The 57,671-nt window shown below is 46.1% G+C and carries 59 protein-coding genes and 1 other RNA gene (2 of these 60 cut by a window edge); 19 read left to right on the top strand and 41 right to left on the bottom strand.

Annotated elements, in window-relative coordinates:
* From murD to rsmI, 10 genes are all read right to left on the bottom strand, one after another.
* Positions 1–208 carry the 5' portion of a UDP-N-acetylmuramoyl-L-alanine--D-glutamate ligase gene (gene murD / locus ACK8OT_RS07835; RefSeq protein ID WP_410195944.1) on the bottom strand. Its footprint begins 1,115 nt before the window's first position, so the window shows 208 of its 1,323 coding nt (coding positions 1–208); the start codon lies at positions 206–208; its stop codon lies off the left edge, out of view.
* Positions 209–228: 20 nt separating this feature from the next.
* Positions 229–1,311: a phospho-N-acetylmuramoyl-pentapeptide-transferase gene (gene mraY / locus ACK8OT_RS07830; protein ID WP_410195943.1), complete on the bottom strand. Its 1,083-nt coding sequence runs from the start codon at positions 1,309–1,311 to the stop codon at positions 229–231.
* On the bottom strand, positions 1,305–2,693 hold the full coding sequence (locus ACK8OT_RS07825; protein ID WP_410195942.1) for a UDP-N-acetylmuramoyl-tripeptide--D-alanyl-D-alanine ligase: 1,389 nt from the start codon (positions 2,691–2,693) through the stop codon (positions 1,305–1,307). The genes mraY and ACK8OT_RS07825 overlap by 7 nt, the downstream gene beginning before the upstream one ends.
* A gap of 93 nt (positions 2,694–2,786) precedes the next feature.
* Entirely contained in the window at positions 2,787–4,259 is a 1,473-nt protein-coding gene (murE, locus tag ACK8OT_RS07820; protein WP_410195941.1) for a UDP-N-acetylmuramoyl-L-alanyl-D-glutamate--2,6-diaminopimelate ligase, read from the bottom strand.
* Positions 4,259–6,001 carry a penicillin-binding transpeptidase domain-containing protein gene (locus ACK8OT_RS07815; RefSeq protein WP_410195940.1) on the bottom strand — a complete coding sequence of 581 codons (1,743 nt, stop codon included), beginning with the start codon at positions 5,999–6,001 and terminating at the stop codon, positions 4,259–4,261. The genes murE and ACK8OT_RS07815 overlap by 1 nt, the downstream gene beginning before the upstream one ends.
* Positions 5,998–6,309, bottom strand: coding sequence for a cell division protein FtsL (gene ftsL, locus ACK8OT_RS07810; protein ID WP_410195939.1), 312 nt, complete (start codon positions 6,307–6,309; stop codon positions 5,998–6,000). Before ftsL ends, ACK8OT_RS07815 begins: the two co-directional genes overlap by 4 nt.
* Entirely contained in the window at positions 6,306–7,250 is a 945-nt protein-coding gene (gene rsmH / locus ACK8OT_RS07805) for a 16S rRNA (cytosine(1402)-N(4))-methyltransferase RsmH (RefSeq protein ID WP_410195938.1), read from the bottom strand. Before rsmH ends, ftsL begins: the two co-directional genes overlap by 4 nt.
* Positions 7,250–7,708, bottom strand: a complete 459-nt coding sequence (gene mraZ / locus ACK8OT_RS07800) for a division/cell wall cluster transcriptional repressor MraZ (protein ID WP_410195937.1) — start codon at positions 7,706–7,708, stop codon at positions 7,250–7,252. Before mraZ ends, rsmH begins: the two co-directional genes overlap by 1 nt.
* Positions 7,709–8,027: 319 nt before the next feature.
* Positions 8,028–8,384: RNase P RNA component class A (rnpB, locus tag ACK8OT_RS07795), an RNA gene on the bottom strand.
* Positions 8,385–8,433: 49 nt separating this feature from the next.
* Positions 8,434–9,273: a 16S rRNA (cytidine(1402)-2'-O)-methyltransferase gene (gene rsmI / locus ACK8OT_RS07790; protein ID WP_410195936.1), complete on the bottom strand. Its 840-nt coding sequence runs from the start codon at positions 9,271–9,273 to the stop codon at positions 8,434–8,436.
* Positions 9,274–9,517: 244 nt separating this feature from the next.
* Between rsmI and ACK8OT_RS07785 the strand changes: the two genes are divergently transcribed.
* The 4 genes from ACK8OT_RS07785 to dolP are packed head-to-tail and all read left to right on the top strand — an operon-like array spanning position 9,518 to position 13,006.
* Positions 9,518–11,488, top strand: coding sequence for a penicillin-binding protein activator (locus ACK8OT_RS07785; protein WP_410195935.1), 1,971 nt, complete (start codon positions 9,518–9,520; stop codon positions 11,486–11,488).
* The gene (locus ACK8OT_RS07780) at positions 11,472–11,825 is read left to right on the top strand and encodes a YraN family protein (RefSeq protein WP_410195934.1); all 354 of its coding nucleotides are present in this window, start codon (positions 11,472–11,474) and stop codon (positions 11,823–11,825) included. The genes ACK8OT_RS07785 and ACK8OT_RS07780 overlap by 17 nt, the downstream gene beginning before the upstream one ends.
* A gap of 6 nt (positions 11,826–11,831) precedes the next feature.
* Entirely contained in the window at positions 11,832–12,419 is a 588-nt protein-coding gene (locus ACK8OT_RS07775) for an SIS domain-containing protein (protein ID WP_410195933.1), read from the top strand.
* An 8-nt stretch (positions 12,420–12,427) separates the two neighbouring features.
* On the top strand, positions 12,428–13,006 hold the full coding sequence (gene dolP, locus ACK8OT_RS07770) for a division/outer membrane stress-associated lipid-binding lipoprotein (protein ID WP_410195932.1): 579 nt from the start codon (positions 12,428–12,430) through the stop codon (positions 13,004–13,006).
* A gap of 56 nt (positions 13,007–13,062) precedes the next feature.
* Here dolP and ACK8OT_RS07765 read toward each other — a convergent pair whose 3' ends face one another.
* The 8 genes from ACK8OT_RS07765 to zapE form a co-directional block, all read right to left on the bottom strand.
* Complete coding sequence (locus ACK8OT_RS07765) at positions 13,063–13,467, bottom strand: ClpXP protease specificity-enhancing factor (protein ID WP_410195931.1); 405 nt, start codon at positions 13,465–13,467, stop codon at positions 13,063–13,065.
* A gap of 11 nt (positions 13,468–13,478) precedes the next feature.
* Positions 13,479–14,114 carry a stringent starvation protein SspA gene (sspA, locus tag ACK8OT_RS07760; protein WP_410195930.1) on the bottom strand — a complete coding sequence of 212 codons (636 nt, stop codon included), beginning with the start codon at positions 14,112–14,114 and terminating at the stop codon, positions 13,479–13,481.
* 82 nt (positions 14,115–14,196) lie between these two features.
* A complete protein-coding gene (locus ACK8OT_RS07755; protein ID WP_410195929.1) occupies positions 14,197–14,934 on the bottom strand; it encodes a cytochrome c1 in 738 nt (245 codons plus the stop codon).
* Positions 14,934–16,211 (bottom strand): cytochrome b, encoded by a 1,278-nt coding sequence (locus tag ACK8OT_RS07750; protein WP_410195928.1) that lies wholly within the window; start codon positions 16,209–16,211, stop codon positions 14,934–14,936. Before ACK8OT_RS07750 ends, ACK8OT_RS07755 begins: the two co-directional genes overlap by 1 nt.
* Positions 16,211–16,801, bottom strand: coding sequence for a ubiquinol-cytochrome c reductase iron-sulfur subunit (petA, locus tag ACK8OT_RS07745; protein ID WP_410195927.1), 591 nt, complete (start codon positions 16,799–16,801; stop codon positions 16,211–16,213). The genes ACK8OT_RS07750 and petA overlap by 1 nt, the downstream gene beginning before the upstream one ends.
* 329 nt (positions 16,802–17,130) lie before the next feature.
* Positions 17,131–17,520 carry a 30S ribosomal protein S9 gene (rpsI, locus tag ACK8OT_RS07740; protein WP_410195926.1) on the bottom strand — a complete coding sequence of 130 codons (390 nt, stop codon included), beginning with the start codon at positions 17,518–17,520 and terminating at the stop codon, positions 17,131–17,133.
* A gap of 16 nt (positions 17,521–17,536) precedes the next feature.
* A complete protein-coding gene (gene rplM, locus ACK8OT_RS07735) occupies positions 17,537–17,965 on the bottom strand; it encodes a 50S ribosomal protein L13 (RefSeq protein WP_233071997.1) in 429 nt (142 codons plus the stop codon).
* A 228-nt stretch (positions 17,966–18,193) separates the two neighbouring features.
* Positions 18,194–19,300, bottom strand: coding sequence for a cell division protein ZapE (gene zapE, locus ACK8OT_RS07730; RefSeq protein ID WP_410195925.1), 1,107 nt, complete (start codon positions 19,298–19,300; stop codon positions 18,194–18,196).
* A gap of 499 nt (positions 19,301–19,799) precedes the next feature.
* Here zapE and ACK8OT_RS07725 point away from each other — a divergent pair, with 499 nt between their 5' ends.
* The 3 genes from ACK8OT_RS07725 (at position 19,800) to degS (ending at position 23,132) form a co-directional block, all read left to right on the top strand.
* Positions 19,800–20,426: a Z-ring associated ZapG family protein gene (locus ACK8OT_RS07725; RefSeq protein WP_410195924.1), complete on the top strand. Its 627-nt coding sequence runs from the start codon at positions 19,800–19,802 to the stop codon at positions 20,424–20,426.
* Positions 20,427–20,576: 150 nt separating this feature from the next.
* Positions 20,577–21,929: a Do family serine endopeptidase gene (locus tag ACK8OT_RS07720; RefSeq protein WP_410195923.1), complete on the top strand. Its 1,353-nt coding sequence runs from the start codon at positions 20,577–20,579 to the stop codon at positions 21,927–21,929.
* A 93-nt stretch (positions 21,930–22,022) separates the two neighbouring features.
* A complete protein-coding gene (gene degS, locus ACK8OT_RS07715; protein WP_410195922.1) occupies positions 22,023–23,132 on the top strand; it encodes an outer membrane-stress sensor serine endopeptidase DegS in 1,110 nt (369 codons plus the stop codon).
* Positions 23,133–23,242: 110 nt separating this feature from the next.
* Here the strand turns inward: degS and murA are convergent, their stop codons facing one another.
* The 7 genes from murA to ACK8OT_RS07680 form a co-directional block, all read right to left on the bottom strand.
* A complete protein-coding gene (murA, locus tag ACK8OT_RS07710; protein ID WP_410195921.1) occupies positions 23,243–24,496 on the bottom strand; it encodes a UDP-N-acetylglucosamine 1-carboxyvinyltransferase in 1,254 nt (417 codons plus the stop codon).
* 12 nt (positions 24,497–24,508) lie between these two features.
* Positions 24,509–24,766, bottom strand: coding sequence for a BolA family protein (locus ACK8OT_RS07705; protein ID WP_410195920.1), 258 nt, complete (start codon positions 24,764–24,766; stop codon positions 24,509–24,511).
* Between the two features lie 147 nt (positions 24,767–24,913).
* Positions 24,914–25,243 (bottom strand): STAS domain-containing protein, encoded by a 330-nt coding sequence (locus ACK8OT_RS07700; protein ID WP_410195919.1) that lies wholly within the window; start codon positions 25,241–25,243, stop codon positions 24,914–24,916.
* Entirely contained in the window at positions 25,243–25,890 is a 648-nt protein-coding gene (locus ACK8OT_RS07695; RefSeq protein WP_410195918.1) for an MlaC/ttg2D family ABC transporter substrate-binding protein, read from the bottom strand. The genes ACK8OT_RS07700 and ACK8OT_RS07695 overlap by 1 nt, the downstream gene beginning before the upstream one ends.
* Positions 25,890–26,366 (bottom strand): outer membrane lipid asymmetry maintenance protein MlaD, encoded by a 477-nt coding sequence (gene mlaD / locus ACK8OT_RS07690; RefSeq protein WP_410195917.1) that lies wholly within the window; start codon positions 26,364–26,366, stop codon positions 25,890–25,892. The genes ACK8OT_RS07695 and mlaD overlap by 1 nt, the downstream gene beginning before the upstream one ends.
* A 9-nt stretch (positions 26,367–26,375) precedes the next feature.
* Positions 26,376–27,149, bottom strand: a complete 774-nt coding sequence (mlaE, locus tag ACK8OT_RS07685) for a lipid asymmetry maintenance ABC transporter permease subunit MlaE (protein ID WP_410195916.1) — start codon at positions 27,147–27,149, stop codon at positions 26,376–26,378.
* The gene (locus ACK8OT_RS07680; RefSeq protein WP_410195915.1) at positions 27,146–27,940 is read right to left on the bottom strand and encodes an ATP-binding cassette domain-containing protein; all 795 of its coding nucleotides are present in this window, start codon (positions 27,938–27,940) and stop codon (positions 27,146–27,148) included. The genes mlaE and ACK8OT_RS07680 overlap by 4 nt, the downstream gene beginning before the upstream one ends.
* Positions 27,941–28,081: 141 nt before the next feature.
* Between ACK8OT_RS07680 and ACK8OT_RS07675 the strand changes: the two genes are divergently transcribed.
* From ACK8OT_RS07675 to mgtE, 11 genes are all read left to right on the top strand, one after another.
* On the top strand, positions 28,082–29,065 hold the full coding sequence (locus ACK8OT_RS07675; RefSeq protein ID WP_410195914.1) for a calcium/sodium antiporter: 984 nt from the start codon (positions 28,082–28,084) through the stop codon (positions 29,063–29,065).
* Positions 29,066–29,083: 18 nt separating this feature from the next.
* Complete coding sequence (gene kdsC / locus ACK8OT_RS07670; protein ID WP_410195913.1) at positions 29,084–29,632, top strand: 3-deoxy-manno-octulosonate-8-phosphatase KdsC; 549 nt, start codon at positions 29,084–29,086, stop codon at positions 29,630–29,632.
* A complete protein-coding gene (gene lptC, locus ACK8OT_RS07665) occupies positions 29,629–30,183 on the top strand; it encodes an LPS export ABC transporter periplasmic protein LptC (protein WP_410195912.1) in 555 nt (184 codons plus the stop codon). Before kdsC ends, lptC begins: the two co-directional genes overlap by 4 nt.
* Positions 30,170–30,691: a lipopolysaccharide transport periplasmic protein LptA gene (gene lptA, locus ACK8OT_RS07660; RefSeq protein WP_410195911.1), complete on the top strand. Its 522-nt coding sequence runs from the start codon at positions 30,170–30,172 to the stop codon at positions 30,689–30,691. Before lptC ends, lptA begins: the two co-directional genes overlap by 14 nt.
* Positions 30,691–31,416, top strand: a complete 726-nt coding sequence (lptB, locus tag ACK8OT_RS07655; protein ID WP_410195910.1) for an LPS export ABC transporter ATP-binding protein — start codon at positions 30,691–30,693, stop codon at positions 31,414–31,416. The genes lptA and lptB overlap by 1 nt, the downstream gene beginning before the upstream one ends.
* An 85-nt stretch (positions 31,417–31,501) precedes the next feature.
* Positions 31,502–32,953 carry an RNA polymerase factor sigma-54 gene (locus ACK8OT_RS07650; RefSeq protein ID WP_410195909.1) on the top strand — a complete coding sequence of 484 codons (1,452 nt, stop codon included), beginning with the start codon at positions 31,502–31,504 and terminating at the stop codon, positions 32,951–32,953.
* 20 nt (positions 32,954–32,973) lie between these two features.
* A complete protein-coding gene (hpf, locus tag ACK8OT_RS07645; protein WP_410195908.1) occupies positions 32,974–33,261 on the top strand; it encodes a ribosome hibernation promoting factor in 288 nt (95 codons plus the stop codon).
* A 7-nt stretch (positions 33,262–33,268) separates the two neighbouring features.
* Positions 33,269–33,715 carry a PTS IIA-like nitrogen regulatory protein PtsN gene (gene ptsN, locus ACK8OT_RS07640; RefSeq protein ID WP_410195907.1) on the top strand — a complete coding sequence of 149 codons (447 nt, stop codon included), beginning with the start codon at positions 33,269–33,271 and terminating at the stop codon, positions 33,713–33,715.
* An 11-nt stretch (positions 33,716–33,726) separates the two neighbouring features.
* Positions 33,727–34,578, top strand: a complete 852-nt coding sequence (gene rapZ / locus ACK8OT_RS07635) for an RNase adapter RapZ (protein ID WP_410195906.1) — start codon at positions 33,727–33,729, stop codon at positions 34,576–34,578.
* Positions 34,579–34,588: 10 nt separating this feature from the next.
* Positions 34,589–34,864 (top strand): HPr family phosphocarrier protein, encoded by a 276-nt coding sequence (locus ACK8OT_RS07630; protein ID WP_410195905.1) that lies wholly within the window; start codon positions 34,589–34,591, stop codon positions 34,862–34,864.
* A gap of 109 nt (positions 34,865–34,973) precedes the next feature.
* Complete coding sequence (gene mgtE, locus ACK8OT_RS07625) at positions 34,974–36,335, top strand: magnesium transporter (protein ID WP_410195904.1); 1,362 nt, start codon at positions 34,974–34,976, stop codon at positions 36,333–36,335.
* A gap of 53 nt (positions 36,336–36,388) precedes the next feature.
* On the opposite strand, the gene pmbA is transcribed toward mgtE, so the two are convergent.
* Positions 36,389–37,732: a metalloprotease PmbA gene (gene pmbA / locus ACK8OT_RS07620; protein ID WP_410195903.1), complete on the bottom strand. Its 1,344-nt coding sequence runs from the start codon at positions 37,730–37,732 to the stop codon at positions 36,389–36,391.
* 109 nt (positions 37,733–37,841) lie between these two features.
* Between pmbA and yjgA the strand changes: the two genes are divergently transcribed.
* Positions 37,842–38,345 (top strand): ribosome biogenesis factor YjgA, encoded by a 504-nt coding sequence (gene yjgA, locus ACK8OT_RS07615; protein ID WP_410195902.1) that lies wholly within the window; start codon positions 37,842–37,844, stop codon positions 38,343–38,345.
* A 64-nt stretch (positions 38,346–38,409) separates the two neighbouring features.
* Here the strand turns inward: yjgA and tldD are convergent, their stop codons facing one another.
* From tldD to ACK8OT_RS07540, 15 genes are all read right to left on the bottom strand, one after another.
* Positions 38,410–39,855 (bottom strand): metalloprotease TldD, encoded by a 1,446-nt coding sequence (gene tldD, locus ACK8OT_RS07610; protein ID WP_410195901.1) that lies wholly within the window; start codon positions 39,853–39,855, stop codon positions 38,410–38,412.
* 2 nt (positions 39,856–39,857) lie between these two features.
* The gene (locus tag ACK8OT_RS07605; RefSeq protein WP_410195900.1) at positions 39,858–40,691 is read right to left on the bottom strand and encodes a carbon-nitrogen hydrolase family protein; all 834 of its coding nucleotides are present in this window, start codon (positions 40,689–40,691) and stop codon (positions 39,858–39,860) included.
* Positions 40,642–44,568: a YhdP family protein gene (locus ACK8OT_RS07600; RefSeq protein WP_410195899.1), complete on the bottom strand. Its 3,927-nt coding sequence runs from the start codon at positions 44,566–44,568 to the stop codon at positions 40,642–40,644. The genes ACK8OT_RS07605 and ACK8OT_RS07600 overlap by 50 nt, the downstream gene beginning before the upstream one ends.
* An 8-nt stretch (positions 44,569–44,576) precedes the next feature.
* The gene (gene rng / locus ACK8OT_RS07595) at positions 44,577–46,046 is read right to left on the bottom strand and encodes a ribonuclease G (protein ID WP_410195898.1); all 1,470 of its coding nucleotides are present in this window, start codon (positions 46,044–46,046) and stop codon (positions 44,577–44,579) included.
* 63 nt (positions 46,047–46,109) lie between these two features.
* Positions 46,110–46,673, bottom strand: coding sequence for a Maf family protein (locus ACK8OT_RS07590; RefSeq protein WP_410195897.1), 564 nt, complete (start codon positions 46,671–46,673; stop codon positions 46,110–46,112).
* Positions 46,674–46,703: 30 nt separating this feature from the next.
* Positions 46,704–47,186, bottom strand: coding sequence for a rod shape-determining protein MreD (gene mreD / locus ACK8OT_RS07585; RefSeq protein WP_410195896.1), 483 nt, complete (start codon positions 47,184–47,186; stop codon positions 46,704–46,706).
* Entirely contained in the window at positions 47,179–48,099 is a 921-nt protein-coding gene (mreC, locus tag ACK8OT_RS07580; protein WP_410195895.1) for a rod shape-determining protein MreC, read from the bottom strand. Before mreC ends, mreD begins: the two co-directional genes overlap by 8 nt.
* Positions 48,100–48,384: 285 nt before the next feature.
* The gene (locus ACK8OT_RS07575; RefSeq protein WP_410195894.1) at positions 48,385–49,431 is read right to left on the bottom strand and encodes a rod shape-determining protein; all 1,047 of its coding nucleotides are present in this window, start codon (positions 49,429–49,431) and stop codon (positions 48,385–48,387) included.
* Positions 49,432–49,703: 272 nt separating this feature from the next.
* A complete protein-coding gene (locus tag ACK8OT_RS07570; protein WP_410195893.1) occupies positions 49,704–54,365 on the bottom strand; it encodes a DUF6701 domain-containing protein in 4,662 nt (1,553 codons plus the stop codon).
* Positions 54,366–54,776, bottom strand: coding sequence for an MSHA biogenesis protein MshP (locus tag ACK8OT_RS07565; protein ID WP_410195892.1), 411 nt, complete (start codon positions 54,774–54,776; stop codon positions 54,366–54,368).
* Positions 54,777–54,782: 6 nt separating this feature from the next.
* The gene (locus ACK8OT_RS07560; RefSeq protein WP_410195891.1) at positions 54,783–55,598 is read right to left on the bottom strand and encodes a PilW family protein; all 816 of its coding nucleotides are present in this window, start codon (positions 55,596–55,598) and stop codon (positions 54,783–54,785) included.
* Positions 55,598–56,251: a type IV pilus modification PilV family protein gene (locus tag ACK8OT_RS07555; protein WP_410195890.1), complete on the bottom strand. Its 654-nt coding sequence runs from the start codon at positions 56,249–56,251 to the stop codon at positions 55,598–55,600. The genes ACK8OT_RS07560 and ACK8OT_RS07555 overlap by 1 nt, the downstream gene beginning before the upstream one ends.
* Positions 56,241–56,786 (bottom strand): prepilin-type N-terminal cleavage/methylation domain-containing protein, encoded by a 546-nt coding sequence (locus ACK8OT_RS07550; protein WP_410195889.1) that lies wholly within the window; start codon positions 56,784–56,786, stop codon positions 56,241–56,243. The genes ACK8OT_RS07555 and ACK8OT_RS07550 overlap by 11 nt, the downstream gene beginning before the upstream one ends.
* An 11-nt stretch (positions 56,787–56,797) precedes the next feature.
* Positions 56,798–57,253, bottom strand: coding sequence for a prepilin-type N-terminal cleavage/methylation domain-containing protein (locus tag ACK8OT_RS07545; protein WP_410195888.1), 456 nt, complete (start codon positions 57,251–57,253; stop codon positions 56,798–56,800).
* A gap of 28 nt (positions 57,254–57,281) precedes the next feature.
* On the bottom strand, positions 57,282–57,671 hold the 3' portion of the coding sequence (locus ACK8OT_RS07540) for a prepilin-type N-terminal cleavage/methylation domain-containing protein (RefSeq protein WP_410195887.1). It continues 228 nt past the right edge of the window; only the last 390 of its 618 coding nucleotides appear in the window; its start codon lies off the right edge, out of view; the stop codon is at positions 57,282–57,284.

Genomic DNA, 57,671 nt, shown 5'->3' with positions numbered 1-57,671 from the left:
TGATCAAATCGGCTTGATTAAGCAAAGTTTGCGGAATTTCGCCGGCATAAAGCGGTACATGCTCAGGTAACTTATCTTTTCCTGGTGGCTCGGCACGCGTATCCACAACCGCCGGAATAACGCCTAATTGCAAGCAATAGTCAACGCAAGACAGGCCGGTCATTCCCAGCCCTAAAATTACAATTTTTTGCTTGTTATGCAATGACATAAATCTTTGCCTACTCCAAATTAACGCAACTTAAGCGTAACCAGTCCGACTAAAACCAACACCAAAGTAATGATCCAAAACCGCACGATAACCCGCGGCTCAGGCCAACCTTTTAACTCATAATGATGGTGGATCGGGGCCATGCGAAAAATACGCTGACGACGTAACTTGTACGAGCCCACTTGTAAAATCACCGACAAGGTTTCCATCACGAAGACCCCGCCCATTATCACCAGAAGAATTTCTTGGCGAACCAATACCGCAATGGTTCCTAATAAAGCACCCAACGAGAGCGAGCCCACATCGCCCATAAACACTTGGGCTGGATAGGTGTTAAACCACAAGAAGCCAAGTCCTGCACCCACGATCGCCATACAAACCACCAACACCTCACTGGCTTGTGGGATGTAAGGAATAAACAAATAAGATGAGAAATTCACGTTACCCGTTAGATAGGCAATGATACCAAACGCCGCGGCGACCATGACCGTTGGCATAATGGCGAGGCCATCAAGGCCATCGGTGAGGTTAACAGCATTACTGCTGCCCACGATAACGAAATAAGTCCAGATAATAAAAAACAGGCCAAGTTGCGGCATCACATCTTTAAAGAAAGGCACCACCAATTGTGTTTGCCCTTCCGTGTTAGCGGTAAAATACAAAAATGCCGCCACTGAAATCGCCGCAGCAGAGAGCCAAAAGTATTTCCAGCGGGCAATCAAGCCATCGGTGTTTTTACGGATCACCTTGCGGTAATCATCCACAAAACCAATAGCCGCAAAGCTAAATAACACAAAGAGTAACACCCAAATGTAGCTGTTATCTAAGCGTGCCCAAAGCAAGGTTGAAATAGCAATGGCAGCAACGATTAATACTCCGCCCATTGTAGGCGTGCCGCGTTTACTAAAGTGAGATTCTGGACCATCGTGGCGCACTACCTGACCAATTTGCAGCAGCTGTAACCGGCGGATCAACTTAGGTCCCATCCATAAGGCAACCACTAATGCGGTTAAAATACTCATGACAGCACGAAACGTCAGGTATGACACCACGTTGAAAAAAGAAAAATGAGCCGTTAATAGCTCAGCCAGCCACACTAACATGCTTGTGCCTTTTGATTTTGATTGATAAATGCAACAACTTCTTCCATATGGGCACTGCGTGAGCCTTTCACTAAAATGCTAATGGGTTGCTCTTGGTTTGATAATTGTTCTGTTAACCAGGCATACAAAGGTGCCTTGTCAGAAAAATAATGGCCGACACTAGCGGCTCCTTCGGCAGTATGCAAGCTCAAAACGCCCACGGCAGCCACGGCATCCACTTGTTTGGCTAGCGCATACTCGCCTAATTCTTGATGATATTCACGTGCTTGGTCACCTAACTCGCCCATATCACCCACCACAAAAATGTGCTTACCCGGATACAGCGTAAGTAAATCAATCGCCGCCTGAGCCGACGCTAAATTGGCATTATAGGTGTCGTCAATCAAGGTTAAACCTGGACGCACTTGATGCACATTTAGACGACCTTTGGCCGCTTGCATGTGGGTAAAACCGTTGGCAATAGTCGCTAAGCTAACACCTATCTCTAAACATAAACTGGCTGCCGCTAAGGCATTTGATACATTATGCAATCCCGGTACGGGCAGGCTAATAGCTTGCTGACCTTGAGGAGCGTGCAAAATAAAGGAAGCTAGACCTTGCTCATTAAGCGCGACGTCGGTTGCAAATACATGAGCATCTTGGTTTTGGCGGGAGAACCACTTTAAGGGCTTCTCTTTTACTCTTTGTTGCCAATAGCTTAAGAAATCGCTGTCGCCGTTAACAATCGCCACACCGTGCTCTTTTAAGCCTGAGAAAATTTCACTTTTGGCTTGCGCGACACCTTGAATAGAACCAAAACCTTCGATGTGTGCCGGCATGACGTTATTTATCAGCGCAACATCTGGACGAGTTAATGAGCTGGTATAGGCAATTTCACCCTTGTGATTAGCACCCAATTCAATCACTGCAAATTGATGTTCATAAGTGAGGCGTAATAAGGTTAAGGGCACGCCAATTTCATTGTTAAAATTACCCGCGGTAGCCAGCACCTTACCTTCAAGACCCAAAATGGCCGCCACCATTTCTTTGGTGGTGGTTTTGCCGTTACTGCCGGTGATGGCCACGGTTTTAGGATTAACCTTGGCCTTAACATACGCGCCCAGCGCTCCTAATGCATGCTGACTATCGGCGACCACAATTTGTGAGACATCCACATCCAGCAAACGCTCGACAATCACAGCTGCTGCACCCAATTGCGCCGCCTGAGCAACAAATTCATGACCATCAAACGAGGCGCCCACTAAGGCAATAAATAAGTCCCCCGCCGCGATTTGTCTCGTGTCAGTAGTGACACTGGTTATTTCTAAATCAGCGTCATTCATTGGACCACTGATTTGGCCCTCAACCGCTGCTGCTATCTCTTTAAGAGTTAAACGGATCATGCGTTACCCACCGACGAAGCCATAGACAAAGTCATAAACCTATTAATGACCATTAAGTTAAAATCAGGATGTAATTGCTCAATCAACATGGCCTTACTCCTGCAACAAAGATTCGACCGTATCACGGTCGCTGTAATATAACGTTTGCTTACCAATAATTTGATATGTTTCATGGCCTTTACCCGCCACTAAAATCACATCGGATGGCGCAGCATTTGCCAGCGCATAAGCAATAGCAGTGGCTCTGTCATGAATGACTTTGACTTGCTCTGGACTGGTAAATCCAGCCATGATGTCGGCCACAATATCAGCAGCAGGCTCAGTACGAGGGTTATCATCCACGACAATGACTTGATCGCCATATTGCTGTGCGGCTTGCGCCATTAATGGGCGCTTACCTTTATCGCGATCGCCACCACAACCAAATAGCACCCACAATTTGGCATCACAATGTAGCGCCAGCCCTTGTAAAGCTTGAGCGAGTGCATCTGGAGTATGAGCGTAATCAATGACCACCGTAGGCTTATTGTCGGCAATAAAGCGAGCCATGCGCCCATCAACTGGCGATAGCTTAGGCGCAGTTTGGATCAAATCTTGAAGTTCAATCCCTTGGCAAAGGAGTGCGGTTAAAACGCAAGCCAAATTAAACACGTTAAACTGAGCATACAAGGGCGCTTGAATTTGTCCCTCACCCCAACTAGACACAAAATCGAACTGCAGGCCATGAGTTAAATATTGCACCGAGGTGACCTGTAAAAATTTACCTTGATGCGAGGCGGGTAGCCCAAACCCAACGCTGATTGCGTCCGGCATCTCACTTAACCACGCTAAGCCAACCTCGTCATCGCAGTTAATAATTTTATGCTGCAAGGAACTAAACTCAAATAAGCGTCGCTTAGCCGCGCCATAAGCAGCCATAGAGCCATGGTAATCTAGGTGATCTCGGGTTAGGTTAGTAAAAATCGCGGTATTAAAAGGCAGCGCCGCAACGCGATGCTGATCTAGACCATGGGATGACACTTCCATTGCCACACATGATGCACCTTGTTGTTGCATCTTGGCCAACTCATGCTGAATTTCGATAGGGCTTCCTGTGGTATTTAGGCCTGCCACTAGCTGGCCATATAAACCATTGCCTATGGTGCCTAGCACACCTGCTCGTTGACCCAATAAGGTCAACCAGTTAGCCATTAAACAACAAATCGTACTTTTACCATTGGTTCCGGTCACCCCAACCAAGGTCATCTTGTCGCCAGGGTGTTGATAAAAATGCCCCGCCAAGGCTGAAACCTGCTGCGACAGCTGATAAATCGAGATAATAGCCTGTCCCTTAGGCCCTAGTTGATATTGGCGATCTTGCTCTGGTTGCTCGGTTTCAACTAAAGCCGCCACTGCGCCATTGGCTAGTGCCTGAGGAACAAACGCCGCGGCATCTTGCTGCGAGCCTTTAATGGCAACAAACACATCACCGAGTTTAACCTTGCGACTATCAAGGCATAAACCGGTCAAACTAATTTGGCCTAGTTCAGGGGCGAGCGAATCTAAAATGTCAGATAATTGCATCATTATTGCTCCTGAATTGAATCGTCATGAGCCGGACGCTGACGACTTAAGCGCACCGCTTTATCGTCGGGAGGCACATTTAGTAACTGCAACGCGCCGCCCATTACATCCGCAAACACGGGAGCTGCCACATCACCGCCGTAATAACGATCCCCTTTGGGCTCGTTGACGATAACCGCTATGGCTAGACGTGGATTAGAAACGGGCGCTACACCCGCAAATACAGCCACATAATCGTCGCCATAACCGCCTGCTACGGCTTTACGAGAGGTACCGGTTTTACCTGCTACGCGATAACCTTCTACTTGAGCTTGCGTACCTGTGCCGCCTTTTTGGGTCACACTTTCCAACATACTCACAACGCGCAGCGCGGTTTCTTTTGGCAAAACTTGTTCACCTTGGGGGGCTTGGTCGCGCTTGATCATCGACAAAGGATAACTCACGCCGCCACTGCCGAGAATCGCATAAGCTTGCGCTAACTGTAAGGTGTTAGCGGTAATGGCGTAACCAAACGACATGGTGGCTAATTCAAAATCTGACCAGCGACGGCGATTTGGTAACAGTCCCGAGGTTTCACCTATTAGCTCGATCCCTGTATCTGAGCCAAGACCCACATCGGCAAAGGTCTGCTGCAAGCGCGGCGCCGTTAGCTCAAGGGCTAATTTACTCACCCCGATATTGCTCGATTTTTGTAAAACAGTGGTTAAATCCATCTTACCGTAATTGCGATGATCGGCTACACGACGACCACCTATTCGCATCCAACCCGGCGAGGTATCTATTATCTCATCAACCTCAACAACATCATTAATCAATGCGCTAGCAACAACAAAAGGCTTCACGGTTGAGCCTGGCTCAAAAGTATCGGTAATGGCTCGATTACGGACTCGAAAACTCTGATATTGACCGCGGTTATTGGGATTAAACGACGGCGAGTTCACCATAGCCAGCACTTCACCATTGGTGACATCGATCACCACGGCAGAGCCAGACGTGGCGCGGTTTAACTTAACGTATTTTTTCAATGCGCGATAAGCAATGGATTGGATCCGTTGATCGATGCTTAAAGTAATGTCTTTGGCTTGCTGCGCTTCTTTAACCACAGCGATGTCCTCAATGACGCGACCATGACGATCTTTACGCACCTTACGCTGGCCAGGAATACCGGTTAGCCAGTCGTCGTATGCTTTTTCAATGCCTTCTTGGCCCTTATCATCGATATTGGTGAAGCCAATAATTTGCGAGCTGATTTCACCTGTTGGATAAAAACGGCGTGATTCTGGTTTGAGGTAAACCCCCGGTAAGGCCAGTTGATTAACGTACTGCGCCATTGCCGGACTCACTTGACGCTTAAGGTAAATAAAGCGTTTCTTCGGGTTCTTCACCTTCTCCATCAGCTTGTCGGTTTCTACCGACAAGACATCCGATAAAGCATGCCAAGCCTTAGTATTACTTAAACTGCCTTTCTCGTGGATCACCTTAGGATCGGCCCATACCGCTTGTACCGGTACACTAATGGCTAATGGCTCGCCATTGCGATCACTGATAATACCGCGCTGAACTTGGGTTGAAGTCGTGCGTAAACTGCGTAAATCACCTTCTTTCTGCAATCTATCTGGTTCAATAATTTGAATATAGGCAGCCCGAGCTAGCAACGAAACAAACACCAACACAATCACCACCGACACTGTCATAAAGCGCCAGTTAATGAAGTTAGGTTTTGCTTTCGGATTACGCTTTATCATGGTAATTCAACCACCTGCTCAGATTCTCCTATCGCCCTATGCATGTTTAATTGCTCATTGGCAATACGCCGAATACGGCTATGTTCAACTAAGGCGTTTTGCTCTAGCAATAAATTGCGCCACTCAATATCTAGGTTGTCTTTTTCCGCTCGAAGCGTTTCACGTTTGGCCGTCATTAACCGCGTTTCGTGGGTCGCTAATATAACGGCAAAAGCGCTAGCCGCAACAGCTAGCGCTAATAACAAGGTAAACTTGTATTTAAGCAAGTCTTTAACAACAATTTGTAACAAACTGGGTTTAAAAATCATGCTAATCTTTTTGCGACTCTTAATACCGAGCTTCTCGCTCTTGGATTTTGCTCAATCTCTTCCTTGCTGGGTTTAATTGCCTTACCCACAGATTTTAAGGTGCGCCCCTGATTTAATTGCTCTTCGGTTAATGGCAGCCCCGCTGGCACTTCCGGCCCTTTTTCTTGATTGCGAATAAAGCGTTTAACCATGCGATCTTCTAATGAATGAAAGCTGATCACCGATAGCTGCCCGTCGGGCTTAAGCACATCAAGGGAGCCCATTAATGCTCGATCGATTTCTTCCAGCTCACTGTTGATATAAATGCGAATCGCCTGAAAGGTGCGAGTGGCAGGATGCTTGTTTTTTTCTTTACTGGGATTAACCCGAGCAATCATCTCTGCTAATGGTTTAGTGCGAGTGTAAGGTTCACGCTCTACTCTATCCATCACGATAGCGCGGGCGATTTTGCGGGCATGGCGCTCCTCACCAAAGGTTTTAAGCACCCAAGCGATATCATCAACATCGGCTTTGGCCAGCCAATCCGCCGCGCTAATTCCTGAAGTAGGATCCATTCGCATATCAAGCGGTCCATCACGCAAAAAACTAAAACCGCGCTCGGCATCGTCAAGCTGAGGCGAGGAAACGCCTAAGTCCATTAAAACGCCATCCACTTTTCCGGTTAACCCTAGCTCTTCTATATATTGCGCCAAGCCAGAAAACGGACCATGAACAATTTGAAAACGGGGATCTTGCTGGGCAAGTGCATTACCTACCGCAATGGCTTGGGGATCGCGATCAATGGCGATGAGGCGTCCGCCTTCACCAAGTTGAGACAAGATATGGCGTGAATGACCGCCGCGACCAAAGGTGCAATCGACATAGATGCCATCGGGTTTGATATTTAACCCAGCAACGGCCTCATTAAGCAATACTGTGGTGTGGACAAATTCTGTTGTCATTAAAGAGAAAATTCCTGTAATCCTTCAGAAAGCGCTTCGCTATTGAGCCGCTGAGCCATCACATCTTGCTCAACTTGCTCTAGCCATTTCGCTTCATCCCAAAGTTCAAATTTATTGAGTTGGCCAACCAACATCATTTTTTTATCTAGCCCTGCGTATTGTCGTAACGGTGCTGTTAGCAAAATCCGACCCGCTTTATCTAGCTCACAGTCGGTGGCGTAACCGAGCAGCAGTCGCTGTAAGCGTCGCTCTTGGGGTTGCATGCTAGACAATTTGCTGAGCTTTTTTTCTATTTCCAACCACTCATGCAGTGGGTAAAGCAACAAACTTGGGCTGCAGATATCGACGGTACACACAAGTTGTCCCTGGCATTCATCAAACAGCCAGTCGCGGTATTTCGTTGGTATGGCAAAACGCCCTTTACTATCAAGGTTAATTCCTTGAGCACCGCGTAACACGTGATGGTGTCCTTACTCTAAGTCAAATTCCCACAAATCTACACTTTTTCCCACAAAAGCTAATTTTAAGGCGCTTTTCAACCAATGCAAGTAAGGATCTTGATTCCATGTCGCATTATTTTGTTTATTTTCTCAGCACAATATGGAAGCCTATGATTTAGATGTATTTAACAGGTAGGGAAGATGATTAATTTTTACAACATTTGATAAATATTAAAAATAATTCATCCTCAACAAAGACTTACATTCTCATAAAATGCTGAGAGACTGATTTTTATGGCAAAAAAAACCAGGTAGACAATTGTCTACCTGGTTAGATTTGGTGAGTTGGCCGATAAGCCGGGTTCTGTCGTGAACCGTCATTCGTCTAGGCCAGCAATCACTCACTGGCTCAAGCAACCTACCCGCTTCCGATATGGGCCATACCGTAAGGAAGCCTATTTGGTCTTGCTCCGGGTGGAGTTTACCCTGCTACACACTGTTACCAGCGGTACGGTGCGCTCTTACCGCACCCTTTCACCCTTACCGGCGCTATGCGCTTAGGCGGTCTTCTCTCTGCTGCACTTGTCGTAGGCTCGCGCCCCCCAGCCGTTAGCTGGCACCCTGCCCTGTGGAGCCCGGACTTTCCTCCCCTTATTCACCGAAATGAACAAGCGACGACGGTCTAGCCAACTCAGGGCGCGGATTATAACGATGCTAATACCAAATAGCAATTAAGGATAAGCCTACGATAAATTATCTAGCCCCCACTTATAGAGCGCATTCTTTTTCACTTGATGAATTTCTGCTGTCAGTGCGGCTGCTTTTTTTAATGGTAACTCTTTCGTTAATAAGGCTAATGTCTGAACAACGGGTTGAGTTAATGCGTTAGGATCGGGTTTAAAGCCGCCAATTAACAAAACAAATTCTCCGCGTAGTCGATTGTCATCAGCCATTAGCCAAGGCAACACCTCACCTGCGGGGCCGCCATGAATCGTTTCAAAGGTCTTAGTGAGCTCTCGTGCTAAGGTGATTTTTCGCTCAGGCCCCATGACAGCAATGATTTTTTCTACCGTATCCAGTACGCGGCGCGGCGATTCATAAAAAATCATGGTGCGTGTTTCTTCCGCCAGTGCGGTTAATGCATCGACCTTTGCTTTGTCTTTGGCTGGCAAAAAGCCTTCAAATGAAAAGCGATCCGATGGTAAGCCTGACGCACTTAACGCCGTGATCGCCGCGCAAGGGCCAGGAAGCGGTACTACATTGATACCGGCAGCACGACAATCATTTACCAAATGATAACCCGGATCACTGATAAGTGGTGTTCCAGCATCTGAGACGAGCGCAATGGATTGCCCTTGTTGCATTTTTGCAATCAAGGCCGCCGACTTTTGTTGCTCATTATGATCATGCAGTGCAAAGCAAGGTTTACTGATTTGATAATGATTCAATAGCTTGGCGGTATGGCGGGTATCTTCAGCAGCAATAAGATCAACCTGGTTTAACACTTCAAGGGCACGCTCTGTGATGTCTTTGATATTGCCAATCGGGGTAGGCACAATAAATAAGGTAGCGGTTTCTAACATTGTGTTATTCATCCTGTCTTGGCAACAAAGCCGAGTGATTGTTTTGTTTAGATTTTTGTCGCTGGCAATCAAATTTGCGAAGCAATATATCGTAATACTGAATAATTTCCCGCTGTTCGCGCCACAGTCATTGTTAAAAAAACATCAGGCGATTAAACTATGCACACATTTACAGTGGAAAAATGAACTAATGGTTTTGAACTCTTTTTTTAAGTCTTTTAGTGTAACACGCAGCAGCCTTTGTTTGGCGACCCTTCTCACATTAAGTGCCTGTACAACTACAGAGCAATCGAAGAGTGCGAGTGAATTAACGCCGCCAGCCGTGATGGCTCCTTTAACGGCCACTTCAGACTATTACTTAGAGCAAGCCACCAAAACTCAAGGTGCAAACAACATTAACTGGCAACTACTTGCGGCTCGTTCTTTTTTGGCTGGCGGTCATACCCAGCAAGCACTTGCGGTATTACAACAACTAGATAAATTGCCATTGTCACCGCAACAGCACACTGAAAAAAGTCTGATTCAAGCGCAAAGTTTTGCTATTGAAGGTAACTCTACTCGCGCGTTAGAGTTTTTACGCTTAGTTGATAGCCAGTATTTAACCGCTCAAGCGTGGCCGGGTTATTTAAAAACCAAAAGCCGTGCCGAGCTTAATCTTGGCCAAAATACCCCAGCCATGTTGAGTTTGATCCAACTTGGAGAATACCTAAGCTCAGCCGAAGAAATTCAAGGTAATAATGATGAAATTTGGCGATTGCTTACTATCCATAACCAAGACGAGCTGCAACAGCTTAGCCAAAATGCAGTTGATGCAAACACCAAGGCTTGGCTTGAGTTAGGCTTGATTTACAAGCAGTTTAGTATTCAACCCGACGTCCTAAAGCAACAAGTTGCGTTTTGGCAAAGTGAGTACGTGGCGCATCCCGCTGCGACATTCGCACCAACGGCTTTATTACAAGGCTTTAATGTACAGCCCATCACAACGGACAACATTGCGGTATTTTTACCTTTAACAGGTAAGTATCAAGTGCAAGGCCAAGCCATCCGAGATGGTATGTTAAAGGCTTACACCGACAGTAATTCAATCTCAGTCGTTAATTTTTACGACACCAATGCCAACGATTTAGAAACCTTATACCAAAATGCGATCAACCAAGGCAGTAACTTTATCGTAGGTCCATTACTGAAAAGCAATGTTGAGCGCCTTGTTGCCATCAACACTCAATTGCCTATGCTCGCTCTGAACCGTTTTGAAGGTATGCCACAAAATCCGCAGCAGTTCTTCTTCTCTTTGTCTCCAGAAGGTGAAGCCGAACAAACCGCGCAAAAAATGTTTAACGACGGCAGAACCTACCCGGTAGTGGTCGCAGCTAAGGGCAGCTTTGGTACCCGCATGGCGACGGCTTTTAGTGATAAATGGCAAGAGTTGACCGGTTATGAGCCAGAGATCCACTACTTTATCGATCGTAACCAACTACAATCTTTCGTGCCGAGTTTAATGCATGGAGAGCTGAGCCGCGACCGCGCTAACCGTATTCGCCAACAAGTGGCGTTTGATGCAGAAACTCAAACTCGTCATCGTCAAGATATCGATGCATTTTATGTTGTTGCACAGCCAATTGAATTACGCATGTTTAAGCCATTTCTTGATGTCACGGTTGACCCAAGATTACCGCCAATTCAAATTTACTCCGGTGCCAGAAGCCACCCAGCCAATATGAACCATTCGGAGAAGCAAGATTTAACAGGTGTGTTGTACAGCGACTTACCTATTATTCTTGAGCCAGACAACCCAGTGTTAACCGAAGCGCAAATGTTGTGGCCAGATCGTAGCCTCGACGATTTACGCTTCTATGCGCTGGGGATTGATGCATGGCAGCTGGTCGCTGAATTGCCAGCACTTCGCGCCGATCCTGACTATCAAGTACAAGGGCTTTCTGGGGCGTTAAAGTTAAATGGCGATGCCAATATTGATAATTACCTCGCGTGGGCCACTTATCAAAACGGCGAACGAGTACTCGTCTCTGAGCAAACGATTAGTCGAGATCAAAACAGTAATCAATACGGCACGGCTAAATCGGTTGATGATAATAGCCTAAACAATCTACTCGATGAGCAAAGTCGGATCAGCTTTGATGAAGAAATATTGGTTGAGCCTGAAACACAAATTGAAGGAAATAGCCAAGACACATTCGACAATGAGGCTGAATATTAAGCGTCAAATTGGCGATCATTATGAAGCACAAGCCAGCCAGTTTTTAACTGCGGCTGGCTTGAAGCCCATCACCCAAAATTATCAATGCCGCTTTGGCGAAATAGATCTGATAATGCAAGATGGCGACACTATTGTTTTTGTTGAGGTTCGCTATCGAAGTACCAGTGATTTTGGTGGTTCACTCGCATCGGTAACAACAAGCAAGCAAAAACGCATCATAAAAACAGCAAAACACTACCTTAGTCAAAAACCCTTTGAAGTCTATTGTCGTTTCGATATTATCGCCTTCGAATCAGCCGCTGAGCCAATTTGGCTGAAAAACGCATTCCAGGAGTAAGCTACAGTGCGCGATAAAATTAAAGAAAACTTTACCGAAAGCATTCAAACTAAAATTGCCGCCGCAGAAGCATTACCTGAATACATCGAAAAAGCCGCCTTGATGATGGTGCATAGCCTGTTAAGCGGTAATAAGATCATTGTCTGTGGTAATGGTGGCAATGCCGCACTTGCCCAGATTTTTGCTTCTCATCTACTGAACAAATTTGAGACCGAGCGACCAAGCCTACCAGCAATATCGATCACCCCTGATTCGACGCTGATCTCCGCTATCGCGACCGATACTCACTTTGATGAGATCTATGCTAAACAAGTGCGAGCCTTAGCCCAAGCCGGCGATATTTTGTTAGCCATCTCACATGGTGGTAACAGTCGAAATGTCATCAAAGCGGTTGAAGCAGCAGTTAGCCGCGATATGAAGATTGTCACCTTAACTGGAGGTGATGGCGGTGAAATGGCGGGGCTATTGAGTGAAACCGATGTTGAAATCCGTACCCCATCGCCAAAAGGTTGTCGCATTGAAGAAATGCACCTGTTTGTACTGAATTGTATTAGTGATTTAATTGACCAAACCTTGTTTTCAACCGGAAGTTGAGTATTACCATGAAAAAGTTATTACTAGCAGGCTTAATTAGCAGCCTAACCCTATTGCAAGGTTGTGCCGGTGTCATTGTCGCTGGCGCAGCGGGAACCGCTTCTGTGGCTGGCGATGGTCGCAGCGTTGCTGTACAGATGAATGACGAAAGTATTGAATCTAAAGCTTATAACGCAATCAAAGCCGATCTTCCTCTGTATCAATCCTCACGTATTGCCGTCATTGCTTATAACGGCAACGTACTCTTAGTGGGTCAAACCCCTAATAGCCAATATAAAAGCCAAGTTGAAAACATGGTGAAAAATATTGATGGGGTTAGACGCGTATTTAGTGAAATAAGATTAAGTAAGCCCATTAGCTTAAGTAAACAAAGCACTGACTCTTGGATCACCACTAAGGTTAAATCCCTGCTGTTAGACACGCCTGAAATCGCTTCACTGCGGATCAAAGTCGTGACTGAAGATGCTGAAGTTTTCTTAATCGGTCTCGTCACGGAGAAAGAATCCAACAAGGCCGTTGAAGTTGCACGCCATGTTAATGGCGTTAAACAAGTCATAAAAGTATTTGAGTATATTCCAGAGAAATAACTCTCTCGAGATATTGTTTAAATATAAAAAAACCGCTGCTAGCGGTTTTTTTTGGTTTATTTTACGACTCGTAAACCCGGTTTGCCTTTAACTGGCACTGTTGGCTCTGGCGGCTCAGGAGGTTGCTGCTGTGCTAGCTGCTCATCATAAGCAGGTTCTGCCGGAAACATGGTACCAGCACCATTTTCACGGGCATAAATCGCTTCTACAGCATATATCGGGATATAGACTTGAAATGGCGAACCAGAAAAGCGGGCATTAAAGCTAACCGCTTCATTATCCATATCAAACGCAGTAACCGCACTCGGCGCAATGTTAAGCACTATCTTACCGTCTTTAACAAATTGCTCGGGCACCACAACATGTGGCAATAACGCATCGACGACCAGATGAGGCGTACATTCGTTATCCAAGATCCAATCGTAAAATGCCCTTAGTAAATAAGGGCGATTTGGGGTCATTTCACTCATAACTAGATAAGAACGCGAATGTCACGTTCTGCTTCTGTTAGCGCAGCTTGGAACGACTCACGATCAAAAATACGGATCATATAGCCTTTCATGCCCTTCATAGCAGGACCATTTAGTTCAATACCTAATTCAGGTAAACGCCATAATAATGGAGCCATGTAACAATCAACTAAGGTGAACTCTTCGCTCATGAAATAATCCATTTCATCAAACACTGGAGCTACCGTAGTGAGTGACTCTTTCAGCTTAGCGCGAGCTGCTTGTGCTTGCTCAGGCGTTCCCGTCATGATGATATCTGCTAGGCTGTACCAATCATTTTTGATGCGGTGCATCATTAAACGACTGGTGCCGCGTGCAACAGGATAAACCGGCATAAGGGGAGGATGCGGGAAGCGCTCATCTAGGTATTCCATAATAATTTGCGATTCATATAACACAAGTTCACGATCGATTAGAGTAGGAACTGTGTGGTATGGATTTAGCTCCATCAATTCAGCAGGCAAATTGTCGGGATCAACCTGAGTGATTTCAACACTGACGCCTTTTTCAGCCAACACGATACGAACCTGATGGCTGTACAAATCAGATGAACCAGAAAATAAGGTCATCACAGAGCGTTTATTAGCAGCAACTGCCATTTAATCCTCCAACTCTCACAAACATAAAAAGGCAATGAGGCTAAACCCCATTGCCATTAGTAACAATTTTTATTCGGCTCGATTAATGATGAACGTCGCGCCAGAACTCTTTCTTCAGCAAGTAAGCGGTGATGAAGAAGATAAAGATGAATCCAAGTACGAATACACCTAGACGTTCACGTTCAACACGCATCGGTTCACCAGCATAGACCAAGAAGTTTACCATATCTAACACAGCTTGGTTATATTCATCTGTACTAAGTTCACCACTGCCATCTGCTTCAATCGAAACTAAGGTCTTATGCTCTACGCCGTCAACCATTTCGGTTTCAAATACAGGGTTTGGGATCCCTTGTAGTTCTTCTAACACATGTGGCATACCTACATCAGGAAAGACACTGTTGTTAACACCAAATGGACGACTTGGATCGGCGTAAAAAGAGCGTAAGTAAGTGTATAACCAATCAGCACCACGTAGACGTGCAACTAAGGTTAGATCCGGTGGCGCAGCACCAAACCATTTAGCTGCTTCTTTTTTGTCCATGGCGTTATGCATTAGATCACCAATCTTTTGATCGGTGAAGACTAAATTATCCATCATGATGTCATTTGGAATATCCAGATCGTTAGCAACACGCTCATAACGCTGATAACCCGTAGCATGACAACCAAAACAGTAGTTCATGAACAACTTAGCACCATTTTGCAGTGATGCCTTATCGGTTAAATCATAATCTGCTTTGTCCAAAGGGATACTTGGACCCGCTGCGAACACTAGGCTCGGCAGCAGCGCAAATAAAGTAATAAGTAACTTTTTCATTATTTGGTGATCCTCTCTGGCACTGGCTTACATTTCTCGTTTTTACTGTAAATAAACAGCAAGACAAAGAAGGCAAAATAACCAAATGAACATATTTGAGAGATTAAGGTGTACAGCGGCGTTGCCGGTAATGCACCAAGAATACCCAATACAATGAAACAGATAGTAAACTGAACTATGTTTAATTTGTGCAGTGTACTACGGTAACGAATAGAGCGTACCTTACCGCGATCAATCCAAGGTAAGAAAATCAAAATCGCAACCGAACTACCAAACACGATAACACCTAATAGCTTATCAGGGATCGCACGCAAGATAGCGTAGAAAGGCGTGTAGTACCAAACTGGCGCAATATGCTCAGGTGTCTTCAGACCATTCGCCGGCTCAAAGTTAGGTGGCTCAAGGAAGTAACCACCACCTTCTGGCCAGTAGAAAATCACTGCAGCAAAGAAGAACAGGAATACTGCCACACCTACTACGTCTTTCACCACAAAGTATGGGAAGAATGGGGCTGCATCAACGATATCTTTCTTACCAGAGAACTGCTTGTGGTATTTAAATGGACTTAGTTCACTTTCTGGAACGCTGCCCTTTTTCTTCTTAATCTCAATACCTTCAGGGTTGTTAGAGCCTACTTCATGTAATGCAACTATGTGTAGGAAAACTAACACAACTAAGACTAAAGGTAGCGCAACAACGTGCAGCGCGAAGAAACGCGTTAAGGTTGCACCTGAGATAACAAAGTCACCACGGATCCATTGAGTTAGGTCATCACCAATAATTGGAATAGCACCAAATAATGAGATAATTACTTGCGCACCCCAGAACGACATTTGTCCCCAAGGTAGTAAGTAACCCATGAAGGCTTCAGCCATCAGTACGAAGAAGATCAACATGCCGAATACCCAAATTAGCTCACGCGGCTTTTGGTAAGAACCATAAATAAGACCACGGAACATGTGTAGGTAAACAACAATGAAGAAGAAAGATGCGCCAGTAGAGTGCATGTAGCGTAGTAGCCAACCATACTCAACATCACGCATGATGTATTCAATAGAAGCAAACGCACCTTCTGCCGAAGGGTTGTAGTTCATCGTTAACCAGATACCCGTCAGGATTTGGTTAACCAGTACTAACATGGCCAATGAACCAAAGAAGTACCAAAAGTTAAAGTTAATTGGCGTTGGATATTGGGCTAAATGTTTATTCCAAGTGTCAGACATAGGGATGCGAGCATCAACCCAATCAATGACACCTGTCACTAGTCCTTTAATCATTATGCATCTCCCTCTGATACACCTACTAGTACAGTATTCTCATCTTTAAAATGATAAGGAGGTATAGCTAAGTTCAACGGTGCTGGTACGTTTTGGAATACACGTCCTGCCATGTCAAATTTAGAACCGTGACAAGGACAGAAGAAACCACTTTTCACGCCTTCAACCAATTCACCAAAACTATCTGGTAAATACGTCGGCGAACAACCTAAGTGGGTACAGATACCAACAGCAACAAATATTTCAGGTCTGATTGAACGCTCTGGGTTGGCAGCGTAATCAGGCTGTTGAGGCTCCTGCGAATTAGGATCTCGTAATTTGTCATCATGAGCTGCAAGGTCTTTTAATGCAGCTTCAGTACGGGATACCACCCATACCGGTTTACCTTGCCATTCAATACGAATCAATTGACCAGGTTCAATTTTACTTACATCCACTTCCACCGGTGCACCAGCGGCTTTCGCCTTGGCACTCGGGTTCCATGATTTGATAAATGGCACGGCGACACCCACAGCCCCTACTGCTCCGACAACAGCTGTTGTCGCAGTAAGAAACATACGTCGGCCAGTATTCACAGGCGCATTGCTCATCCAAAAACTCTCCCTACGGACTCCGCGATTATTATTATTTCCCTTGCGGTAAATCAATTCTAGCTTTTATGCAGATTTCTGCGTTACGGGGTCGGTATATTTGTCACAGAAAAATCGTGTGAATTCTAAAGAAATAGCCGCAATTTGACAAGCTGATAATGTCTTTAACATTTTTTCAGCATCTAATTCTGAGAGTTAACCACAAGACAAGTTCAACTCTGTCGAAATATTGCGCTTTATGTCTGTGCCCAACGCCAAACAAGACGATATGCAACAGGTAAAAAAAAACCCGACAAAAGTCGGGTTTTGTATTCTCGAAAAACGAAATATTAACGTTTTGAGAATTGTGGACGTTTACGTGCTTTGTGTAGACCCACTTTCTTACGCTCAACTTTACGCGCATCACGAGTAACGAAACCAGCTGCACGTAGCTCGCTACGTAGAGTCTCGTCGTACTCCATTAGAGCACGTGTGATACCGTGACGGATAGCACCAGCTTGACCTGTAGTACCACCACCTTTAACAGTTACCTTGATGTCGAACTTTTCAGTTAGTTCAGTCAACTCTAGTGGCTGACGAACAACCATGCGAGAAGTTTCACGACCGAAAAACTCTTCAAGAGAACGGTTGTTGATTGTTAGGTTACCGCTACCCGCTTTTAGGAAAACGCGAGCAGTAGCGCTTTTGCGACGACCAGTGCCGTAGTATTGATTTGCCATTTGCCTGAATTCCGTATTAGATGTCTAAAACTTGTGGTTGTTGAGCTGCATGTTGATGCTCAGAACCCGCGTAAACTTTCAATTTACGGAACATTGCGCGGCCTAGAGGACCTTTTGGCAACATACCTTTAACAGCTGATTGAATCACACGCTCTGGCGCTTTTTCGATTAGCTTTTCGAAAGAGATTGATTTCAAACCACCTGGGTAACCAGTGTGAGAGTGATAAATCTTACCAGCAGCTTTATTGCCAGTTACAGCAATCTTCTCACAGTTAACAACGATGATGTAATCACCAGTGTCAACGTGTGGAGTGTATTCTGCTTTATGCTTACCGCGTAGGCGAGAAGCGATTTCAGTAGCTAAACGACCTAAAGTTTTACCTTCAGCATCTACCACATACCAGTCGCGTTGTACGCTTTCTGGTTTTGCAACAAAAGTTTTCATTAAACTCTTACCCAAAATTAAAAAATGTTACGAAATGACTACTTAACACTTAAAGTAGCGATTAAATACCACCTTCGTACCCCTTCGAATACGAACACTTGGTGCCAACAAATCCACCAAAGTTGGTGATTGTAACTGGGGGTCGCAGGATTATACGGAAAAGCATTTTAGAAATCATCTTTTTTTGTCGCTAATTTGGGCTAGATTGTCGCTAATTTAGCCAAATAGCTAAGCTAAATGCTCTCTCGCCAAGTACTCTTTACTTTGCATCTCTTGCAAACGAGACAGACAACGCTGAAACTCAAAGCTTAGGCGGCCACCACGATAAAGCTGGTCCATTTCCACTTCGGCCGAAATAATCAGAGCCACATGACGCTCGTAGAATTCATCTACCATGGCAATAAAACGACGAGCCGCATCATCATTGTCCCCACCCATCACCTTGACATTGGCTAGCAGCACAGTGTGATAGATTTTCGCCATCTCAATATAATCATTTTGACTGCGCGCACTTTCACATAAGGCCGAAAATGCAATAAACAAGACGCTGTCGGCTTCCGCTATGACCGGGATCTGGCGATTGAGAATATCTATCGAAAGATCATATTGGCGCGGTTCATTGGAAAGTTGTAGAAAATATCGCTGTAGATTTTCATTGGCCTTGTCGTCAAGTGGCGCATGATAAATCTCAGCCTGCTCCAAGGTACGCAGCCGATAATCTATGCCACTGTCCACATTCACGATTTGGCAATGCCGATTAATCAACTTGATCGCAGGAATAAACCGCTCTCGCTGTAAGCCATTTCGATAAAGCTCATCGGGAATGATATTGGACGTAGCGACCAGCACCACGCCGCGCTCAAATAGCGCCTCAAACAAGGTGCCCAATAACATGGCATCAGTGATGTCAGAAACGAAAAACTCATCAAAGCAAATCACCCGCGCTTCGGCTGCAAGTTTGTCAGCAATCACTAACAAAGGATCAGGCTGATGTTTCAACAAGCCTAACTCTTGGTGCACTCGGTGCATAAAGCGATGAAAATGCACCCGCATTTTTTCTGTGAAGGGCAAGCAATCAAAAAAGGTATCAACTAAATAAGTCTTACCTCGTCCCACCCCGCCCCAAAAATACAAACCTTGAACGGGTTCAATCGGCTCAGTTTTTTGAAATTTAAGCTTGATACGATTTAGCCAACTACTCGTATCAGGCTTAGGCATCGGCTTTAATAAGTCATGATAAAGCCTATCTAGCGCCAATACTGCTTGCTCTTGGGCTGCATCGTAAAAAAAATCTTCACGTTTTAAATCATTTTGGTACTTGAGTAATGGCGTCACAGGCTTTATTTATATCCTTAAATGGTTAAGCTGAGTCTGTTGCCGCAAGCTTTACCAATCTTTCACAAAATTGCAACAGCAAGTGATAGCAATGTATACCCAATCAACCTGGAGATGCTTGATTTCAGCAAGAGTTTACAGGCGTTTAGGCAAGGCATTGATTGCAGGTAATGGTTGTTCCCTTATCAAAATCAATAACGCGGCATAAACACCTGTAAAACTTGCCCTTTGGGAGCGCCACCGTACCTCCACTACGTTGTTACGCTAATTTAGAAGGTACCTACATTCCTGCATTAGCGTGCCTAGTATTGAAAGCACGGTGGCGCTCTGAGACATGCATCTTCAAGTAGATTGGGTATATACTCAAGTTTAATTTAGCTCCAGCAATTTCTGGGGTTAATTGCTTGAAAGTGATGGCGCGAGGTAACAATTACCATGACTCAAGGTCACCAACGCGCCCATTATTATCTTTAATACTCTTTATTGAGCCGGAGTTAGCATGACAGAAGTAACCATCATCAGCGTTTTCTTATTCGCCCTCGTTATCGGTTTCATGATTGGGCGCCGTTTTCCTAGCAACAAACAAGCCGCCAAATTTGAGCAACAAGTCACCGAACAACAGCAGCAGCTTAATGATTACCAGACTCAACTTTCAGCTTGCCAAAGTGAACTAAAACAGCAAGCCGCAGAGCAAAGTAAATATCAGCAGCAAGTCTCAACCCATTTTGCCAAAACAGCGGATCTAATGGACAGCATCGCGCAGCAATATCAAACCTTATACCAACATATGTCAACCGATGCAGCGCAGTTGCTGCCGGCCGAAGAAGCGTCGCGCAGCATTTCTATTTTCAAGCGCAACAAACACGAGCCTGAAACGGCTCAATTAACTGACACAACCACATTGGCAGCTGAGCGTTCACCGGAGCAAGAACAACAAGACGAAGAACCCACGGAAGCTTCAACAACAACTAAAGCAGCCTCTATCGAATCTGAGCAGCCGGAAAACAGCGAAGAAACAAAGCAAGAGCCACTAGAGCCGAGAGCAAAAGAGCCTCAGCCATCGGGGCTAGATGCAACTTCTGACGACCAAAAACCGGAGCAAGAGACACAAGATAAGAACAAGTAAAACGCGACATCTAGACTACGCGCCAAAGCGCTGTTTTTGGCGTGTTAGCAAAGCCAATGTCAACTAGGGTAAAGATCTGTAAAGAGCTTAATTGTCTAAGCTTTTATTGAGGTATAACGCTACATATCGTATTTTAGGAGAGCACGCATTATGAAAAAATCGGTTTCCGTTTTAACTGCAATTGCACTATCCACCGCGATGGCCTTTGGTAGCATTTCAGCACAAGCTGCCCACCCACTCCACGTCGACGGCCAAAATTTACCCAGCCTAGCACCATTATTGGAGCAGGTTTCTCCTGCGGTCGTGAATATTTCCGTTGCAGGCACTAAAGTCACCAGACAAAATATTCCCGAGCCATTTCGTCATTTCTTTGGCCCGGATGCCCTTGAGGGCGCCAAACAACCTTTTCGAGGCCTTGGCTCGGGCGTCATTATTGATGCCGACAAGGGCTATGTGATCACTAACTACCATGTTATTCATCAAGCAGATGAAATAAAAGTGACCCTCAATAACGGTAAAGAATATCTGGCTGAAAAGATTGGTGAAGATCAACAGTCCGACATTGCATTACTAAAAATCGATGGTAAAAATCTGACCGAAATTAAACTCGCCAATTCCGATGATCTGCGCGTCGGCGACTTTACCATCGCGATCGGTAACCCCTTTGGTTTAGGGCAAACGGTCACCTCAGGTATTGTTAGCGCACTTGGCCGCAGCGGCTTGAACATCGAAAACTATGAGAACTTTATCCAAACCGATGCCGCTATCAACAGTGGTAACTCGGGCGGCGCGCTACTTAACCTGAACGGTGAGTTGATTGGTATCAACACCGCAATCTTAGGCCCTAATGGTGGCAACATAGGCATCGGTTTTGCTATTCCCGTCAACATGGTTAAAAACCTCACAGCACAAATCCTTGAATACGGTGAAGTGCGCCGTGGCTTATTGGGCATCACAGGCCGAGAACTAACGCCAGAGCTTGCCGAAGCCTTTGGCCATGATACGCAACATGGCGCCTTTGTTAATGAAGTTGTAGCGGGCTCAGCTGCCGAGCAAGCTGGCATCGAGGCGGGTGATATTATCACTAAGCTAAACAATCAGAAGATCCGAACCTTCAGTGAGCTACGCGCCAAAATAGCGACCTTAGGGGCAGGTAAAAAAGTCACCCTAACCGTGGTAAGAGATGGCAAAGAGAAAGTCTTTAACGTCACCCTGCAACAAGCTAAAGAGTCTAACATTGCAGCTAAATCACTCCATCCAGCACTCGATGGCGCATCATTAAGTAACAGCGACGATAAAGTCAAAGGAGTACTGGTTGAAGAGGTTAAGCCTAATTCACCTGCTGCCCGTGCGGGTCTTGAGCAAGGGGATATTATTTTGGGCATCAATCGCTATCGCGTCAAAGACATGGATGATATGCGTAAGGTTATTGAGGATAAACCCGCCGTACTGGCGCTGAATATCAAGCGCGGAAACGCCTCTTTATATCGTGTAATACGCTAAAACTTTTGCCTTGGTCAAACGCTCGCAATGCGGGCGTTTTTTTTGCCCCATTTTTTGTTATCCTGCTTTTTTTATTTAAACAATTAACTGATCATGTCTTCAGCGCTGCGCTATATCCTCAAATCTGTTGCTATCGGCTTATTTATTGCCATTTTTTTACTGATCTTTTTCCCGCCGCTGCGTAATAATCATGAGCTGCCTTTTGCCGAACAAATAGAGACCTATAGCGGTCAAGTCGACGGCTATAGCAACGCGGTGCGCCGAGCGGCTCCTGCGGTGGTTAATATCTATTCGCAAAATTACCAACGCTCCAACATAAATAGCCCACCCGAGCTGCGTCCAACCGGACTTGGCTCAGGTATTATTATGAGCGAAAAAGGGTATATTTTAACCAACATGCACGTGGTTGAAGAGGCCGATCAGGTACTGGTTGCGCTGCAAGATGGCCGCTTACTCACGGCGCAAATGATCGGTGCCGATAAGGTGACCGACCTTGCAGTGTTACAAATCGATGCCGAAAACCTGCCCGTTATACCACAAAACCCCGCTTACTCACCTAAGGTTGGCGATTTAGTATTGGCTATCGGCAATCCTTACAACATAGGCCAAACCGTTACTCAGGGCATTATTAGTGCAACCGGACGCACCGGCATCAGTTCCACGGGACGCCAAGACTTCTTACAAACAGATGCCGCCATTAACCGAGGAAATTCAGGTGGAGCCTTGATCAACAGCCGCGGCGAAATGGTCGGGATTAATACCTCAGCCTTTCATGTCACTCAAAACCTAGATAGCTACGGCATTAGCTTTGCTGTGCCCTATCTGCTGGTTGCGCGTATCATGGATAGCTTAATTAAAGACGGACGAGTGATCCGTGGCTCAATTGGCGTACTTGGCGGGCCAATCAACCCTGTCATGGCCAAACTTTGGGGTATAGAAGCTCAGCAAGGCATCATGATCACAGGGGTTATGCCTGATGGCCCCGCCGATATAGCCGGAATGAAAACATCCGACGTGATGTTAGCCATCAACGAATCACCCGTAACTGGGGTTTCCGATGTACTTGATCGCGTGGCTGAAGTTCGCCCCGGCGAGGAGATTAAGGTCAAACTTTTACGTGACGGCGAAGAGCTTGAGCTAACAATAGAAGTCGCCGACTTTGATGTGCTCAAACAACAGCAAGAATCCTTAAGCGAATATTAATCGAAAACGAAACTCTTGAATTAAATCCTTTATCTAAACTCTCCAGCTAAATCCAAGCTAAAAAAATAGCCGCATCAGCGGCTATTATCATCTCTTATGAGCGCTAATGCTTAAGCAATTCGCTCCATGGTCGCGCCAAGTGGAATGAGTTTATTCTCGATACACTCATAGCCGCGATCAATATGGTAAATACGATCTACTATGGTCTCGCCCTTAGCCACTAAGCCTGCGATAACCAAGCTGGCAGAAGCACGTAGGTCAGTCGCCATCACTTGTGCGCCCGATAGTTGCTTGGTATGCGCACAAATTGCGGTGTTACCTTCTAGCTCAACATCGGCCCCCATGCGCTGTAATTCTGGCACGTGCATAAAACGGTTTTCAAAAATGGTTTCCGTCACGCGCCCAGCCCCTTCGGCAACCACGTTTAACACAGTAAACTGAGCTTGCATATCCGTTGGAAAGCCAGGATAAGGTACGGTCTTCACGTTAACCGATTTAAGGGGACGATCACGCATATCACACGAGATCCAATCATCGCCAGATTCAATTAACGCACCCGCATCTTCTAGTTTAGCGAGTACCGCCTCAAGTAGCTTAGGACTGGTTTTACGGCAAGTGATCTTGCCACCGGTTACCGCAGCAGCCACTAAGAAGGTGCCTGTTTCGATGCGATCGGGTTGAACTTGATAATGACCACCGGTTAAGGCTTCAACACCTTCAATGGTGATAGTGTCCGTGCCAGCGCCAGAAATTTTACCACCCAACTCATTAATAAAGTTTGCTAAGTCAACCACTTCAGGTTCACGAGCTGCATTATCAATCACGGTGGTACCGTCAGCAAGAGCAGCCGCCATCATTAAGTTTTCGGTGCCTGTTACACTCACCATATCCATCACGATATGCGCGCCTTTTAAGCGGCCATCAACGCGAGCTTTAATATAGCCATCTTCAACAACGATGTTTGCACCCATTAGTTCTAAACCGTGAATGTGCAAGTTGACGGGTCTAGCGCCGATAGCACAGCCACCCGGCAGCGACACATCCGCTTTACCGTACTTTGCCACTAAAGGGCCAAGTGCTAGGATAGATGCACGCATGGTTTTAACTAAATCATAAGGAGCCTTCTGACAGTTAACCCCGCCAGCATTGATGACAACTTCACCATTTTGCTCAGCACTTGCACCTAATTCACGCAGTAACGCTAAAGTAGTGCGAATATCACGCAGTTTAGGAACATTAGAAATCACAACTTCATGATTAGAAAGCAAGGTAGCAAACAGAATAGGTAACGCTGCGTTTTTCGCACCCGAAATAGTTACCTCGCCGTTTAGGGTGCACCCACCTTTAATTAAAAACTTATCCATTAATACCTCGAATTAGGATGGCTGATTAAATATTTTTTCTTTCTGCCATTGCTGAGGCGTAAAAGCTTTAATACTGAGGGCGTGGATCGTGTTTGCGGCAATTTCTTCCATCAAGGGAGCGTAGATGGTTTGTTGCTGTTTAACGCGACTCATGTCATTAAATATGTCGGCCACAGCAATCACTTGAAAATGATTACCTTCACCTTTGACATAGCACTCTGCAAGAGGGAGTGCAGCTAATAACTTCGCCTCTATCTCTTTTGGATCCATTTTAAATCCTACTTTTAAAGTTAGAAAAAATACGAAAAAGCATGGGCTAGCTGATAGCAGGATCAGTCTTATATGCCACAAAGCCAGCTGTTTTATCACCAATTGCAGTTAAGTTAAACAGCTAAGGCTCGATTAATCCTGATTTTGTTAACAATCGCGCTTTTCATTTGCGCAACCAGACGCGGGGAATAAAGCGGTTAAACCATATAAATCAGCAAGCTGGCTTAAATCTGCAGGATAATTGACAAAACGTAATTGCGGATCAGTAAAGTAAGTCACAAGCCATGCAAGCCCAGCGGAATCAAATGCATGAATTCCGCTAAGATCAACTGTCTTTACCGCAGCATTGATTGATGGGACCTGCGACTCGACCTGGCTTGAAATAAGCTCTCCCGATAATATTAAATTATCGTCGACTACAGAGTAACTTAATCGCGCCACAGCTGCGGGGTTCAGAGCCAAATCGACGGCTGACATTAGTTACTACTTCCCATGGCTTTATTTTTAGCAATTAATTGCTCAGTCACCTTGTCTATACCTTGCTTGCGAATCAAGCCGCCCAATTCAGACTGCTTAGTGGTTAACAAGCTAACCCCCTCGGTCACAACATCAAACACACGCCACACCGGTGTTTTGTTACTTTTATCTTGGCTTTTACCCGCTCTTAATTTGAACACCACATTAATTTCCGGCGCCCCTTCTTGAACAAAAGAGACCGGCACACTAACGATTTTTTGCCCTGCGACATTTTTTCGCGAGCCCAATTTTAGGGTTTGTTCATCATACTGAAACAACACGTTAGAATAAGTGATCACCATATGGTCACGAAAAGCCTCAACAAATGCTTCACGCTGCGCAGGAGTGGTATTTTTTAGCTCAGGACCAATAACCTTATATGCCGAATATTTGATGTCTACGTAAAACAATAAGTCTTCTCGGACAATTTGCTCAGCGTAGCTAGGATCTTGTTCTAACTTAACTTGCTCAGTTTTAACTCGAGTAAAAACATCCGTCGCTACGTCTTCTACCAATTGATAAGGATCTTGATATTCTTGCTGTGCAGCAGATAAAGAAATACTCATCACCAATAAACAAATCGCACTAAACCAACGAAAAAGCATCATTATTCCTTATCTTTGTCTTGCATAGAAAATAAAAACTGGCCAATCAAATCTTCCAACACTAAGGCCGATTTAGTGTCATAAATAGTATCGCCATCACCGAGCAACTCAATATCTTCATCAATAAAGCCGGGGCGTAACCCAATAAACTGCTCTCCCAGTAAACCTGCCGTCAAAATCGATAGCGAGCTGGTTTCAGGATAATAGCCAAATTTTTGATCCATTTTTAAGGTGACCAATGGTGTATAGCTGTCAGGATCTAAGGTGATAGCTTCAACTCGCCCGACCACGACCCCACCCAGTTTTACCGGTGAGCGAACCTTAAGGCCGCCAATATTGTCGAACTTAGCCATCAGCATATAGCTGCCTTGGTCGCGACTAAAGGAAAAACCAGCAACCTGCATCACTAATAAAACCAGCGCTAAACAACTGGCTAAAATAAAACAACCTACCGCAAAATGAATTTTCTTTTCACTCATTACGACTTCCTAGCCATACATAAAAATAGTTAAAACAAAATCTAACGCTAACACCAATAAGGAAGCATTAACCACCGTTCGTGTGGTCGCTTCACTAATACCTGCCGACGAAGGCTTCGCGTAATAGCCGTTATATAGTGCGACCCAAACAATCACAAAGGCAAACACGGCACTTTTAATAAAGCCGTAAATGATGTCCAGCTTAACATCGACACTGGCCTGCATCACCGACCAAAAGCCACCACTATCAATGCCTTTCCAATTGACGCCAACAACACTGCCGCCCCAAATAGCAATCAGTGAAAACATAAAGGCCAGCATGGGCATAGCCAGTACGCCTCCCCAAAACCGCGGTGCAATAATCCGTTTAAGGGGATCAACAGCCATCATTTCCATGCTTGCGAGTTGCTCGGTGGCTTTCATTAAACCCACCTCGGCGGTTAATGCCGAACCAGCACGACCAGCAAACAACAATGCCGTTACAACAGGGCCAAGCTCTCGCAACAATGAAAGTGCGACCATGGTGCCAAGACTTTGCTCGGCGCCGTAATTGATTAATACATTATAGCCCTGCAGACCGAGCACCATACCAATGAACAAACCTGCCACTAAAATAATTGGCAAAGATAAAACACCTAGTTGGTACACCTGCAACAAAACCAAGCGCCCCAACTTTAATGTTGGCTTGGCAAACAGGGCACTCACTAGCATAGCGCCAGCGGCACCAAGCTGCAGTATAAAGCGGATGGTGCGCTGGCCGAGTTGTTGAATAGCGGCGATCACGATGACATTAAATCCTCTACAAAATCAGTGGCGGGATAGTGAAACGGCACTGGACCGTTGGGCAAACCATTAACAAACTGAATTAAGCGGGGATCCGGATTCGATTTTATTTCGCTTGGTGTGCCCTGCGCGATAATACTCTGATCCGCTAAAACATAAACGTAATCCGCTATTTCGAGTACTTCCTTAACATCATGACTCACCACAATCGACGTCAGCCCCAACGAGTGATTCAAATCCCGAATTAACTTTAACAACACCCCCATTGAAATAGGGTCTTGGCCTGCAAAGGGTTCGTCGTACATCATTAACTCTGGATCGAGTGCCGTAGCGCGCGCCAAAGCCACTCGTCGAGCCATTCCGCCAGATAATTCCGTGGCCAATAAATTTTCTGCACCGCGCAGGCCAACAGACTCTAACTTCATCCGTACTAAGGTTCGCAATACACTTTCATCTAAATGGGTGTGCTCGCGAAGCGGAAAAGCCACATTTTCAAATACCGTTAATTCGGGGAACAAGGCACCACTTTGAAACAATAACCCCATCTTTCTGCGTAACTTAAACAGTTGCGCTCGATTCGCATGTGTCACACTTTGGTCAGCAAAGAAAACCTCACCTTGGGTGGGGGTTAGCTGACCGCCGATCAGTTTAAGTAAGGTGGTTTTGCCTATGCCACTAGGGCCTAAAATAGCCGTAATCTGGCCTCGCCTGACATTAAGGTTTAAGTTATTAAATAAAACACGTTGCTGCCTAGCAAAGTGCATTCCACAAACCCGAACAAGATGTTCCATTTAAGCGGTTCCATTATTACAAATTTACCGAAAATACAGAGCATTATTTTATGCTCAATAATAAACATACTCAAACACTTCACATTTGTTACCAGAAACGAGAAAATACTGTTTTTCGATCACAGTTTTTAGAAAGGAATTATGGAAGCGAATATCCTTTGGCTTAATATAATAATACTCGTTGTTAGCCTAGCAGCATTGGTATGGAGTGCAGACAAATTTGTCTTTGGTGCTGCGGCTATCGCTCGCAACTTGGGGATTTCTCCTTTGGTTATCGGCCTAACCATAGTCGCAATGGGGTCTTCGGCCCCCGAGATGATGGTTGCAGCAAGTGCCAGTTTAAATGCCCCACCCAATACCGCGATCGCGATAGGTAATGCGATTGGTTCAAACATCACCAATATTACTTTAGTGCTTGGTTTAACGGCTCTGCTTCGCCCTATGTTAGTCGCTTCTTCAACCATGCGCCGCGAGCTGCCTATGGTAATGCTAACGAGTTTGTTGGCCGCGTGGTTATTGTGGGATTTGCAATTAACTCTGCTTGAAGGCTCATTATTAATGCTAGGTTTCTTCGCCACCATCGGCGGTCTAACCTATATGGCACTAAAAAACCCAGATCAGCAAGACCCCTTAGTCAGTGAGCTAGAAGAGGAAATCCCTTCCGATGTACCACTATGGCAAGCTTTATTCTGGTTAGTGTTAGGTCTTGGCTTGTTAATTTACAGCTCAGACAAATTGGTCGAATCTGCTGTGGGTATTGCACAATATTTTGGTATTTCAGACTTGGTTATCGGCTTAACCATCATTGCAATCGGCACCAGTTTACCGGAATTAGCCGCATGTATTGCGAGTGTGCTAAAAAAAGAAGGCGATTTAGCCCTAGGTAATATTGTTGGCTCAAACATTTTCAACATTCTTGCCGTGCTGGCTATTCCGGGTCTTATAGCCCCTGGAGCCATAGATGCGAGCGCAGCCGGTCGTGATATGTATTACATGTTAGGGGTAACGGTTTTACTGCTAATTGTGGCTGGTAATGGCAAAATCAAGGAAATTACCCGAGTCGAAGGCGGATTACTGTTAGCCTGCTTTATTGCTTATCAGGTATTATTGTTTTACACCATGTAACCAGATTAAGGTTTAGTTATGCTGAATACCCCCTATGGCGCACTAACACAAGCGCAGCAACAACAGTTTTGTCAAATCAAGTTACTGATTTGTGATGTTGATGGGGTATTCTCTGATGGCCGGATTTACATGGGCAACCAAGGTGAAGAGCTCAAAGCCTTTCACACTCGTGATGGTTTTGGCATTAAAGCGATTTTAAATGCCGATATTGCGGTTGCGGTTATCACCGGCAGACAATCTGCCATCGTAAATAACAGAATGACTGCACTTGGCGTACCCCATATTTTTCAAGGCCAAGATGATAAGCTGATAGCCTATCAACAACTACTCAAAGAATTACAACTGACGCCTAACGAAATAGCCTATATTGGTGATGATGTCATCGATCTACCTGTAATGACTCAGGTTGGTTTAGGTATCGCGGTCGCCGATGCGCACCCTATCGTCCAACAGCAAGCTGACTACATAACCAGCATTAAAGGGGGATATGGCGCAGTCAGAGAAGTGTGTGATTTACTGTTATGCAGTAAAGGCTTACTAGAGCAAGCTCAGGGAACCAGTGTATGAACAAGCTAAATGCTTGGCTTTTTGTACTTTTTGCGATCTCGCTTGGAGCGTGGCAGTACTTTAAAGCGGACGAACAGCCCAAACAAGCAAGAGACCCTTCCCAAGCTTATTTTGTGGCCAATCAAATCCAATCGACCATGTTTAATACCAATGGCACAGTGGATTACCGTATTTTTGCGACTCAAATGCACCATTATCAAGATCAACTCAAAACCGAGTTTGCTAAGCCGGTTGTGGTGGTATTTCGCAATAACGATCAAACCCAATGGCAAATTACCGGCGATAATGGCACCTTGTTCGATCAGGATACCTTTGAGCTCAGTGACAATGTAACCATCACTAATTTAACCCATGACCAACACATAAATTTGATCACCACCGACAAATTAACGCTGGATTTGGTCAACAACGAGCTTCATTCAAACGACCTTGTTACTCTATATGGCGATCAAATTAAGCAACAAGGGACAGGCCTGTTCGGTGAATTGAATGGCAAAAACATCAGTTTATTAAATCAAGTAACGGCGACTTATTTAAATGAAAAACCTTAACCTTTTACTCGCATCATTACTTATTCTGAGCGCACCAAGCTACGCTCTTAAGTCCGACTCCACTAAGGAAATCGTGATCCGCGCCGATTCCAACACCGCAAACCTTGACAACAATACAACAACCTTTAATGGTAATGTGGTTGTTACCCAAGGCAGCATTAAAATGACGGCTAGCAAATTAGTCGGTATCCGCCATAAAGCGGGTGAAGAAGAAATGATCGCCACCGGCAATCCGGCGACCTTCTATCAAATGATGGACGATGGCAAACCCGTTGAAGCTCGCGCCAACAAAATTCGCTATTTGAAAAAAACCAATCAAATTATTTTGACACAAAAAGCCACCCTATCGCAGTTAGATAGTAATTACACCGCGGAAAAGATTACTTACAACATCACCACGCGCCAAATTGAGGGTGAAAAAGGCGATCAGCAAACTCGAACCGTGTTTCTTCCCGCACAAGTAGAGCAAAAAAATAAATCAAACTCATCTAATGAAACGGCGCAATAATGGCAATCCTTCAAGCAAAAGACTTAGCAAAAAGTTATAAAAACCGCCGTGTGGTCAATGGCGTTAGCCTGCAAGTTGAAACAGGCCAAATCGTGGGTCTGCTCGGCCCCAACGGAGCGGGAAAAACCACCACCTTTTACATGGTAGTTGGCCTGGTTAAACGCGACGAAGGGCAAATTTTTATCGATGATCAAGAGATCTCAAGTCAACCCATGCATGTACGAGCACAAAAAGGGATTGGCTATTTGCCACAAGAAGCGTCTATTTTCCGCCGTCTCACCGTGGCGCAAAACATCATGGCCATATTAGAAATACGTGATGAACTTTCTAGTGAACAAAAACAAGACCGGCTCAATGAGCTGCTCGAGGAGTTTCACATCACCCATATTAAAGACAGTAAAGGTATGGCCCTGTCGGGTGGTGAAAGAAGGCGGGTTGAAATTGCGCGAGCATTGGCCGCCGATCCGCAATTTATTTTGCTCGATGAGCCCTTTGCTGGGGTTGATCCTATCTCAGTAATTGATATAAAAAAAATCATAGAACACTTACGAGACAGAGGCTTAGGTGTATTAATCACTGATCATAATGTGAGAGAGACACTAGATGTATGTGAATATTCCTATATAGTGAGCCATGGGGAAATGATTGCCACGGGAACGCCGGCAGAAATTTTACAAAACGAACAAGTAAAACGAGTCTACCTTGGCGATCAATTCAAGCTATAGTTTTAAAGGTAACCCGAATTTGGATGCTTGAGCTCACCCCAACATCCAAGCTCTCATACCTATTGAGTGATGTAACAGGAATTTAATGAAACCAACCCTACAGTTGCGTTTAGGTCAGCAGTTAACGATGACCCCTCAGCTACAGCAAGCCATTCGCTTGTTGCAGCTTTCTACATTAGAGTTACAGCAAGAAATCCAAGAAGCCATTGAGTCTAACCCCTTGCTCGAAATTGAAGAAAACGAGCATAGCGGCGACGAGCCCAGCTACGACAATGATACCAGTAGCCAGCTTGAAACCAGTGAAGCCATGGCGCAAAACGATATTCCGGATGAACTACCCACTGATTCGACGTGGGATGACACCTTCACCACCAATGCGGGCTCAAGCAGCACAGGCGTTGGCTCAGGTGGGGATGACAGCGACTATATTTACCAAGGTGAAACCAGCGCTAACCTACAAGATCACCTGATATGGCAAATGGAGCTCACGCCATTTAGTGAAACCGACCGCGCCATCGCGCTAGCGATTATTGATGCCATCGATGAATCAGGTTACCTCACCGTTTCCAGTGAAGATATTTTAGAAAGTGTCGTATCCGATGATCTTGAGGTTGAGCTAGATGAAGTAGAAGCCGTGCTTAAACGGCTGCAGCACTTTGATCCCCTCGGTGTTGGAGCCCGCTCCGCACAGGAGTGCATGCTGATCCAATTAAACCAAATATCACCCGATACACCTTGGTTAGCCGAAGCCATTGCCATCATCAAAGAGCACATGGACTTACTGGCAAACCGCGATTACCGAACGTTAAGCCGTAAGACCAAGCTCAAAGAAGAAGAGCTGCGCGAGGTCATGCGTTTAATTCACACCTTAGAGCCGCGCCCCGGTAATGCGGTGGTTGAACTCGACGCCCAATACATAGTGCCCGATGTCTCGGTACAAAAGAAAGCGGGCCGCTGGGTGGTTGAACTTAACCCCGACAGCATGCCAAAAATACGCGTCAATGATCAGTACGCCGCCTTTGCCAAACAAACGCGCAATAGCGATGACAGCCAATTTATCCGCTCACATTTGCAAGAAGCCAAATGGTTTATTAAAAGCCTTGAAAGCCGCAATGAAACCCTAATGAAGGTGGCGAATTGTATCGTACAGCATCAAGTGGCCTTTTTTGAATACGGCGATGAAGCCATGAAACCTATGGTATTGAACGATGTGGCCGAGGCAGTGGAAATGCATGAATCGACCATATCTCGCGTTACCACGCAAAAATTCATGCACACCCCAAGAGGTATTTTTGAACTAAAATATTTCTTCTCCAGCCATGTAGCAACTGAAAGTGGCGGTGAATGTTCATCAACGGCCATTCGCGCACTCATTAAAAAACTAGTCGCAGCCGAAACACCAGCCAAGCCACTAAGTGACAGTAAAATCACTCAGCTACTGGCCGATCAAGGCATCAAAGTTGCCCGCAGAACAATAGCTAAATATAGAGAATCATTAAACATTCCGCCTTCTAACCAACGCAAGAGTCTATTATAGACAGTAACAGGAGAGTCGATATGCAAATAAACCTATCAGGTCACCACATTGATATCACTGATTCAATGCGCAATTATGTAGAAACGAAATTCTCTAAACTTGAACGACATTCTGATAGCATTAATTCCGTTTTGGTGATACTTAACGTCGAAAAATTAAACCAAATTGCGGAAGCCAAAATTAACCTAACCGGTGGTGAGGTTTTCGCTACTGCCCAAGATACTGATATGTATGCTGCAATAGATGCTTTGGTTGACAAATTAGATCGCCAAGTGATCAAGCACAAGGAAAAGCTGAAACAGTCTTAACTCAAATATGCAAATTAATGAATTATTAACCCAAGACTGCACGTTAAGTGCAGTTTCTTGTTCAAGCAAGAAAAAAGCCCTAGAAATCATTAGCGAGTTAGCAGCTGGCAAACTTAACATCGACGCTAAGGTGGTGTTTGAAAATCTGCTCACACGTGAACGCCTTGGCACCACAGGTGTGGGTTGCGGTATCGCTATTCCCCATGCCAGGATCAGCGATGAATATCCCGTTACGGGAATTTTTATCCAATGCGAAAGCCCTATCGACTTCAGCGCCATCGATAATCAACCTGTCGATTTATTGTTTGCCGTCTTGGTACCAGAAAGCCAATGTAGCGAACATTTAAAAACACTGTCACTTATTGCGGGTAAACTCTCGGATAAACAAATCTGTCGTCAGCTGCGTGCAGCGAAAACCGATGCAGAGCTGTTTGATGTGATCTGCACACCTTAAACGGAAAAAATATGAAACTCACCATAGTGAGTGGTCGCTCAGGCTCTGGTAAAACGGTAGCGTTGCGGGTACTAGAAGACCTAGGTTATTACTGTGTCGACAATTTGCCACTGCCTTTACTTCCGGCTTTAATCACAAGCTTACAGGACAATTATGAGGCAGTCGCAGTTAGCATTGATGTGCGAAACTTACCGCTTGATCCTAATGAGCTGCACACCACCATTCAGGGATTAGCGCAACAAGTAGAGCTAACTACTTTGTTTTTAGACGCAAGTAGCGCCATCTTGGTTCGTCGTTACAGTGAAACGCGCCGCTTGCATCCTTTAGCTAAGATGAAGTTATCTTTATCTCAAGCCATAGATCAAGAAACCGCGCTACTGGAGCCAATATCTGAATCCGCGGATCTGCGCATAGATACCAGCGATATGTCGATTCATGATCTCAGCGAATTGGTAAAACAGCGCGTGCTGGGACAAAAGAATCATGAACTCGTGCTGGTGATTGAATCCTTTGGTTTTAAAAACGGCTTACCTAAAGACGCAGATTATGTCTTTGATGCTCGTTTTTTACCTAACCCGCACTGGGTGCCGGAATTAAAGCCGCAAACAGGGCTCGATGCCGACGTACAACATTATCTGTCCGAACAGCCCTTAGTGGTTAAGTTTATTTGGCAACTGGAAAATTTAATTGGTACTTGGCTGCCTCACCTTGAGCGTAACAACCGCAGTTATGTCACCATTGCGATTGGCTGTACAGGCGGGCAACATCGTTCTGTTTACATCGCCGAAAAATTAGCCGAGTATTTTAAAGCCGATCATCAAGTACAGATCCGCCACCGAACGTTGGAAAAACTAAAAGATTAACAGGCCCTACATGTCGCAACTAGAACAACACATTACGATAAAAAATAAGCTAGGTTTACATGCACGAGCAGCTGTAAAACTGGCTGAATTAGCGTTAAAATTCGACGCCACTGTGACCTTAGTCCACGGTGATAAATCAGCTTCAGCGGCCAGTGTGATGGGTTTACTAATGCTCGAAACATGCCAAGGCCAACAAATTTTAATTCAAGCGCAAGGAGCCGATGCACACAATGCATTGGAAGCGGTTAAACAACTCATAGAAGACAAATTTGAAGAAGAAGAATAACTAATCCAATTTTTTACTATCGCCTCTCTAAACATCCACTATGGTTCCGAAAGGGTTATACGGGTACGTTAGATTTTGATAGTACAGCTCTCAAGGGGGGAAGTTACAGATGCTAGATAAGCTAGTTAATCTAAACACACATGAGCGCCTAATCGAATTAAATAAAGCCCTCAGCAGCGGTATGTATGTCCATGCTCGGCGCATGCTGCAACATCTCCACCCTGAAGATATCGCCCTACTACTTGAATCATCGCCGCAAGGTGAACGGCGCAATATTTGGCAGCTGACCGATCCTGAGCAACAAGGTGAAATCCTTGAAGAATTAAACGAAGACGCCCGCGACAGTATTTTGGCGTTAATGGATACGGAAAATCTGGTTGCCGCCACCGAAGGCATGGATACCGACGATCTTGCCTATGTACTTAGTGGTCTAGATGAAGACGCTTATCGAGACGTATTGTCGCAAATGGATGCCCAAGATAGGCATCGTCTTGAGCAAGCGCTAGGCTACCCCGAAGATACCGCGGGTAGCGTGATGAACACCGACACCATCACCCTTAGACCCGATGTCACCATCGATGTGGTACTGCGATATTTACGCCTCAAAACCGAGCTTCCCGAAGGCACAGATGCCCTTTATGTGGTCGATAAACATGACAAGTTATTGGGTGAAGTAACCCTAGCAACCATACTCACGGTCGATCCTAGTTCGCGCGTTAGCGAGGTAATGGACAAAAGCAAAAAACGTATCCCCGTGGAAATGGAAGATATAGAAATCGCGAAAATTTTTGAACGTCGTGACCTTATCAGTGCCCCCGTGGTTGACCAAAACGGCCAATTATTAGGCCGGATAACCATCGATGACGTGGTCGATATTATTCGCGAAGACGCCGACCATAAGATGATGGGTATGGCGGGTATGGATGACGACGAAGATACCTTTGCGCCAATACTTAAAAGTACCAAACGCCGTACCTTTTGGCTGACCGTTAACTTAGGTGCAGCTTTTCTTGCGGCTTCGGTATCAAATATGTTTGAAGCGACGATTTCGCAAATCGCAACCTTAGCCGTGCTGATGACTATCGTACCCAGTATGGGCGGCATTGCCGGTAATCAAACCTTAGCGCTGGTTATTCGAGGTATGGCGGTTGGCCATATCGGTGATGCCAACAGCCGAATATTAATCATGAAAGAAGCGTCAATAGGCCTATTAAATGGCTTGATTTGGGCTATTTTGGTGGCGGTCGCCGTGGTGATCTGGAAAGGCGATGTTAATATCGGCTATGTGATTGCTGGCGCTATGTTTATTAACTTATCGGTAGCGGGTTTAGCTGGGGTGTGTATTCCACTTGTCATGAAAAAATTCAACATCGATCCGGCACTGGCGGGCGGCATGGCATTAACCACTATCACAGATGTGGTTGGGCTATTTTCCTTTCTCGGTATGGCGACCCTATTTTTACGTAGTTGAACCAAGCAGGCCCTGTATTTCACTACAGGGCCAATAAATCAACAGGCCGTCAATTAACTACCGGCAACCTTCATGTTGTCAATCAGCACCGAGCCGGTTTGCAAACTGCTGCGTAAATCCACATCACTGCCGACGGCTTGGATCCCCATAAACATGTCTTTAAGATTCCCAGCTATGGTGACCTCATGAACGGGAAAAGCTATCTCACCATTTTCAACCCAAAAGCCCGCCGCGCCGCGAGAGTAATCTCCTGATACGGCATTCACGCCTTGCCCCATTAACTCGGTAACATATAAGCCGGTGCCAAGTTTACGCAGCATATCGTCAAGATCACCATGATTACTTTGCACAAACCAGTTATGGATCCCGCCGGCATGGCCTGTGGTCGTCATGCCGAGCTTACGCGCCGAATAACTGGTCAACAGGTAGGTATTAAGATCGCCGTTGAGAATAATATCGCGATCTTGGGTTTTTACCCCTTCGGCATCATAAGGTGAGCTGGCAAGTCCGCCTAAGATATGGGGACGTTCGCTAATATTGAACCAACTAGGAAAAACCTGGGTGTTTAAGCGCTCAAGTAAGAATGACGATTGACGGTAAAGGCTACCACCACTGATGGCATTCACCAGATGGCCGAATAAACTGACCGCACTGTCCGATGAAAACAGCACAGGGCAGCTACATGTATCTATTTTGCGAGCGCCTAATTTAGCCACAGTGCGCTCCATGGCTTCTTTAGCCACCTGCTCTGGTAGCCATAAATCAGCGCTATTACGCGCCATGGTATAGCTGTAGTCGCGCTCCATTTCATTGCCTTGCTGGGCGATGAGTACACAGCTTAAACTATGGCGACTGGTTAAATAGCTCTGCACATAATCGTGGCTATTTCCATAAACCTTAATACCTAAGTGACTGCTGTAACTTGCGCCATCGGAATTAACAATACGGCTATCTGAGTTTAACGCGATTTCTTCACAAGCCTTGGCAATGTTCAGGCCTTCATCGGGATCAAGAGAAGCGGGATGAAATAAGTCGAGATCTCGTGGTGCACGCTCCAGCAGCTCAGCATCGGCTAGGCCAGAAAAAGGGTCTTGGCTGGTATGTTTGGCGATTTCAATGGCAGCTTGCACCGCTCGGCTGATTGATTCCTGGCTAATATCCGAGGTCGATGAGTTGCCCTTGCGGCCATTAACATAAACGCTAATACCCAAAGCGCCATCATGATTAAACTCGATATTCTCAACTTCCGTCATCCGGGTGTTGACCGAAATCCCGGTTTGGCGACTGACCGCCACTTCGGCTTGATCGGCGCCTAATTTTTTTGCCATTGCAACGGCATCAGCAACGGCTTGTTTCAGCTGCGCTTGTTCTTGCGCGATAAGACTGCTTGACTCCATGTTCCTTGCTCTACTTTAGCTACATTTTTGCCAAGCATACCACGACATGAGGAGCTTAACGCAATTTGCTGGTAAGATAGAGGTATCAAAACGAAAACAAAGAACCAATATGCATAACGAAGACGAAAACGACTACATCAGTAAAAGCGAACTAAAACGTGAAAGCGAGGCGCTACAAAAACTAGGCCAACGTTTGGTTAACCTTAGCCCAAGTGAATTAAAACAAGTTCCGCTGTCGGAGAGCTTAGCCGAGGCGATAAAACTGGCTCATAAAATCAGCAATAAACATGAAGCCTTGCGCCGCCAAATGCAGTACATAGGCAAATTAATGCGCTTTGAAGATGCCGAGCCAATTGAAGCGGCCTTAGATGTGCTTGCCAACAAGCACCAAGCTGCCACTCATGCTTTTCATCAACTTGAATTGCTGCGCGACAAGTTAATTAGCGAGGGCGATAGTGCGATTTCACAGCTCATTGAAACTCAGCCGCAACTTGAACGTCAGAAACTGCGACAGTTGGTACGCCAAGCAGCCAAGGAAGCAGCAGGCAACAAACCACCCAAAGCAGCCCGTGAGCTATTTAAATATTTGCGTGAAATGACAATCGAGAAGTAACGCAGATTTAGGGCCTCCAACTCAACGAGGCCCTAGATTTAGACAGGCAAGCCTAAAAATTGATTTAGTTGGTGCCACCTATGGTCAATTCATCTAGCTTGAGTGAAGGCTGCCCCACCCCAACTGGTACGCTTTGGCCGTCTTTACCACATACCCCTACACCTGGGTCGAGCTGTAAATTATTCGCCACCATAGACACCTTGGACATGGCTTCAGGACCATTACCAATCAAGGTTGCTCCTTTAATTGGCGCGGTCACCTTACCGTCTTCAATGAGGTAAGCCTCTGACGCAGAAAAGACGAATTTCCCAGAGGTAATATCCACCTGCCCGCCACCAAAATTAGGTGCATAAATGCCTTTTTTAACACTGGCAATCAATTCGTCATGCTCATATTTGCCAGCTAGCATATAGGTGTTGGTCATGCGCGGCATTGGCAAGTGTGCATAAGATTCACGGCGACCATTACCGGTTGGCGCAACGCCCATCAAACGCGCATTCAGCTTATCTTGCATGTAGCCTTTTAAGATGCCATTTTCGATCAACACAGTGTATTGGCCTTCGGTGCCTTCATCATCGACGGTTAAAGAGCCACGGCGATTAGCTAAGGTACCATCATCAACAATGGTACAGTGCTCAGACGCCACTTTCTCACCCACACGACCAGAAAATGCAGACGCCCCTTTACGGTTAAAGTCGCCTTCCAAACCATGGCCAACGGCTTCATGCAATAACACCCCTGGCCAACCTGGACCTAATACCACAGGCATCGCCCCAGCGGGAGCGTCGATGGCTTCAAGATTTACCATGGCCTGCCTAACCGCTTCTTTGGCGTAACCAAATGCGCGCTGCTGACCTTCAACTTGCTCGGTAAAATAGGCCATGCTATGACGACCGCCGCCGCCGGCACTGCCGCGTTCACGGCGACCATTTTTCTCGGCTAAGACCGAACAATTAAACCGAATCAGCGGGCGAATATCTGAGGCAAAGGTACCATCACTGGCAGCCACAAGCATTTCTTCATAGACCGCCGCTATGCTCACGATCACTTGCGTGACCGCAGGATCTAAACTGCGTGCGTAAGCATCCACTTGTTTTAATAAATCAATCTTGGCTTCTTTGGCTAAACAGGCCAAGGGATCTAGCTCAGGGTAAATTAACTTAGCAGGTTTAGGCGTTAGAATTTTAACCTTGCCTGACTGCCCCGCACCCGCGATGCCTCGCGCGGCATTGGCGGCTTGTTGTAGTGCTGAAAAGCTCAATTGATCGGAATAAGCAAAGCCGGTTTTCTCACCGCTAATGGCCCGCACCCCAACACCTTTCTCGATGTTAAAGCTGCCTTCTTTAACGATGCCGTCTTCCAACACCCAGCTTTCATGACGACTTGATTGAAAAAACAAATCGGCATAGTCCAGATCGTGCTGGTACATACTCGCCAGCACGGATTCTAGCTTGTCACTGTCTAGCTCAGTTGGCGCTAATATATGCTGACAAACGGTTTCAAAACTCATTGTTATTCCTTTTCGTTGAGTCTTTGCCCAACTATACGTTGATGTTCCAATATAGGCATACGGTGACGGACTTGCGCTAGTTTAGCTAAATCTATTGGGGCGCTTAACACACCTTCACCCGTTGTTAATTGTCCGAGCACTTCACCCCAAGGGTCGATAATACAGGAATGACCCCAAGTTTGTCGCTCAAAACTATGTTGCCCGCCCTGATTAGCCGCCACAATATAGCACTGAGTTTCGATTGCCCGGGCTTGTAATAAAGGCAGCCAATGGGCCTTCCCCGTCACATAAGTAAATGCAGCTGGCACCATGATAACCTGCGCTCCAGCCATCCGCAGCTGCTGAAACAGGGCAGGAAAACGTAAGTCATAACAAATCGTTAAGCCCACATTAAAATCCGCTGTTGAGACACAAGCAATGTCGTTTCCGGGTTTAAAGGTGGCCGACTCTTTATAAGCCCCCTTGCCATCAGCGACTAACGCATCGAATAAATGCAACTTATGATAATGCTGAACTAATTCACCTTGGGGGGAAAAAACTAACGAGCTAGTGTACACCCTTGAAGATTCTGGGCTTTTAATCGGCAAGCTGCCACAGACAAGATAAATATCATATGCTTGCGCTAGCTTACTAAGGCGCGCTTGAATGGGGCCATTACCTAGGGCTTCACTGTGGTTGAGATAATCTTGTTTATCTCCAAAAACAATCGCATTTTCAGGTAATAATACCCACTGTTTTGACTTTGGCTGAAGTTGGGTTAACAAGTCTTCAATACGGGCAAAGTTTTCATCGACGCGGTTGCAGCTTATTAATTGAATCAGAGATACGTTGCTCATATGACTCCTTGATCTCTTGGGGTAACTCGACAGCACCTTGCTCACGCCCCACCTCTTCAATGGTAGGATTAGAAATATCACCTGTCAGACTAAAGTTAACTTGGGTAATAATGTCGACCACGGGCTCAAAAATTTTCGACAACAGTAGCACATATAACCCCGTTACTGGGGTAATAGTAAAGGCCGCTAATACAGGTAAACTCGAGGTAACATTGGGGTAAAAAGACATACCATAGTTCATTTGCCATTGATTTAAATCCAGCTCACCCTGCCCAGTCAAACGCCCCGCAGCCGCATCTAGCTCAAAGTCTTGGTTGCTGACGATGCCATGATTGATCTTGGCTGTGGCTTTAATGGAATCAAAATACAAGCCATCAGCAAACACATCACGAAAGTCTAGGTTCAGCTTACGCCTAATTGAGTCCAAACTAAGCAAGCTGAAAAGCCGAGCGCCTTTGTCGCTAATATCAGCAATATAGCCAGCGTTGGTTTTGATAGAAGCTTGACCATTGAGCTTGTCGGTTGTAAATCGATTAGGAGTATCGGGCCAGTTTAAATCAAGCTCAAACACCCCTGGCGTTTCTTTCATCGGGCTTTCTTGGCCTTGGGTTTGTGCTAATTTAGCCACATCGTGAGTTTGAATTTTGGCTTTAAGCTGGGTTTGTAAAGGCTGATCTTGCCAACGACCACGCAGATGAATATCCGAATGCCCATACAAGAAACTAAGTTGTTCTAGCTCTATCCGATCTTTGTATTTGATAAGGCGGCCATTGGCTTTACCTAAGTTGAATTGGCCAAATTGACAAGCATCGCAATTAAAATTCGTGTTTTTTACCTTAGCTGATGACCAAGGTTTGCTTAACTCATCTGCGCTGCCACTTGGCCAAATTAATTCCGGCAAACTGACTCGCTGCAGATTAATATCAAGACGTTCAGCGCTATCAATCACAGTGCCTTTTACCTTGTCGGATGTCATTTGCAACTGCCAACCTTGCGGCTTGCGACTGGCGGAAAAGGAGATGCCATGAAGTTGCTCCCCCCACAAGACACCTTGATTGATATTGAGCTTAATTAAGCTTGGCGATAATGACTCGGAGGAGGCGTTAGCGGCCGGTTGACTTGATAATCGAGTTTGTTGTTGTTGCCACCAATTAATCCAGCTCCCCATATCGAGCTGACGATAAGCTAAGGTAACAGCCCTTGCTTCAGCAGGAGCCTTGGCCGGTAAACGGTTGCCAAAATGCAGCCACCAGCTTGGCTGATTGGCATGAGTATCATCGGGTTTTAAGCTAAAAAAGAGTTTCTGATCTATATTGGCGCTTAATTGATATCGGCTTTGATCCCCCGACAAAGAGACGGCTAACGGCCACTCACGCAGGCTATTTTTGTGAAAAGGCTCAGGCAAATCGAGCGCCAGTCCAGTTAAATCCGAATGTAATTTAGCGCTAAAGCTATAATTTCCCTGCTCATGCTGCAGATAATCAAGCTGCATTCGCCAGCCAAAGTGCCCCGTCGAGTTAAGTCCCTGCAACCAAGGCCATTGCCGTTCAAGTGTAGCCATGGGCCACTCCGCTGAGGCATTTAAATTGACTTGGTAGTCCTGCTCTTGTTCAACCCCATTAAACCTCACCGTAAGCGGCAATCCGTTCCACCTAGCTTCAAATAGGCCATTACTTAGGTTACCTTGGTTAAAATCAAAGCTGCCCTTAACCTGCCTTAGAAGAGACTTTGAGCCATCGGAACTTAGAGGCAACATCATGGTGTTATTATCTAAGGTCACCGAGCCGCTGACTTGCGTATCGCCGCCATTGAGTGGAATAGTTAATGCCAGACTTCCCGATAAAGGCCCTTCTATATTAAGAGACTGTAAAGCGCTTCCTACTGAGCTAGCCAAAGGAGATGCAAGCAAGTAGTCACTTACATCTTCACTCACTCCCTGTACCTCAGCGTCAATTAACAATTGCGCATCGGGAGAAAAATGTGCAATCGATCCAGACAGCTGATTTGAATAAGCCTTCATCAAGCTGGCTTTTTCACTTGCGATGAGCAAACCATCATTTTGAAACAGCAGATTGATATCCATTTTACTCAAAGGTGGCCAGCCCGGATAAAAGTGAAATTCGGTGTTGGTCAGCGGCACCCAAGCCTGAAAAATCCCTTCACCTTGGTGATATGGAAATTGATCTAGTTGCCCATGCCAAAGGATCTTTGCCGTATCCACTTCTCCAGCAGCAATGGTAGGTTGGAGATAGTCATAGACATTTTGCCCCATGGCCTGAATAGGAAAATAACGCTCGGCGTGTTCAGCTTGCTTAACACTTGCTTCACTGTACCAACTTAAATACGGAGATGCCGACGTTGGCCAATCTAACTTAAACTGACCTCGCCAGATTAAGTCGGGGTTATTGAGAATAAAGCCATCACTTCTAATAACCGTGCCTTGGCTGCCATAGTGCCAAGTAAGAGGAATGTTTAAGCTAGAAATAACCAACGGCGCTTGAAAATGCCCGTCCAAATCAAACCGACTATCTTTCACATCTAAGGCAACCCGGCCGCCTTGGTTAGAGGCAAGAAATCGTCCTTGCACATTGATCTCTTCGCCTTTGTCGGTATCGCTTAATTGCTTAAAACCTAGGCTACCATGGGCTAAGTAACTTTCACTATCCAGATGATACAAGAGCTGCACCAGCCCAGTCGTCAGCTCAGAATCCAAATCCCTTGATCCGTTAGTATCTAATGACTGGCCAGTAAATAAACCGAACAGAGAAACTAAGGGCAGTAAATCCAACTCATTTGCCGAAGCGATCAGATAACCATCACGCTGATAAGCCTGAAAGCTAAGTAGACTGCTTGACTCCTGATCCACCGCTTGTGCTTTAGCAGACTTGGCTGATTTGGGCTCTGGCGCAAACGCAGTAGAAGCCAATAGCCAATCTTTCGCATCCACTTGCCAACCTTGAGTGCTTGGCCGAAAACTCAATTGTCCTTGCTTTAAAGACAATTGTTTATCCCCTTGCAAAGATTGCCAACGCAATTGCGATGGGCCTATCAGCAACTGTGCCTGCTCTATACCCTGTAAAGAAAAATTGAGCCAAGCTTCAAAGTTACCTTGTGCTTGCTGCAGCTGATTTTGCTGTGCTACCCAAGGTGCCAAATAAGGAGCCAAATTGAGCTCCTCACCTTGAATATAAAGTTGACCTAACCAATCGGTTCCTAAGTTGGATTCGGCTTCATCAGTATCTGTTTCATCAATATTAAGTACAAATTTAACCCGGCTGGTATCTGAGCCGAGCATTTGCGCTTGACCCACTCCTTGATGGCGTCGCCCTTGGTTCAGCCAGCTCAATTGCTCTATGTCTATTTGTTTCCACAACAGATTGTTTTGGTGGAGAGAAATACGGCCCTGTTGAATAGCAAAGTCGTCGATTTTTTCCAGTAAAATGGATTGCGCCATCAACAGATTATAATCTTGGCTGGAGTGGGGATCTTGCTGTAGCTTATCTATGTCCAAGCTAAGCTCGACACCCGTTAAAACAATACGGCTGAAGACCCATTGCTTAGTTTTAAGGCTCTTAATAACATCTAGGCGCACTCGGGTTTGGGCTATCGTCAAGTCCACCCCTTGCTCTGGCGCTGACAGCCAACGCGCATCGGTGACCACGAGAGCCGGGCCATATTTATCCCAAGAAGCGTCTAGACTCTCTAACTGAACATCAAGTTGATATTCAGCCAGTAGCCAAGCGCTTAAATCGCCTTTGTAGCTGTTTAGTAGGGGGAAGGTAGCGCGGATCAAGCTGATCAACACAGTCACTAGCACCAAAGCAATGGCGCTAAGTAACCATAAACGACGTAACCAGCGTAAACTAAACTGCTTCACCTCTATGCCTACATCATCACTACGTCAAACTGCTCTTGAGCATAAAGTGGCTCAGCGCGTACCTTAACTTGCTTACCAATAAAGACTTCTAATTCTGCAAGGCTATGAGATTCATCACCCAATAAACTTTCAGCGACCGCACTTGAGGCATAAACCAAAAACCGGTCAGCATCATAGGCACGATTAACCCGCATGATCTCACGTAAAATCTCATAACTCACCGTTTCGACCGTTTTAACTCTGCCACGGCCATTACATTCGGGACACTCAGAACACAGAATATGCTCAAGGCTTTCACGAGTCCGTTTACGTGTCATTTCCACTAAACCCAACTGGGAAAAGCCACTAATATTGGTTTTAGCTCGGTCTTTAGCCAACGCTTGCTCTAGACTGTGCAACACTCGGCGCTGATGTTCTTCGGACTGCATATCAATAAAGTCGATAATGATAATGCCGCCTAAGTTACGTAACCTTAGCTGTCTCGCAATGGCTTGCGTTGCCTCGGTATTGGTATTAAAAATGGTTTCTTCTAGATTACGATGGCCGACAAAGGCACCGGTATTGATATCAATTGTGGTCATGGCTTCGGTTTGATCTATGATCAAATAACCACCTGACTTTAATTCAACTTTACGCTCAAGAGCGCGTTGAGTTTCATTTTCGACATCAAAGATATCAAATATCGGGCGGTCGCCGGGGTAATACTCTAGCCTTGGTGTCAACTCAGGAACAAACTCTCGGGTAAATAAGGTTAGCTCATCAAAGGTTTGCTTTGAGTCCACTCGGATCCGCTCAATGGCAGTACCGACAAAATCACGCAAAATACGAAAGGCTAAGCCAAGATCTTCATATAAGATCCGACATGCTTTATAGCTGCTTTTACGGCTTAATATTTTACGCCATAAACGCTGTAAAAATTCCGCATCTTGGCGCAGCTCTTCTTCACCCGCCCCTTCGGCCGCGGTGCGAATAATAAAACCGCCAAGCTCATCAACATAATTAGCCGTGATGTTTTTTAATCGCTCGCGCTCCGCTTCACTTTCAATCCGCTGTGATACACCAACATGAGCACTGCCGGGCATAAACACTAAATAGCGTGAAGGTAAGGTAATGTCGGTGGTAAGGCGAGCACCTTTAGTGCCCAGTGGATCTTTAACCACCTGCACCATAATATCTTGGCCTTGGCGCACTAGTTCAGCGATATTGCCCGCTTGGAAATGCTCTTTTTCAACCTTAGCCACACATTCGGTATGAGGCACGATATCGGAAGCATGCAAAAACGCGGCTTTATCTAAACCAATATCAACAAAAGCAGCCTGCATACCCGGCAAGACGCGACTCACTTTGCCTTTATAAATATTGCCGACTATGCCTAATTTAGCTTGGCGCTCTACATGCATCTCTTGCAAGATACCACTTTCGACAATAGCAACACGGGTTTCGCTCGGAGTTACATTGACAAGTAATTCAACATTCATAACACGTTCCATGGTTTTACCATCGCTGTCGATGTTCCGATCGGTAAAATAGTTTAGATTAAACTATTGAATAAATTGCTTAATTAAAGCGTTAGTTTGAAACAAAGGCAAGCCAACAACAGCGCTATAACTGCCATTAATGGCGACCACATACTGACCACCTAGACCTTGAATACCATAGGCTCCGGCCTTGTCTTGAGGCTCACCTGAGTCCCAATAACTTTTCATATCAGTATCGGATAAAGAAGCGAATTCTACCTCAGTTACCACACAAACAACTTGCTCAAGATCACCTCTCACCAAGGCTACCGCCGTCATCACCTGATGCTTAGAGCCTGATAATAAACGCCAAATTCGACATGCATCATTAAAATCTGTTGGTTTTTCGAGTACCTGATCAGCGCAAACCACTATGGTATCGGCGCCCAAAACAGGCTTATCTTTCGGCGTTAATGCTTCACCAGCGCGGGCTTTTTCTAACGCTAAACGCGTCACGTATTGCGCTGGCGATTCACTCGCCAGGCGTTGCTCTTCTATATTGGGCAGTACCAATTCAAACTGAATACCCAGTTGGTTCAAAAGTTCTGCCCTTCTTGGTGAAGCAGAAGCGAGGTAAAGTTGTGCCATTAGATTCTCTTCGTTTAGGGGAAAAGCGTATTAGCGTACGCCAAAGTGGCGTCGGGTTCGCCTTAAAATCAAAAATACCCATGGCCAAATCAACATGGTGCTAATGATTGACCAGAAATACTGTGGCATTAAGATGATGTCTGAGACCAGATGTTCCGCCCAAAAAATCAACAACTTACAACTTAATGTCAACACACCTATGACGATGGCTTGCTGCCAAACAGAGAAGTTACGAATTAACTGATAATTCATCGCCGCGACATAAGTCACCACCGCCAAGCCTAAAGCGCGAACACCTAAAGTAGACCCCAGTAAAATATCCAATATTAAACCCGCGCACCACGCCGTGCCGACGTTCACTCGATGCGGTAAAGCCAGCACCCAATAAAGCACCACTAAAGTTAACCAATCGGGTCGAAAAGCATCCAGTTGAGCCGGCAAAGGTAAAATGGCCAACATCAAAGCAATCACAATCGACAGGTAAATCATGCCACGGCTATTCCCCTTATCCATTGTTTGGCTCCTCTGATTGAGTTGGCGCTGGCGTTGTTTCTGGCGCTTGTTGTAGTTCAGGATTGACAGGGACAGGCGAAGATGGTCCACCAGACTCACCAGGCCAAAGCAATAATAAATAGCGAATACGATCTAATGACACCACAGGTTTGGCATCAACACGGGCATAGGGCATCCCCTCATCATATTCAAAACGCTCGATCACCGCGATCGGGTAACCTTCAGGAAAACGTCCACCTAAACCCGATGTCACCAGAACATCGCCCTCGCGAATGTCTGTGCTATGGGGCACGAACGGGATATCCAAACGTTCTAGGTTACCGGTGCCGTTGGCAAGCGCGCGAATATCATTGCGCTGAAAACGCACCGGAATACCATGGCTGTTATCCGTGATCAACAACACACGACTGGTGGTACTGCCCACACGTAATACTTGACCAACCACGCCTTGGTCATTAACCACCGGCTGACCTTCAAACACACCATTAAGTGAGCCTTTATCAATTACCACCTGATGGGTAAAAGGATCCGAGTCAACTTCCATGATCTCAGCCACCATTTTGCGCGCATCTTGGCGCACAGGTGAGCCAAGCAACTGGCGTAAACGTTTATTTTCTTCTTTCAGGTGCTCCATTTGCAGCAGCTCACTGCGAACTAAAAACACTTGTTGCTCTAACTCTTTATTCTCGGCTTGTAGTTGCTCCCGGCTAATTACCTTATCGGCAACCGTATCCAGTAGCTGACTGGGGGCATTAGCCATGTATTGTAATGGACTAACTAAGGAGTTAAGAAACACACGGTAAGGAGAGAAAAGGTCTAATTTGCTGTCAAGAAAGATCAAGGAAACAGAAGCTACCACAGCCAGTAGCAACCTGAGTTGTAGAGATGGCCCTCGGCCAAACATAGGTTTCATGAATTATCGCTAAAAAACAAGGCCGCTCCAATCACACGAATACATCGCGACACATAAATGATGAAAAATAAGCTAAACCGTGACACCGAAAAACGCTAAATCAGGCTAACCTCGCTGCCTTAGCGGCCAAGAGAAAGTCACAGTTCGATTATTATCTTACTTGTTTTACTGCAAGGTGATCTTTTGTCAACGACTTAATATCACCCAAGGTGTTCCATTCACCTGAAAAACCAATATGGCTGGAGCACGTCCTGTGCTCCATTAGTGCAATATTGATTAGCTGATTTATTCGTAATTGAACAAATCACCGCCGTGCATATCAATCATTTCTAAGGCTTTACCACCGCCACGTGCCACACAAGTTAGTGGGTCGTCAGCGACAACAACAGGGATCCCTGTTTCTTCCATCAATAGGCGGTCTAAATCTTGTAGTAAAGCACCACCACCGGTGAGTACCATGCCGCGCTCAGAAATATCTGAGGCTAATTCAGGTGGCGATTGCTCAAGAGCCACCATAACCGCACTGACGATGCCAGTTAATGGCTCTTGCAAGGCTTCTAAGATCTCATTGCTATTCAAGGTAAAGCTTCTTGGCACACCTTCGGCTAAGTTACGACCGCGAACTTCAATTTCTTTAACTTCATCACCCGGGTAAGCGCTACCTATGCTGTGCTTGATGCGCTCTGCGGTCGCTTCACCGATTAAGCTGCCATAGTTACGACGTACATAGTTGATAATGGCATCGTCAAATTTATCACCGCCGATGCGTACCGACGAAGAATAAACCACACCATTTAACGAGATAATGGCGACTTCTGTGGTACCACCACCGATATCAACCACCATAGAGCCGGTTGCTTCTGATACAGGTAATCCCGCACCGATGGCTGCGGCCATTGGCTCATCAATCAAGTACACTTCACGCGCACCCGCGCCTTGCGCCGATTCACGAATAGCACGACGCTCAACTTGGGTTGAGCCACAAGGAACACACACTAAAACGCGAGGACTTGGGCGTAAAAAGTTATTGTTGTGAACTTGCTTGATAAAATGCTGTAGCATCTTTTCAGTCACGTAGAAGTCGGCAATAACGCCGTCTTTCATCGGACGAATTGCTTTAATGTTGCCAGGGGTACGACCTAACATTTGCTTAGCATCGCTACCTACCGCAGCAACACTTTTAGGACCACTGCCATTTCTTTCTTGACGAATAGCAACAACCGATGGCTCGTTAAGTACGATACCCTGCTCTTTGACGTAAATTAATGTATTAGCCGTTCCCAAATCGATCGACAAATCGTTGGAGAAAAGGCCTCTAAGCTTCTTAAACATGGAGATCCTGCAAAAAAAAATGGCGGAATTGCGCTAACTTTACCAACCCAGTAATTATTCAGCAAGCGCCGCATTCGCTATCTAGGGCCATAGTGTGAGTAATTACCCATAAGTTTGCCATTATGGGGCCATTTAATCGAAAATTAGGCCGAAAACACCCGCTGTAGCGCCTTGGCTATTATTTATGTTAATTATTATTCATGCGGCTAAATTGAGTAAAACATTAACAAATGCGTTATTCATGCAGCAAGCATGTTACAAGTGGCTATTTCTCAGTTGTTGACTTCCAAACGATAGATAATTCGGTCGTTGCCTCGATAAAGGCCAAACTCCACCTCGCCAATGGGGCAATCATCTACTCGTGCCGATGTCGCGCCCGAACCGGCGCCGATCATTTCCTCATAACAGCTGCTATAGCCGCCCTGCCAAGTAGCACAGCTGTTGGCTATTTGTCCTGAATTATCCCAGTCAAATCTTAGCCAACATAAGTTTGCGCCACTGGCTGGATTCAGATCCATGGCATAACTAAACCGTCCGGTTTGTTTTGGCGCACCAAACAATAAGTTAATTTCCCCAGCAACGGCGCGCGCATTCACCAGATCGATTTCGCTGCTACCTGAGCCAACAGGGATCGGGGTTTCATTGCCCCCCAAATTCAAACTACCATCATTATTACTGTCCACCGCCCAATTAAACTCTGCGATGGGAGCAAGCGCTGACGGAGTATAACTAACGCTGGTGCAGCTATCTTTGTCGTTGATAACAAACTGAGTGCCATCATAACGCTCAACCACTAAGGGCACCCTTAATGAGGCCAGCTCACTGCCATGGCGCGATTGGCTGACCAAGCGACCATAGTAAATATCCCCTAAGCCCACCAGCGAACAAACGTCACTGCCGCCTTGAATACATGCCGTGGTTGCGTCTTGTTGCAGCTTTTCACCGTCTTTACCTGTGATCTGCAGCTGTAGCAGCAACTCGCTTGGTGCACTCTTTTCATAAGGGCCATCGACAGCATGAGGATTACGTTTTGCGGCTCCGATAGGCAAGGCCGATAAGGAAAACTCGCCTGACTGCCAATCATAGTCATGGGGCTCAATCATCAACCTAGAGCTGCCATCGCCTTGAATAAGCTCACCAGCGCTATTGGCTAGTGACCATTGCCATAGCTGATTGGTGTCATCGGCGGTAGGATAGCCTTTGGCGGTGTCGTAGTTGGTCACTTTAGCGGGGGTATTCCCTTGATGAAAAGCCGCCAGCGTTAAATCAAGTGACACCGCCTGCTGATCTAAATAACTAAAGCTACCCGCTTGGCAAGCAGGCAAGGTAAGCGCACTTTGCGCTTGTAAATAGGCGGGGTAAAAACGGCCAATTTGTTGCTCGGCCGACGCAATTGCCGTGGCACTTTGTGCTAACGCATCACTCAAATACTCATTGGCACTCACGTCAAGACCAAGCTGCCCCACCTCACTCCAAGCTAGGTGCTCAATAGTGGCAACGCCTTGCTCGCTAGACTGCATGTTATAAGGTGACGCGGTGATATTTTCCCCCGCTAATGTCACCACGCCTAGATTGGCGCTACTGGGTAGGGTCACGCTGTGGCTTAAATTTAGCGGATGATAAAAACTAAGGGTCACAGGATTGCTTAAGCAATGGCCATTAGGATCATCGGTGCAATCCATCCAGGCTTCTACCGTTAGTTCAAAGGTATCAAAATCGCGCTGGGTGTCATAATCAATCCCCACAGGCGGGAGCGCGGCGCGAATAAAGCCCGCATCGGAGCCAACCCCATTCGCTATCATCGTTTGCCCCGCGCCATCGCGCAAATAACCACGCACCGAGCTCGCGCGCACCTTTAATTGCTTAGGACTAAAGGTGAACAGCTGACTGCCCTGCACAATTTCATCATCTTCACCGATGGGGGGCGCACCTAAACCCACATCGTCACGAGCCGATAATAAAATACGTCCCGCATCGGGGTAATTCACATTAATCGACTCACTCACCCCAGCGCTAAATGTGATGGTCTGCGCCGCGGCATCAACCGCATTTTTAGCAATACTCAGTTGATTAATTTCCACATCACGTCCAGCCACTACCGCAGGGGCATCATAGCTAGACCAAAACTTCACTTCTTGATCACCGGTATAAGCCGTGATCACGCCACAATTACCGGTTGTCGCATCCTTACCCACCGCGGTTAAGGTCACGTTAAAGGGCTTATTACTGTAATGATATTGCCCCGCGCCGGGGCCGCTGCTATCAACAGGTTCAATTTTAAATCCATAAGGGCGAAAGGTAATGTCGATGGTGGCCGATGTACCATTAATACTATCTTGCGCCGAAACAGTGACGACGCCGGCTTGTTCATGGAACAAGCTAAGCTCCACTTCACCGCCATCCGATGTCACAAACTGATAGCTGGCTAAACCATTATCGAGCGTAGGGTTTGGTGATAAGCTGCCATTGCCATTAACGAGTCCCCAACGCCCCTTACCTGAATTGGTAGCCAGTTGTACTAAACCGCTATACAGGGTGTTTAAACGACCATCAATTAAAGCGCGTAATTTAATCGTGTGTGGCTCACAGGTCAGGGCATCCACCTCAGCCACTAGCTCTAAGCCTTCACGCACGGTTTGGCTTTGATTGGTAATGGCAAAATAGCTAATGTCTTCTTGGAAATGCTGACGTTCACGATCTCGGTATTGATCTTCGTCCACTGCAACGCCAAATTGAGTTTGGCTGATATCACAGCGCCGCGTCCAGCCGCCATCACCACCATTGCGGCCACGTTTGTTAGCAATCAATAATGGGGGATTAACATAGTCTTGCTGCAAATTATTTAAGGTTTGACATTGCTGCGCCAAACTCAAGGTATTGGCTCCCGAGTCATGGTTCTTGGCATAGCCAAATTCATAACGAATTTCATCGCTGCCTTGGATAAAACTACCTAAACCTATGGGCCCAGCCAGCCAATGAATGGTTTCGCTTGCCAAATTATCCAAGGGCGTTCCAGCGGGAACACACGATGCCCCCCCAGCAGTGTCATAAACTTCCGAGGCTTCAAGGGCAATATCAAATGAGGTCAACGGACTACTTGGTGAGACTTGTCCAGCAGCCGTAAGCCAACAGTTATTATTAAAGCTGGCGCGCTGTAATAATACCGCGGGGGCTTGGCTAAAGCCGGCACTACTCAAATCAATACTTTGCCAAGTACCACCAAGCTGTCCACGTTGATAAGCCGATGTTTCTACACTGCCTGCATGGAGCTTTTTGCCATCGGGCAACTCGGTCACACCGGGTAATAATGCAACAAAATCAATATTAGGCATGGCCTTGGCCACTCCGCCAAAACTATTCGGCGGTGAGATCTGCTCTACCGTAAAGCCCGTTGTCGTCACATTGACCACCCGCACCGTCGCGGGGCCATCATTATCGGGGTCGCTTGGATCGATATTGGGCATGACAAAAACTAAAGGTACATCAGAGAAGGGCTCATCAAAGGTAACCGAGCCAAGTGCCACCTGACCAAACTGAAACTCATTTTTACTTGGCGCAGTACCATTGCGACACATGCCATTAAAATCCGTTTTAGCAATGGCGTCGGGGCGATAATTAACCGTGCCGTTATTGGTAATTTGCCCTGCCGCCGTAATGGAGCCATTAACCACGGCGCCGGGCGCGATACTGATGGTTCCTTCGGCAAAGATAAAGCCATTGACCGTGGTATTGGCGCCAATTTCCACGTTGGCTTTGGTCGCAATCAACAGGTTTTCCGTTAGGTTAGAATCATTGAGTACGATAGTGCCGCCGGAGGCAAAGGTCGAAAAATTACTATTAAACAGCATACGCGTGGTGGCGCTATTGTTGCTCAGCTGATAACTATCATTGGCAAACTGAACAAAGCCATCGATATAAAAATAGTCACGCGGGCTTAAGGTTTCATCCGCTGCGCCTGTTAGCCGTTGAAACTGACCATCGGAGCCATCATTGGGCGGCATATAGAGTAAATCCGGGCTGGTCGCATTCACAGGACCATTAAACACATCTTCACACAAGGGCAAGGTAGAAATCCGGCTGATCAGATCCAGTACGATATCATCCCAAGAGATATCACGGCCAAAGCGCTCATTGATCCTTAGGGTGTAGGTGCCCGGCTGTAGGGTTTTCGCCGCTAGGGTTGGGTTTTCTAGCACCAGATCTCCTGTGCCACCTATAAAGCCAATCGAATTAATGGTGTTATCGGGCTCGATTAGCAATACCTCTGCTTGTGTAGCAGGGTTTCGCACATTAAACAGGGTAAGCTGATTAAAGTTACTGGGGGTTTGCAGCACAAAGCTAAGATCCAAAGGATTTCCAATGCCTGCATTGGGAAACAGGCTCGAGCCGGTGTAACCATCATTATTATTGGTCGGGCCGATATGCTGGCGCTGAATAAAAGCAACATCGTCGGACACAGCGCCAACGAGCTCAATATCGGTAAAGGTTAACAGCTCCCAGTTGTTGCAATTAGGTCTATACTCTTTGGTTGAGCCTTGCAAGCATTGCCCCCATGCAAATAACTGATAATCGCCCGGCGCTAAATTTAAGCTCGCCAAATTAAACACACCCGAGCCCGGCGTGGCCAAACCATAATAAAGTTGATTACCACTGCTATCCCAAATCACTAGCACAGGCGATTCGGTTGTAGTGTTAACCCCTTTAAGGCGAACCTCCGTCAACACTGAGGCTTCGGTGGTTTTAAAATGGATAGGGTAAATGGGTTGATAAACTGGGGTTCGACCAGCATTGACTCGCGACACAGCTACATTGGGGGGAATTGCGTTATTATCGTCGCCCACTCGAACACTGCCTAACAAGGTCGTGTCTGCCCAGCTAGAAAAGCTAGCTCCAAGACCAAGTAGCAAGCACATTAAGCAGAGTAAAGCTCTCATCTACAACCCCTTCGCTTGCGATTGGATCTTGCGTCTGGTAATAAATTCGCCGGCATTACAAGTGGCTGTACTATCGATTTGATAGACGGTGTTAGCGCCTTGCGTTTTTTCCTCACAGCGGTATTCAACCTTACAACCATGAAAAGCTGTTTGAGCCGATAAATCCAGTAACGAATTTGATTGGCAAACTGCGCTGCCTCCAGACAATGGAAACAACTTGATTAAACCTTGTTCAATGCCCGCATTCGCAGCTAAATACGCGCGCGTGCCATACACTTCATAGCCTATACCTTGCTGCGAATCCTGCAGCATACGGGTTAAGGCCGCCGCCAATAGCGACATCACCACAATAATAAATACCGCAATCACGATGGCACTGCCTTGTTGTAAGTGACGGACGCGAGTCATCATTCCCCCTTACGGCACATTTTGAATATGAATGGCATGATGAAACACCAAGGACTCAGCGCCATCGTCAGCGCTAAAATTAAGGAATAATTTCACCACCCCATTGCGGCTTAAGGTTGCTTCGCTAACCGCAAAAGGCGGTTGATAATTGGGCGCTGTAACGGGTAATAACTGAATATTTTGCGCCATTAAACTACTGGCGATGACTTGCTCGGGCGGTGACTCCGATGCCCATGTCAATACTTCTCGCTGCAGGTCGCCATTACTCAGAACACAATAGCGAACCGGACGCTCAACCACATACAGACGCTGCGAAGGCGAAGCTAAAGGCCAGCGCACTGGGCTAGCAAAACTGAATTCACCCAGTTCACCACTCTTACTATAATCCGCAAAGGCTTTTAGGGTCGTTGAGCTCACCGCATAAATATCATCACTGTTTAGGGCATAAACGGCTAGGCGATGGCGGGCATCATAACTGTAGTTTTCAAATGCAAAAACCTCCACCCTGTTACTGGGCGCAGCGGGGGCTACTGCGAGCGCTAAGTATTGGCTGCTGGCCACCACAGGAACAAAACGCAAACAGTTGCCGTTATTGCTAATTTGCTGGCTGTTAGGTAACGAGGCGCGCACTTCTCGATTCAGCCGCTCCATGGCAAAACGAGCGCTATTAAGGATCTTTTCGCGCGCCGCTACATCACGATAAAGCAGGGTGCCAAAACCGATGTAATTACTAACGCCTATCCCCAAAATAGCCAGCATAATAATAACTATCACCAGCTCAACTAAGGTAAAACCACCTTGCTTAGGAATGACAAAATTGCGCATTAGTAGTTTCCCCGATAGGCACTAAAGGCAAGTTCATTACCACTTGGGGTTTGTATGAATAAATCGATGCGCTTGGCGGTATCAACGCCACCTAAGCTGTTATCGAGCACCACATCTATCTTTAATTTAAAATTTTGATAGACCGACTCAAGGGGCAAACCTAAGGTGTCTCCAAAACTCACGGCATCGACCCAAGGTGCGCCCCTTGGTGTCATGTAGTCATCAACATCGTTAAAGGTATTTTGTCCGCCGCCACGCACTTCACCAGCTTCCGGCCCTAGCACGCTAGAGCAATTGACCATCACGGCACTGGGGTTAGCATCCCATAATTGCCAAGTTTGGCTGGCTTGTTCAAACCAGCTACTGCCTGATTGATTAGGCTCGCCTTGCCACCAAATTTCGCCGCAACGATAAACGCCGCCATTATGATCTGAGTGTTGATCATAGCTGCGCGCCACAATTTCATTAAGCAGGCTTTGGCCGAGTTCGGCGGCGCGCATTTGCTGTAAGGGATCAATGCTGTCACGAGATTGGGTCACTAGCATGGTGGTGATAATGGTAAACGCCACCGCCATCACCACGATACCCACTACCAGCTCCACCAAGGTAAAGCCAAGTGAGTGCTTGTTCTGGCTCGCGGTGTTAAGGCGCATGAATATAGCCCTCGGCTTCAATGCGCAGGGTTAAGTTGTTGCCTGAATTGATGCTGATATCACAAGGAAAACTGCCGCCGCAAGCCACTTGCTCGATGCCATTGTAATCAAATAAAAAGGTCGCAGGGCTGATGGCCACCTTAGGTGAAAATGCCACCAAGTCATAGACATCACTGCCATGCTCGGGCGCATTAGGATCACAAGACACACTGGTAGGGGGCGCGCAATTACCGCTAACTCGAGCCGATTCGATGGAATAAAAGCAAGCTTCACTCGCGCTGACTTGCACTACGGTCCAATAACACGCATTGACGCTAACATCATTGGGGTCGGCATTCATATTTTTCAGTTGGGTAAGGCGTAATCGTGTCGCGAGCTGATCGCGCACCGTATAATCTTGATAGCCACCGGAGGACAGTAGCTTAGGCAAAACAAAAGCGGCCAGTACACCAATGATAATGATCACGATGACCAGCTCTACCAAGGTAAAGCCGGTGCATTGAGTCGTTAAATTTGCTCTGCGTGATCTGGCCATAACATGGCTAATTAACAACCAGTTTCATTAACCACGATGGTAGGTCTAGCGGTACTGGTGGCTTCAGAGTAAGAAGCATTACAAGTATCAACACCACCGCTGGCATATATTAAAGTTGGAGCTGAGCCTGAGATGGTCCAATCGCCAGTGCTTAACTCAACAACTTTCGCTATATCTGTAGCAGTCGCTTTTGGGTAACCATAAACAAGCTCAACAGTATCACCATTGATATCAACAGACTGACCTGAAGCCTCTTTTTCTTTACCGGCTATCGCCGCCTTACTGTAGGTTAATGTAGACGCACCTTCCAATGCAGCTTTCACTCCTTGCAATGAAGAAACGCGCGCATCCGACTGCAAATCAATAAACTTAGGTGCTGCGGTAGCCGCTAGAATACCCAACACAATAATCACGATAACCAATTCAATCAGCGTAAAACCCGACTGTTTTGCTACGTTTTTGTTCATAAAAGCCCCTTATATCTGACTGATTTTATTAATTAATATTAGCTGCTACCTGCCCCGTTGCCGGTTTATAGGTAAAGTTTTTAAAGTTTCCGGTATCCGAGCCGGGATTCAAATAAAGGCCATCCGAGCCCTTATCTAAGCTGTTGACTAAATAGAACAGACAGCTGGTATCTGTACCACTATTGGTGGTAGTGACATAGAATTTGTAAAAATCGCCTTGCCCCGTGACATCGCTAAAGTTACTAGTGATCCGCGGTGGATTTTGTAAGATGGAATTCCACACCGACTCACATTTAGCCGGCGTTAAAGAGCCAGGAGTAACATCCTCATTGATGTTGGTCATGGGATATCCCGGCGACACGCTACCCGCGTTTATTTCCGCTTGGGTCGGGGTGGTCAAATATAACTTGGTGCCATC

Origin of the sequence: Motilimonas thetidivivens (genome assembly GCF_046452435.1) — a bacterium.
Lineage (GTDB): Bacteria > Pseudomonadota > Gammaproteobacteria > Enterobacterales > CBDFNC01 > Motilimonas.
This window is presented reverse-complemented; position numbering and strand designations above follow the sequence as displayed.

Bases quoted from the DNA above. Each gene is read 5' to 3' on its own strand.
- ACK8OT_RS07755 (WP_410195929.1), bottom strand. From the start codon at position 14,934: ATGAAAAAGTTACTTATTACTTTATTTGCGCTGCTGCCGAGCCTAGTG.
- rapZ (WP_410195906.1), top strand. From the start codon at position 33,727: ATGAAACTCACCATAGTGAGTGGTCGCTCAGGCTCTGGTAAAACGGTA.
- lptB (WP_410195910.1), top strand. From the start codon at position 30,691: ATGGCAATCCTTCAAGCAAAAGACTTAGCAAAAAGTTATAAAAACCGC.
- ACK8OT_RS07555 (WP_410195890.1), bottom strand. From the start codon at position 56,251: ATGCGCCTTAACACCGCGAGCCAGAACAAGCACTCACTTGGCTTTACC.
- pmbA (WP_410195903.1), bottom strand. From the start codon at position 37,732: ATGGAGTCAAGCAGTCTTATCGCGCAAGAACAAGCGCAGCTGAAACAA.
- ACK8OT_RS07675 (WP_410195914.1), top strand. From the start codon at position 28,082: ATGGAAGCGAATATCCTTTGGCTTAATATAATAATACTCGTTGTTAGC.
- petA (WP_410195927.1), bottom strand. From the start codon at position 16,801: ATGAGCAATGCGCCTGTGAATACTGGCCGACGTATGTTTCTTACTGCG.
- degS (WP_410195922.1), top strand. From the start codon at position 22,023: ATGTCTTCAGCGCTGCGCTATATCCTCAAATCTGTTGCTATCGGCTTA.
- mraY (WP_410195943.1), bottom strand. From the start codon at position 1,311: ATGTTAGTGTGGCTGGCTGAGCTATTAACGGCTCATTTTTCTTTTTTC.
- hpf (WP_410195908.1), top strand. From the start codon at position 32,974: ATGCAAATAAACCTATCAGGTCACCACATTGATATCACTGATTCAATG.
- dolP (WP_410195932.1), top strand. From the start codon at position 12,428: ATGAAAAAGTTATTACTAGCAGGCTTAATTAGCAGCCTAACCCTATTG.
- rplM (WP_233071997.1), bottom strand. From the start codon at position 17,965: ATGAAAACTTTTGTTGCAAAACCAGAAAGCGTACAACGCGACTGGTAT.
- kdsC (WP_410195913.1), top strand. From the start codon at position 29,084: ATGCTGAATACCCCCTATGGCGCACTAACACAAGCGCAGCAACAACAG.
- ACK8OT_RS07650 (WP_410195909.1), top strand. From the start codon at position 31,502: ATGAAACCAACCCTACAGTTGCGTTTAGGTCAGCAGTTAACGATGACC.
- mreD (WP_410195896.1), bottom strand. From the start codon at position 47,186: ATGGATAAGGGGAATAGCCGTGGCATGATTTACCTGTCGATTGTGATT.
- ACK8OT_RS07815 (WP_410195940.1), bottom strand. From the start codon at position 6,001: ATGATAAAGCGTAATCCGAAAGCAAAACCTAACTTCATTAACTGGCGC.
- ACK8OT_RS07630 (WP_410195905.1), top strand. From the start codon at position 34,589: ATGTCGCAACTAGAACAACACATTACGATAAAAAATAAGCTAGGTTTA.
- rsmI (WP_410195936.1), bottom strand. From the start codon at position 9,273: ATGTTAGAAACCGCTACCTTATTTATTGTGCCTACCCCGATTGGCAAT.
- mgtE (WP_410195904.1), top strand. From the start codon at position 34,974: ATGCTAGATAAGCTAGTTAATCTAAACACACATGAGCGCCTAATCGAA.
- lptC (WP_410195912.1), top strand. From the start codon at position 29,629: ATGAACAAGCTAAATGCTTGGCTTTTTGTACTTTTTGCGATCTCGCTT.
- lptA (WP_410195911.1), top strand. From the start codon at position 30,170: ATGAAAAACCTTAACCTTTTACTCGCATCATTACTTATTCTGAGCGCA.
- ACK8OT_RS07565 (WP_410195892.1), bottom strand. From the start codon at position 54,776: ATGATGACTCGCGTCCGTCACTTACAACAAGGCAGTGCCATCGTGATT.
- murA (WP_410195921.1), bottom strand. From the start codon at position 24,496: ATGGATAAGTTTTTAATTAAAGGTGGGTGCACCCTAAACGGCGAGGTA.
- ACK8OT_RS07700 (WP_410195919.1), bottom strand. From the start codon at position 25,243: ATGTCAGCCGTCGATTTGGCTCTGAACCCCGCAGCTGTGGCGCGATTA.
- ACK8OT_RS07570 (WP_410195893.1), bottom strand. From the start codon at position 54,365: ATGAGAGCTTTACTCTGCTTAATGTGCTTGCTACTTGGTCTTGGAGCT.
- ACK8OT_RS07695 (WP_410195918.1), bottom strand. From the start codon at position 25,890: ATGATGCTTTTTCGTTGGTTTAGTGCGATTTGTTTATTGGTGATGAGT.
- ACK8OT_RS07825 (WP_410195942.1), bottom strand. From the start codon at position 2,693: ATGATCCGTTTAACTCTTAAAGAGATAGCAGCAGCGGTTGAGGGCCAA.
- rsmH (WP_410195938.1), bottom strand. From the start codon at position 7,250: ATGACAACAGAATTTGTCCACACCACAGTATTGCTTAATGAGGCCGTT.
- ACK8OT_RS07720 (WP_410195923.1), top strand. From the start codon at position 20,577: ATGAAAAAATCGGTTTCCGTTTTAACTGCAATTGCACTATCCACCGCG.
- ACK8OT_RS07560 (WP_410195891.1), bottom strand. From the start codon at position 55,598: ATGCGCAATTTTGTCATTCCTAAGCAAGGTGGTTTTACCTTAGTTGAG.
- ACK8OT_RS07550 (WP_410195889.1), bottom strand. From the start codon at position 56,786: ATGGCCAGATCACGCAGAGCAAATTTAACGACTCAATGCACCGGCTTT.
- mreC (WP_410195895.1), bottom strand. From the start codon at position 48,099: ATGAAACCTATGTTTGGCCGAGGGCCATCTCTACAACTCAGGTTGCTA.
- ACK8OT_RS07575 (WP_410195894.1), bottom strand. From the start codon at position 49,431: ATGTTTAAGAAGCTTAGAGGCCTTTTCTCCAACGATTTGTCGATCGAT.
- mlaD (WP_410195917.1), bottom strand. From the start codon at position 26,366: ATGAGTGAAAAGAAAATTCATTTTGCGGTAGGTTGTTTTATTTTAGCC.
- sspA (WP_410195930.1), bottom strand. From the start codon at position 14,114: ATGGCAGTTGCTGCTAATAAACGCTCTGTGATGACCTTATTTTCTGGT.
- yjgA (WP_410195902.1), top strand. From the start codon at position 37,842: ATGCATAACGAAGACGAAAACGACTACATCAGTAAAAGCGAACTAAAA.
- ACK8OT_RS07705 (WP_410195920.1), bottom strand. From the start codon at position 24,766: ATGGATCCAAAAGAGATAGAGGCGAAGTTATTAGCTGCACTCCCTCTT.
- ACK8OT_RS07545 (WP_410195888.1), bottom strand. From the start codon at position 57,253: ATGAACAAAAACGTAGCAAAACAGTCGGGTTTTACGCTGATTGAATTG.
- ptsN (WP_410195907.1), top strand. From the start codon at position 33,269: ATGCAAATTAATGAATTATTAACCCAAGACTGCACGTTAAGTGCAGTT.
- murE (WP_410195941.1), bottom strand. From the start codon at position 4,259: ATGATGCAATTATCTGACATTTTAGATTCGCTCGCCCCTGAACTAGGC.
- ACK8OT_RS07725 (WP_410195924.1), top strand. From the start codon at position 19,800: ATGACAGAAGTAACCATCATCAGCGTTTTCTTATTCGCCCTCGTTATC.
- rpsI (WP_410195926.1), bottom strand. From the start codon at position 17,520: ATGGCAAATCAATACTACGGCACTGGTCGTCGCAAAAGCGCTACTGCT.
- ftsL (WP_410195939.1), bottom strand. From the start codon at position 6,309: ATGATTTTTAAACCCAGTTTGTTACAAATTGTTGTTAAAGACTTGCTT.
- tldD (WP_410195901.1), bottom strand. From the start codon at position 39,855: ATGAGTTTTGAAACCGTTTGTCAGCATATATTAGCGCCAACTGAGCTA.
- ACK8OT_RS07590 (WP_410195897.1), bottom strand. From the start codon at position 46,673: ATGGCACAACTTTACCTCGCTTCTGCTTCACCAAGAAGGGCAGAACTT.
- ACK8OT_RS07780 (WP_410195934.1), top strand. From the start codon at position 11,472: ATGAGGCTGAATATTAAGCGTCAAATTGGCGATCATTATGAAGCACAA.
- ACK8OT_RS07750 (WP_410195928.1), bottom strand. From the start codon at position 16,211: ATGATTAAAGGACTAGTGACAGGTGTCATTGATTGGGTTGATGCTCGC.
- rng (WP_410195898.1), bottom strand. From the start codon at position 46,046: ATGAATGTTGAATTACTTGTCAATGTAACTCCGAGCGAAACCCGTGTT.
- ACK8OT_RS07680 (WP_410195915.1), bottom strand. From the start codon at position 27,940: ATGGAACATCTTGTTCGGGTTTGTGGAATGCACTTTGCTAGGCAGCAA.
- ACK8OT_RS07605 (WP_410195900.1), bottom strand. From the start codon at position 40,691: ATGAGCAACGTATCTCTGATTCAATTAATAAGCTGCAACCGCGTCGAT.
- ACK8OT_RS07765 (WP_410195931.1), bottom strand. From the start codon at position 13,467: ATGACCCCAAATCGCCCTTATTTACTAAGGGCATTTTACGATTGGATC.